The organism is Paenibacillus sp. FSL R10-2199, from assembly GCF_038000235.1.
GTDB lineage: Bacteria > Bacillota > Bacilli > Paenibacillales > Paenibacillaceae > Paenibacillus_AQ > Paenibacillus_AQ phytohabitans.
On record NZ_JBBOBO010000002.1, the window covers coordinates 57,672 to 115,342 of the forward strand.

Consider the following 57,671-nt stretch of genomic DNA (forward strand, 5'->3'; position numbering starts at 1 on the left):
GATATAGCCGCCGCCGGAGCTGGCCAATCCTTGCGGGACCACAAAGCCCGCCGTCTGATTGAGATACCGGGTCCATTCCAGCTCCGACAGGATCTCCTCCCGGCTGAAGCGCTCACCATGAATCCGCAGCAGAAAGCTGCCGGAATCTTCTGTCTCAATCCGGAAGGTGACGCTATCCGACATCCCGATAAGCTCAATCCTGTTCCATTCCAGATCATACTCTGCCAATGCCCTGAGTGCTATATTCCTGCCCGATCTCCAGAGGGCCCGCGATGAATCACCCGTACTGCCGCTGTATAAACTATCTTCCGTCATCTTCCTGCCTCCCGCATTGTATGTCTGTAATTATATGGGCGGCTCACCGGATGGACATAGATAATAAACAGCTGCAATTCATTTTTTGCACAAAAAAAGAAAGAGTCCTGTTCGACTCCTTCTCTCTCAATTCAATATGAGCGCTGCTCATATTTGCTTGCTTCCATATACAATCTTCTTGATGCTGTCACCCGACAGGCAAAATTGCTCGGCAAGCTCGGTTACGCTTAAGCCTCCGGCATAATGGTCACGAATGGACTGGTTCCGGGCCGTCAGATAGGTTCTGCCGCCTGAGTTCTCCCCCCACCGTTTCCGTTGTCCCTCGGGCTTGGGGATGTAGAGCATCCCGCCCTGCATATATTTCTGTACTTCCTGCAGCAGCTGCTGCGGTAATACCAGATCTGCATTTACATATTTCATATAGCTCCGCTCCTTTAAAGTAGTTAACTTGTAAAGGCAGCAAAGTCTATAGAACAGACCATTTTAAGCGGCGAATCGTTGCAGCGGAGACTTGCTATCAGCTCTACACAACAACCACTGCCATGTCGTCCATAGACTTTGCGTAGAGCTGAGCATTAATCTTCTCATGAAGCGTCCTCCTTCCATTATCTGACTTGGATTATATTTAATATAGCATACTGAAACTGCGATTTCCCGCTAAAAGTTCCATGCCTTGATAAACAAGGAGAGGCGCCCCATTCAGCCATTGAATAGCTGACAGGACACCTCTGGGGGATTAATTCGTTTTTGTTTTGAGATATTCATCTAAATACTTCTGGTGAAAGCCATCTGTAGGATGTAGTCCTAGAATTTCATACTCCCAAATTGTACGCTGTTGTGAAGGGGAATACAAAACAGCATCATAATTATAATTAATATTAAATTTGCCTGATTGACTTAAATACATAGTTAAATTTGTCCATTGTTGAGGATTGTTTTTGCTGGATTCCGCATTAAGATCAACAAAGCACTTTTCTAATTCACTACACAGGCGGTCATAAATGCGCTCATCTACCCCATAAATTTCAGGAATATTATGACCAAATATCAACTCGTTCCGGGGGGTAGAATTGTAATAAAAATAGACTATTCTTGAACCGGGCAATATCTCAGCATAGAGATGAATTTCGTCCCACTCATCAGGAATGATTCCTACGAGCTTATTGCCTATATGCTGATATAATTCTTCAATTTTTCCCACAGCTACCCTAGCCTCCACTCCAAATTCAACGCTACAACCCAGTTTACACCATAATTCACCATTTGCGGAGTCTTGGGAATGTGGAATGGGTGAGCCGGAATCCCAGGCAAAAAAAGGGACCCCGCCAGCGTCCGGCGGGGTCTAAGTTATATTAAAGGGGGGTTATGTGATTAATATATACCCCGAAGCTTAAAATCAGATGAAGCGCGGGTAAAAATCTGCTGAAACCGGCTTAGATTTTGAACTTCTCTACCAGGACCTGCATCTCCTTGGCGCTCTGCGTATTCTCATCAGCCATGGTGGCCTCATGGAAGGTCTTCTCCACAATATCCGCCGTCTTCTCGGCGATATCCTGCACACCGATCGCGCCTTCATTCACAGTAGCCGCCACTTCATTGACGGCGATGGCGATGCTGGACACCGTTTCGTTCAGGTGATCGGCTGCCTCCTCGAACTGGTTCATCAGCTCATTAATCGTTGAAGCATCGCTGTTATACTGCTGGCTGACTTCGTTCAGCCGCTCATAATCGCCCAGCACATTCTGATCAATGAACGTCAGCATGGCCTCGGAATGTTCAATCATCTGCTCTACGGAGTTGTAGACATTCTTGACGACGCCCTGGATGCCTGCCGCAGTCTCCGACGACTTCTCGGCCAGCTTGCGGATTTCACCCGCCACAACGGCGAATCCCCGCCCGGCATCGCCCGCCCGTGCAGCTTCAATCGCTGCATTAAGTGCCAGCAGATTGGTCTGGCTTGTAATGGAGAGAATCGTATCCGCCAGCACATTGATCTCGTTGATGGCTCCCGATTGCTCTATAGCTTTCTGCATCTCACCACGGACCGAGCCGTAGATCTGTTTGGCATTCTCGGTTGAAGTTACTGCATCATGCTGAAGCGCCAATGCACGCTCCGTAATTTGCCCGGATACACCGGAGCCTTCTTTTACCCGGGTGGAGATCATTCTGACATTATTCTCAATCTCATGAATCGCTGCCGTCATCTCCTGGGTAGATGCCGCCGTTTCTTCCATTCCTGCCGACAGCTGCTCCGTAGTGGCTGAATTATCATGCGCATTCTCTCTGACGTCGATGGACAGCTTCTCCAGCGTCTCCGCATTATCCAGCACTTTCGAGGAAATCGAGATCAGGCTTCCGGCCATCTCACGCAGAACGGCGCGGGTATGGAACATTGCCTTGGCAATGGTGCCTGTCTCATCTTTATTTTTGGTGAGGTATTCATACTGGTTGTCATACTTCAGATCCAGCTCTGCTGTGCGGTTAATCAGCTGGGTAAGCTTGATAATCGGTGAGGAGATACGGGTAGCTACAGTAACCCCAATCAACAGCGTAAGCAGCAGACTTCCCAGTCCGAGCAATAAAATGTAGTTCGTCATTTCGTCCACAGGCAGCATGATCTCCTCCAGATCTCCGGTCAGCACCAGGGTCCAGTGGGTCTCCGGAAGAACGGTGAATGCCGCTTTTTTCTCAGCGCCCTCATACGTGTATTGCACCGTTCCATCCGGTACGGTCTCGCCCACCTTCACACGCTCCACGACCGCTTTGATTGATTCATTCTCAACCACTGAACCAATCTTCGTTTCATCCGGATGGTAGAGGATATTGCCGGTTTCGTCCACCAGATAGGCGTAAGATGAAGGCGCATTAGTCACCTTGGCATCGGCCAAATATTTAATAATACTGTTAGCATTAACCGCCGAAGCGACGAAACCAATCATCTTGCCCCCGCTCTTCACAGGATGGACAAAGGCTAATACGTAGGCTCCGGTAGATTTAGATTTCAAGGTCTCACTTACAACAGCTTCACCTGTCTTGAATACATTCTTCGTGTAGTTTCTTTCGCTGAAATCGGTGCCGACCAGCTTGGTGTCACTGTCAGCTACCGCAATTCCCTTCATATCAGCCACAAACATGTGCTCCAGGTTGCCTGCATCTTTGACTAAGCCCTGAAGCTTCACATTCACTTCATTCTGCAGCGCATCCCCGTTAGTAAGTTCGCCTTTTCCGGCCTGAAGCAGCAGTTCCGCGATCTCGCTTTCACCTGCAACGAGCTGCATGCTGCGCTTTTCTTTATCGATCATTGCCGCAATCGTCTGCGCTTTGTTGGTGTTCACCTGTGCCATAGAAGATTCAGTCAGATTCATGATGGTGCCAGTGGACTTGCTGTACGTAAAAATCCCCATTAATGCTGTAGAAATTAGTGTAACGACAATCATCATAACCGATAGCTTCATACGAATCTTCATAGTTTTCTACACCCTTCCGCCTCTATCTAATCCACTAGTACCTAAACAGCTAAAAACTGTAACATTTATTACAATTACTATCGGATTTCCCACAGAAATAATTAATATTTCTAGACGAATTTTCGGAAATAATATCGCATTTTGTCGAATCATAGTGAAATATAGCTATTTTTATTTATATTCAGCCTGAAAAACCCGCAATTCCCCAGCCGCAGACAGCGGCACTCAAAATGGGGGGAAATATGCGGGATTGCCGGGATATCCTATAACAAAATGCGGCTCTCGGCCGGTGTGGCCTTTGGCCCTTCTGGAGTCAGGGCTTCCGCCTGGTGCAGACGTTTCACTTGGCTGCGGATGAACATGCCGGAGCAGGCAGCCAGAATCTGCTGGAACAGCATGCCGGAAATCACAGGCAGGGCGACGGCCGGCGGGAAGTATTTCACTGCCAGTACTGCACCTGCACTCAGATTGCGCATACCGGAATTGAACTGAACGGCGACGGTATTCTCATAATCCCAGCGGAAGCTGCGTGAGACTACAGCACCGATGATATAACCCAATACGACAGTCACGAAAGTAACGGCAATAATCAGGGCCAGCTTGCCATCCGGATGCTTCAGATACCGTGCAATGCTGGCGCCATTGATCGACACAACGATGAACAGGCCAACTTTGACAAACGGCGCCAGCGGCGGTCCGCAGACTGCCGTAACCTTGCCTTTGCTGAACTGATTGAGCAGCATCCCCGCTACGGACGGCAGCACCACCATGTAGAGCAGTCCCCGCATCATCTCCCCAATCTCAATCTGCACACTCGCCCCCATCAGCAGATACAGCGTGCCGGGTACAACCAGCGGCGAAAGCAGTGTATCGATCAGGATCAGCGCCAGCGTAAGAGCAACATTCCCGCCATGCATCGACACCCAGACCACACTGACCACACCGGTCGGAATGGCGAACAGCAGCACATACCCTGTAACTGTATACGGATCTCCCGGGAAAAAGGCCATCGCTGCCAGCCAGCCGATCAGCGGCATCACAATATGCAGAATAATCAGCAGGATGATGAGCTTCTGCGGTTTAGCCAACACTGCCAGCAAGTCACGGAAATTAGATTTCAGACTGCCGATCAGCGTCATAAAAGCAAAAATCCACGGCACCAGCCAGGTAAACGGCAGCAGCACCGCCTCGTTAAGCACACCAACCACAATGGCTGTAGGTGTGAGCAGCGGCATTATTTTCTCAAGCACAACATTGGAAGATATTAATCCGCGTCTTATTGCACTAAGCATGTTGTATCCCTCTATGTATGGCGGGCCACACATTCCTTCTCTGCAGATTTCTTGGTCTTGGTTAACACCTCTAATGAAATCATAACAGAACCAAGCCGCCCGGAAGAGTGGAAAATTGCCAATTTGCGGAATATCCTACGCCATGCTATTGGCGATCCCCACTACAATCCAGGACAGAATCAATATTATATTCCCCCACAGCAGCAGCTTCTTGGGAGCAGCGAACCCTTTCCACTCTCCGTCCTTAAGTCCCCACGCATTGCTGATGATCAGCGACAATCCGTTGAAGGCAAGCCAGCCCACGACGGAGCCTAGCGGACCGAGTAATGCGGTTGCCTTGGCATAGACACCGAGTGCCAGGAACCACACCGCAGCGGTTAACAGTGCCTTACCGTAGGCCGGGCCTGCACCTTTGGCAAAATAATCCTTATAGGTCCGGTTCTTGATTAACAGGATAAAGGCATACGCGAAGTTGGCGATGAAGCCGCCGGACAGCGTAATTACCCAGGAAATAAGATTGGCGCTAATCCTGGCTGTTCCATCGGCAACGGCAATATCCGCCGCCTGACTCGCATAGGAGAAGCCGATATTCATCGCAGCAGAGCCTAGCCCGGCAGCTGAAGCGATAATCAGGCCTTTGGTCAGGTTAGTACCGGAGCTTGTCCCTTGGCCGGAAGCGGTGATAATCTTTTCTTTGAGCAGGCCGGCCTTGGTAATCACGGCAACGCCAGCCAGCATAATTGCTGTGCCGGTCAGCAGTACCGTAAATGAGCCAGCCGCCGGGATATTGCCGAAGATGAACAGCGGAATCAGCGAACCCAGCGATGCCGATATCCCCATGTTAACACCATAGGTCAGCGAGACACCGATGGAATCAATCGCTTTGCCGAACATAATCGAGCTGATGCCCCACAGGAAACCGCAGAAGGAAGCCGTCCATAGCACATCAGCAGGCGTCTGCCGGATATAGCTGAAGAAGTTGGGCACTTCGATCCAAGTCCAGACAACCGGAATAATTAATATCCCTACCAGCGAGAAAATCGTCCAGAACGCTTCCCAGGAGAACGGCTGGTATTTCTTCATCCCCAGCCCGAAGCTGCCTTGGAAGCAGCAGGCCAGCAGCAATAGTAAAAACCCGTAAATCATGATGAAATCCTCCCAGTCCAAATGTGTTATCTCTATTTCTATAGTAATGAAGCAGAAGGTTTCTGCATTGTTATACAGTTCATGCTGATGATTATACATGAAAGTTTTCATTCATAGTTGAAATAAAGTCAGAAATACCTGTCATTCAAAGTCATTCCCAGCAAAAAGCAGGACCACAGCGGTTGGGCTGCAATCCTGCCTGATATAATGCACAATAATAAGTTCCGCTCATAAGCTCTTCTGCTGCAGCGTCCGGACTATACCCCTTGCGGGAAAAGCGCATCCAGCGCCGGGCAAGGCCGCTTCTCCAGATACTTTTCGAGCGGTGCAGGCATGTTGCTGTACAGATCCTTCAGCGAGGTACCGCTGTAAATATTGCCGATAATAACCGGGTGGCATAGCTCGGAGATCAGAATATCGCCATTGCCGTGCAGGTGAAGCTGCTTCATGCCCTCAATGCAGTGCGGGAAGTAGACACCCGGCTGTTCCTCGAACCCCATAGCCTCCATGAACCGGTCCATACATGTGAAATAGAGGGTGGTATCCGCCGGTTTACGGGCAATCAGCTCGTTCACGGCATTCTTCAGCTGTTCCCGGGCCGCGATCGCTTTCCAGCCGGTATGCCCCATAATAATGCTGTTCTGGATCTCATGCGTTCTTACACCCATGGAATAGACATGATCGCTGATCTCGCGCATATTGTCCTGTGTTTCGTTGAACAGCAGCGTTTCCAGCACAACATTTACATTTGTTTTGGCGAACATGGTGATGTTCTCTCTGATTTTGTTATAAACGCTTGTGTGGATATTGTAGTAAGCAGAGAATGCTTCGGCAGTAGTGAAATTGAAGGATATATGTATCGTAGTCAGTCCTGCATCCACCAGCTGCCCGATCCGCTCTTCATTCAGCAGGCTGCCGTTCGAGTTCAGCTGGGTCTGAATCCCGCGGGAGGTGCAGTAAGCCACAATGTCCACGCAGTCCTGGAACTTCAGCGTCACCTCACCGCCCGAGAGGCGCACACGCTTCAGATTAGGCAGCTCCTCCAGAATGCGGATAACCTCCTTGCCGTTAATGCTCTGTCCATCATTTCTATTGTAAGCGCAGCAGTAATCGCAGCGGAAATTGCAGTTCGAGGTGACCCCGACTTCCAGCCCCTCCAGCTCATAAGTCATCGGTTTATCCAGTTCCAGTGCTTTGTATTTCGTACTCATGCTCTATAGTCCCTCCTATATTTAGAATCGTCAATTTAAAGGTCAACCTTTAAAATTATACAGGTTTGCCCGTCAGGTTAATGTGACATTTGATATCGCCAGCCCGAATATACAAGATGCTGCATAACAAGGAGGACCTGAGGAGGACTCATATAATGAAAGATTTACAATCATATATTCATCAAAAAGACTGCCGCGCGGTCAATATCACCATACGGCAGTCTCTCTTCAGCCAGATTCAAATTTAGCTATCATTGCATGAATACTTGCTGCACATTCTACAATTCTACCGATTCTCCCATTCTGCTGAACACCGGCTGGCCAATGAGACCCAGACGCCAGATGGCAATTCCTTTGAGACCGTAACGTTTGGCCAGGCCAATCTTCGCGTTGACGGAGGAATCATTCTCGCTGAATACTGAAATGCCGAGAATCAGCTTGTCTTTGCTGACCTGCTGCAGGGCCAGCCGGATACCTTCATCCACTTTGTCCATCGGCTCCGGCCCCTTCTCGCCCTCGTAGGCATAGGCCATAATGACCAGATCGTCAGCGAGAGAAGCAAGCGTTTTGTAATCATAACCTTTGTAGGAGCTGTTGAGCGGATGCAGAATCACCGTCAGCTTCAGACTGGCAGCGCGTGCGGCCACGGAGAGATTTTTGACAAAAGCATTATACTGGCTCTGCACAAGCGCCTTATCTCCGGTCAAGCCCAGTCCTTCCAGATCCAGTCCAATGCCCTGGAATCCCTTCTGCGAGGCCAGATCCACGATGCTGGCGATGGTCTGCTGCTGCAGCTGCGGGTCCGCCAGATTCTTGCTCAGTTCCAGAGCTGAGTCACTGGAGTAAACCATCAGATACGGGGCTGTACCTCCCGCTGCTGCATTCTGGACAATGGATTCCGGCGTTACCTCTCCTGCAGCCTCCGGCCACCAGAAATCCTTACCGGTTGTAGTGAATTGACCGGTAGGGTCAATCCGGCTCCAGCCAAAGGCTACCGCATCAAAGCTTGGAATCAGCGACACTTCACTGTAGGCCTTCTGCGCATAGAATCCTAAAGTGTACAGATCCCGCTTGGGCGATGTAATGGATACGGTCTTGGAAGCCTGATTCCAGGAAGCAACCGCTCCAAACTGCTGGCTGAAGAACTTGAGCGGAATCATCGTCGTCCCGCGGATATTCTGCGGCGCTACATCAAGCTTCACTACGGTTCCGTTCACGGATGCATTTTTACTGCCCAGGGTCAGGATAACTTTTGCCGGAGATGCTTCAGCAGCGGACTTCTGCGTCGCGGTAATCTGGCGGGCCGCCTGGTTCCATTCCACCCCAATGCCCAGTGCCTCAGAAATCGCACGGAAAGGTACCATTGTCGTTCCGCTCATGACTACCGGTTCTACCGGAAAGGGCAGCGGATAGCCGTCCAGCAGAATACTGACACCGCCTGGTGCCGCCTGTGCAGCACTTGCAGGGAGTGCCGAGTAGCTACCCAGTGAGATCGCTGCGCATAATACTATTTTAGCCAGATGCTTCATTAATAAGTTCCCCATTCTCTTATAGATAGATTATGAATCTCTCAATCTTACATCCCCTACCATTTTACCAAACCAGGAAATTATAGCAAATTAAGAGATTGTAACTATTGGGAGATTCAATTGTCTGCTATTGAAGTAGGGTAGCTGATGCATAATTCCATTCCACTTACTTCACACTTACATAAACGCGCTCAAAAAGACGCCAACCGCCCGTTCAGCCTCCACATCCACCGCCACTTCGATGAAATGTCCGACCTTCGGCTGCGGCCGCAAATCTGCCACGACCATACCTGAGGTGAACTCTCCCTGATGCTCCACGCGGACCTTCATCCGGCGCGTAGTCACCAGATCCGGCTGCAGCGCAGCCATGAGGGCCAGCGGATCATGCAGCGGCGCACTGTTGATCAGATAATTGGCTTCCCGGTAAAATCTGAAATAGTATTCGAGTGACTCCTCCATGAAGTCTATGATGGACTTGTTCTCTTCGCGCCCATGGCGCTTCAGCAGCTCAAGATGCTCTGAGGTAATCCGTGTCTGCAGTGTAACGTCCAGCCCGATCATCAGCACAGGCAGCCCAGAGGTGAATACACGGTCAGCCGCTTCCGGGTCGCCCCACAGATTAGCTTCGGCCACCGGAGTCACATTGCCCGGCTTAAAGACCGTGCCGCCCATGACCACTACCTTCTTCAGCTTGGAGGTCAACTGCGGGTCCAAATCCAGCGCGAGCGACAGATTGGTCAGCCGTCCGAGCGTTACCAGCACAATCTCACCCGGGTTCTCATCCGCCATCCGCACAATGAACTCCGCCGCTGTCTCCTGCACCGGCACTTGCCGGGAAGGGGGAAGCTGAACGCCGCCAATCCCATTCTCCCCATGCACATGGGTCGAGAAGCCTGTCAGTTCGCGCACCAGTGCCTTGGACGCTCCAAGCGCTACCGGAATGTCGTATCCGGGATCTGCGAGTGCAAGCAGCCGCAAGGTATTATCCGCCGCCTGCTGCACATCAATATTACCAAACACCGTCGTTATCCCCTCAACTACCACTTCCGGTGTGCGGAGGGCATATAGAATAGCCAAAGCATCGTCTATTCCTGTATCACAATCAATAATCATCCGGGTTGTATTGCTGCTACTCATCTCTATCTCTCCCACTCTCTATATATACTTACTCTATCAGCCGTACTGCCCATCTTAACACGGGTCTGCGGTCTGCTCAATAAGCGGTTGTGGTTGAAGCGCATGCCGGGAAGGGGCAGCAAGGGGTGTTCACCGCGAGGTTGGCGGGACACCTTCAATCTTCGCAGACAGCGGTATAACAAGAAATCCGCTACCCCTAAGGGCGCGGATTTCTTGATCGCTGTAAATGTTTTAATATAGCGTCTGATTTATGGTACGCTACCTTTTCGCTGCTTGTAATTGCACAGTATACAACTATATGCCGCAGCTACAAGCATACGTATAAGCTTTATTGCTGAACATAAGGGGCAGCAGCCTGAGTGAACCGCTCCAGCGCTTCGGCAAGAACGGAACGCGGACAGGCCAGATTGATGCGCAGATGGCCTTGGCCTTCCGTTCCGAAGACAGAGCCTTCGTTAAAAGCCACCTTGGCCTCGCGGTACATCAGGTTCTTGAGTCCGTCCGCATCCAGGCCCAGGGCCCGGCAATCGATCCACAGCAGATAGGTAGCTTCGGGTTTCATTGGCTTCACCTGTGGCAAATGCTCTGCGAGGTAGCTGATGGCATACTCCGCATTGCCGCTGATATGCTGCACCAGCTCATCCAGCCATTCTCCGCCTTCATTATAAGCCGCCTCAACCGCCTCCAGCGTGAAGAATGCCGACATATGCAGACTGAGTGCCTTCAGCTTGTACTCGAATTTCCGCTTCAGCTCGGGACTAGAGGTTACGATATACGAGGTTTGCAGGCCCGGCAGATTGAAGGTTTTGGTCGCTGCCAGCGTAGTCAGTGTAATATCCGACAGCTCCGGCGACAGGGACGCAAACGGGATATGCTTGTAGCCCGGCATTGCCATATCGCAATGGATCTCATCCGAGATTACCGTTACACCATACCGCAGGCACAGCTCACCAAGACGCAGCAGCTCCTCCCGCTCCCACACTCTGCCGCCAGGATTATGCGGACTGCACAGCAGCAGCAGCTTGGCGCCGCCGGCCATCAGTTCTTCAAGCTGGATATAATCCATAACATAATGGCCTTCTTCCAGCTTCAGCGGGTTGATCGCCACCTTGCGGTCATTCATCCGGATTACATCATAGAAAGGATAGTAGACCGGCGACTGCAGAATCACCTGATCTCCCGGCTGGCTGAACAGCTCTACGGACAGGCTGAGCGAGGTCACAATTCCCGGAGAATCGGTGATCCATTCCTTCTGAATCTCCCAGTCATGACGGCTGCGGTACCACCCGGCAATCGCCTCCTTGTAGGAGTCACTCGTCACACTATAGCCGTACACCCCTTCCTGTACACGGCGCAGAATCGCTTCCTTCACGGCAGGGGGGCTCTCAAAGTCCATATCCGCGACCCAAAGCGGAAGAATCTCCTTGTCTCCGAACAGCTTCTCGGACTGGTCCCATTTGTATGAGCGGGTATTGCGGCGGTCAATGATACGGTTAAAATCATACTTCAACTAAATCACCCATCCTTTCTGCTTGTCCGTTTATTGTAACATGGAGAGAGACTTCCGGCATCCTGATTCAGTCTGGCGGCTTCGGGCTTACTCCAGCATACGCTTCAGCTTCCCTTACGCAGCCGTTCGAGTGACTGGCCCAGGCGGACCTCCTCCAGCGGCTTCAGCACATAATCCACAATGTCTTGGTCGAAGGCCCATAGGGCATGCTGTTTGCTCTCGGTGACAATCACAATCTGAATATCCGGCAGCTTCTTTTTTACACGTTCGGCTACAACTATTCCCTGCTGGCCGGGCAGTTGAAGATCCAGGAACAGCACATCCGGCTGCAGCAGGACAATTTTGTCCACGACGTTCTCGGGATAGGCCGACATGCCAATTACATTCACTTTACCTGTATGCTGCAGCATGGAAGACAGCTTATAGAGATCCTTCTGGTTCATATCCAGCAGAAATGCCTTGATCACTCGGGTTCCTCCTCCTTCCGGACGGGTGAATTACGCAGTCTATCGGTACAGGTGTCTAAAAAAAGTGCTGTCCCCCGTTTGCTCCAAACGTCAGAGGACAGCCATTGTTATTATTATTTTGCAGCCTTCATTGTTGTCTGAGCTGCTTCTGAAGTGAACTTTACTTGAAGTTTGCCGGCAGCAGGCTGCGCAGATCCTCCATATTTACAACCAGATGAATGTTGTTCATGGTCCGCAGCGAACCGGAGATAATTCCCGCAAGCTGGCCATGTGTATCCAGCAGCGGACCTCCTGACATCCCGCTTGCCACCTGGGCCGAAGTCAGAATCCGGCTTCTTCCATTGATCTCCGCAGCAGGCGTGTTGACAATCCCTTCGGTGATAATCGCTGTATTCTTAAGCGGATAGCCCAGTGCGAATACAGCTTCTCCATGCTTCAGGACGTCCTTACGCAGCGGAAGATAAGCATACGCATTACCCTTCTGCTTCATAGCAGCAGGACTTGGCAATTCAAGAACAGCCACATCCTTAAGCTCATCGAATTTCGTGACTTTGATCGGACTGATAATACTACCATCCGCCATCACCCCTTCCATCCGCTCCGCACCTTTGACCACGTGATACGCCGTTGCTGCTGTTCCTGCCGGAGACAGGATAATTCCTGTCCCCGTGGAACTTGCGGTGCCGTCACTTTTGAGTACCCGCAGATAAAACATGGCTTCATTCGCAATTCCGTAGCTCTGTTCAGCGTTATACACACTTGGTGTGTCGGCGCTGGTAGTGTCTGAATAGAAGAGCACTGCCGAGATCAACGAGAAGATCAGGCTTACGGCAAGCAGTTTTGTTTTCATCCGCCAATCTCCTTCATCAAAGAATTACAAATTATTGCACAACCGACATGATGTCTTTGTAAGCCCAGTGTGTTGCCGGAAGATCCTTGAAGCGTACTGCTGTTACAGCCAGCTTCTTCGTACCGGCAATCCGGTTGATCAGCACTACAGCCTGAGCACGGGTAATCGGTGATCCCGGTTTAAATGTGCCGTCAGGGAAGCCTTGCACATAACCTGCTTTGGACAGGGCATTCACATAATTCTCTGACCAGTGGCCCTTCAGATCCGACTGCTTCGTAATTCCGGTATCTGTAACATCCAGCTTCAGCACTGTAGTCATGATCTTGGAGAACTCGGCTCTCGTCAAGCCCTTCGTTCCGCCGAAGCCGCCGTCCGGATAGCCTTCAATAATGCCTGCCGAAGCGAAGAATCCGGTCAAAGCCTCGTTGCCTGCACTTACATCATTGAACAGGTTTCCTACATTCACGTCTTCCATATCCAGCAGCGGAGCAAGGGATTGGATCAGCTCATATCTGGTAATGGCTGCATTAGGCATAAACAAACCATTCGGATAAGCAGCGATATACTTAATTTCTCCCGCATTGCTCTTCAGGCTGTATTTGGCATTCTCCGCTACATATTCAATGGTAGTCACAGTATCATTTTTATCTGTGATCATTTTGATCGTCATGGTCTTGGTAATCAACAGCTCACCGGTATATTTCGTGCTGTTTACTGTCGGCGTGCTTCCGTCCGTTGTATAGTAGATCGTCTGCCCTTCCGGAGCTGTCAGCTTCAGCTTGCTGTTCTTGGCAATCTTCACTGGAGCTTCACTGTCTCCATTCACCGTCGTAGTACCGGCAATAGCGGTAATCACCGGAACAGGAGTTGGTGTTGGGATCGGGGTCGGCACAACTGCACCGCCACCGCCACCGCCACCGCCGCCGCCACCGCCACCGCTGGAAACTAACAGCGTCCAGGTCCAGGCCGATACCTTGCTGTATTCTTTGCCCGGAACAATGGTGACGGCTTTAACAGTCGTCTTGTCCTTCAGCACAATCGCTTCGCTGTATAACTGAGAAGCTTCCGTAGGATCTGTGCCGTCGAGCGTGTAATAAATTTGGCCGTCCGGCTCCGCTGTTGTCAGCTCTACTTTCACTTCCGTCGAGAAGCTCAGCTCCGCAGGTGTTGCAGTTGGTGCAGCTGCCGAGCCAGGGTATTGCAGTGTAGCCGCATTAACTGTAATGCTTCTGCTCTGTCCTCCGGCTGTTGCCTTCAGCACTGCGCTGCCGCCCTGTTTCAAGCTTCCTGCAGCACCGTTCACATCAGCCCTGGACGGATCAGCACTCCATACCAGTGCTCCGCTGCCGCTCAAGCTGAATGCCGAACCTACACGGTTAATCAGATCCTGCGGGTTCAGTATAACAGCCGCTGAAGCAAGAGTTCCTTCTTCTGTTCCGTCAAAGGCCAGAAGTACCGGATAGAATGTGTTCTGTGCTGTCCAGATTCCGGCATCCAGACCTGCTGGAAGATTCGGGCTGGTAAGCTCTGTGCCAAGCAGCCCCATTGCACTGCTGCTGTTGCCAGCCACTGCTTGGCCATCCAGATTGTAGAAGGCAATATTATTCTTCAGCATTTGTCTGTTGAACAAGGATTGGCTGATGGTTGCATGATCAGACTTCTGTCCGGCAATCCCTCCGAAGAAGGCCTGCAGCGGAAGAATTTTGCCTTTCACTCCAGCTTTCACTTCTCCGGTATTCAGGGAAGAAGTAATCGCTCCGCTCTCCGCCAGACCGACGATACCGCCAGCCCATGCTGTAGACATTCCTTCTGCGTAAATGGCCCCGGCAGAATAGCTGTTCTTGATCTCTCCCGCGTTCAGACCGCTGATCCCTCCGGCTATAGCCTGGGCCGAAGCCACATGGATATCGCCATAGACAATCGACTCAGAAATTGTACCTTCCGCACTGTTCTCACCGGCAATGCCGCCGGTTGCCAGTGTGGCAGTAACATCAATATTGCCTTTGGACACTGCCTGGTGAATCACTCCGGCGTTACGTCCGGCAATTCCGCCTTTACGGCCCTGTCCCGAAAGAGTCACTCCGTCATTAGCAGCCTTCTCAATGAGGCCTAGATTCACACCTGCAGCCCCGCCTGCCGTGGCACTGCCAGCTACAGAACCACTGACGTTAACCTTGCGGATTACTGCACCTGTGTGATTGATCCCTGCAGCAATACCGGAATTTACTGCGCCGGAAATATCCGCTCCGGTAAAGTTAACATTCAGAATCTGGCCATGGTTTTCTTTAATGAATCCGGCCGTCTGCTGCTCAGAGAGTTTCAGTGAAAGTCCGCTAATTGTATGGCCTTGACCGTCAAATACTCCCTTAAAGCTGTCGAATGCGGTCCAAGTGCTTCCGGCAAGATTAATATCCGCCCCAAGCAGGATGGTTGCCAGCTCCGGTTTGTCGTCAGCTGTTCTGTTGAACAGCTTGTAATAATTCAGGCCTGTCTCGTTATAGAACATAACTGCACCCGAGAGCTGCAGCGGAGTCTGAACCGTGATTGTTCCGTCTGTCAGTTCGTTCAGGAAGGAGGTATCATAATCCATAATCCATGTGCCTGAGCTGAGCGGATTAACCGCTGCTGAACTCACGGCGCCAGCTACCGCACCTGCATTGTGGCCTACTGCCTTCAGTCCAGCCGTAAGCGTACCTGTCGTATACGACGAACCGGTAATTTTGCCGTCCCGGAAGTTATAGCCGACCAGTGCGCCTGTAGAGACGTTATTGCCTGCTACATTAACGGAAATCTCCGGAACATTGGCATAGACGCCCGTCAGAGTCCCGTCATTATAACCGGCAAAGCCGCCGTTGTAAGAACGGGTTGAAGACTTCACTCCGACTGTAGAAATCTTGTTCTGCAATGCGTAAGAATTGCTGATGCTGCCGCTTCTCTCCACCGCTGCTGCGAAACCGCCGCTGCGTGTGTCGAAGCCGGTATTGCTGATGTCACCGGAAGCATAAGAGTCCGTAATCGAATAATGATCTACAGAACCCGCGAAGCCGCCGACATAAGAGCCTAATCTGCCGCTGACATTCAGCTTGCCTGCTGCATAGGATTTCTGAATTTGTCCTGCAAGCGTACCATTATCACCCAGAAGTCCGGCAAAACCGCCCGCATAGATGGTATTGTCCTGATTGGTATCGGTGATTTGTACCGGAATATCCGTATGGGTATGCGTAATTTTGATAGTATCCCCCATACCGATTACCCCGCCGGCATGTGTCGCCGGTACAGATTGACCCAGCGTTAACGCTGTGCCAACCGTCAGAGCTTGTCCAGATCCGGCGATCACCTTGCTGTAATGAATCTCGCCGCCTGATCCCCAGCCGACAAGTCCGCCGGCATTATACACTCTGCTGGTATCCGCATGCAGACCGGTCTTCACGATGGTATCTACAATGATACCGCTGCTGTATCCGGCAACTCCGCCTGCATTTACTGTGTTGCCGCCGGTTACATTCAGCCCGGAAGCAACCTCTGAACTATAGATTGAGGCATTGTCGTTCTTGCCTGCCACACCGCCCACATAGAGATCAGCACTATTGTCTGCTCCAGTGACCGTTATCTTGCCGCTTTGAACTTTGGCAATGTAAATGCCGCTGTACAGTGGATAGGCTTTGCCGAAATCATAGCCCCGGTGGATATCATCCGCAGAGACTGTTCCGGCAATCCCGCCGACTGCTGCATCGCCGTTCTTCGCTGCAACCTGAAGATCAGGTGATGCCTCTGCATGGTACAGGATAGAATTCACACTCTCTCCCAGGATACCTCCCGCAGTAATCTCTTCACCTGCGGCCTGCAGAGAAGCATTGAACCGGACATCATGGATCGCCGTATGGACAGCCGATCCGGCAATCCCCCCGATAACAGCCTTCAGGCTGTCACCCGTAGTAGACAGCTTCACGCCTTCAACTGCTGCATGTTCAATGTCAAAGCTGTTTCCCGGATCAATGGACCGGGCCAACATTCCGCCCAGCTTGCCTTCTTTAACGCCTACAACACCACCGGCAGTACCGTTGGCGGTCAACTGCACACCGCTTCCGAAGCCTGTCACTGTGACATTGCTGATGCTGTTTCCGGCATCCGATTGGCCGATGATGCCACCGAGAATCGATCCGAGTCCGCGTGCTTCAAGCGTTCCATCAGCGAAGGTCAGCGTAATATCCTTCGCCTGGCCCGAGGTGAATTGGCCAATGAGTCCGCCGACAGTGGATTCCATCCCCGTAGCCGAAACCCGGTACCGCGAATTCACTTCATGCTCAAGACCTGTTACATCGCCCGTCTGGACTCCGATAAGTCCGCCGACAATCGCATGATCAGCAGCGCTGCCGGTGCTTCCGTCTATATCCTTAATGGTATAAGTCCCGGCTGTGAAATCTGCTGTATTCTCACCGATCAGTCCACCGGCAATGCCGTGGTCAGCAACCGTCTCAATCCGGCTTCCGCCGTCCAGCGTAAGGTGGAGTCCGGTAATACTGCCCGAGTTGCTGCCGATCATCCCCCCGACAATTCCGCCGCTGACCTTCACGCCGCCAAGCAGCTTAAGATCCACATTGTTCACTGTACCCAGGTTCATCCCGGCAAGGACTCCGGTGTACTGGTTGCCCGCAACAGAGAGCGGCTCCAGATTGATATTCTGGACGATCGCCTTCGTACCGATGACTCCGAACAATCCGGAATGAGTGTACACCGGCTGCAAGGTTAAGCCATCGATCAAGTGATTGTTTCCTTCGAAGGTTCCTTCAAAAGGATTGGCTTCCTTGTTGCCGATCGGCACCCACTGCTTGGACTGGATATGGATCGGATTCATGATCGTCACGGTTCTGTCCGTGAAGTCGAATTTGTCGGCTCCGGCAATCGTGCCGTTGACAATTGCTGCCAGACCGGCAAGCTCTGCTTCCGTAGTAATCTGGAAGTTGATAGCATCCTTATCCTTCATGTACCAGTTGATATTGGCATTGACATCATTGCCGATATCACCGCCGGTATTGGCTGCACGGTTTACTTCAGGATATTGGTATACTGCGTTAAACGAGCCATATTTCCATGCGCCTTCAAAGTCCCAGCCTGACAAGCCCGGGAAGACCGTTCTGTCCTTCAGCGTTTCCGAGAGGATCGTAGTCAGCCGCACATGCACATTCAGCCAGCGGTGATTGCCCTCTGCGAAATCAGGCAGGTCAGAGTTGATGTTGAGCGCTTCATCTTTAATGTAATAAGACTTGTAGAGCAGCTCTTTGCTTGCATTGTCATAACGTCCGGCGAAGCCGCCGGCATAAGCGCCCGAACCAGCAGTAACTTCCGCCGCCGAGTATACATTGTTCACTTTACCGTTAGTTATTCTGCCGATGAAACCGCCAACGTAAGAATTGGCTTTGGCAGCTGCTACACTTTTGGCTACATAAGAGTTCTTGATGGTACCGCCGGAGTGTTCCCCGACCAGACCGCCAACATTCGAATATACGCCGTTTGCCGTAACCTTGGAGGAGGTATAAGATTGCTCCACCGTACCGGCTGTGTTTCTGCCGATCAGCCCGCCCAGGTAGACCGAACCGCTTGCTGTTCCAGTTGCATTGCCTGTAACGTCGATATCTACATAGGAGCCGAGAACTGCCCCTGCATTCTCACCAGCCAAGCCGCCAGCCAGTGTGCCTACACCCTCAATGGTCAAGTTGGCATTGGAGTACGTATAGTAGAGAGTTCCTGATGCCGTGTTCACCCCGGCCAAACCGCCGATGATGGAAGAATTGCCTCTGGAGATTACTGTGATTTTATCAGTAATGCTGTTATTGGCAATCAGAGTGCGGTTCTCGCCGACCATCCCGCCCACGATTGAAGTAGGTGAAACAGCGGATACTGTTCCGAGTGTACGCGTATTCTGAATCGTACTAACCGCTGTGGCCGGATTCAATACGGGATCAATTGTCTGGGCATCATTCAAGCCCACAATCCCCCCGATATAAGATGAAACTGCTCCGGCGTTAGCCTTCAGATTCAGAGCACCTATATAACTGTTTGCAATAATTCCTGAAGAACTACCGTGGTTGTACCCTGCCACCCCGCCTGCAGTAGCGCGTGGTGCATTAATCGTCAGATTAACCGTTGTACCTACCAGACGGTCAAGCTTGGAGGCTTCATTGTAGCCGACAATCCCGCCAATATAGGCATCTGTAGCGGCTGGCGCTACCAGAATCAACATGTTTTCCAAATTCACAATTTTGCTGTCACTGTAGATAGCGCTGTTCTCCAGTGTACCCGCCAAGCCGCCGACAGACGGTTTAGCTGCCTGCGCTTGGATGAACGCCTGCGCGTCATCCGCTGCGTTCACCTCCGGATTAGTAATATCCGTAGTTTTCGCAGCCCCAACGATCGCTCCTGCTTTGGATTCCACAGCAGTCAGCGTAATCATCGGGTCATACCCGGGAACATTCAGCACAGCTGACTTCATTCCCGCCCGGTCAGCAGGAGCTGCCGGTCCTTCTGAATGTCCGGCAATCCCGCCGGCTTCAGCACGTACACCATTCGCCTCAATAGACAGCCGGGTAACTGTAGCGTTAACCAGTTGACCGGTATTGAGACCGGTATTACCGCCGAGTACGTTATCCGCACCCGTTGAAGTGATGACTACATTCTCCGCATGATTGAACGGAGCCGCTGCTGCCGAATGGTTCTCACCGAACATTCCGCCAGCTTTTACCGAAGCACCTGTAGCTTTAATTTCAGTACGGCTCGTGTGTCCGTTGAACTGGGCAGCCGAGTTATGCCCTGCGCCGCCGCCGAAGCTGACCTTGTCGGCCTTCAGTTCAACCAGCAAATCCTGTACTTCCGCAGGCACGGCGACAGTGCCGATTACCGCATCCGCAGTAAGCTTACCGGCTGCGCCGCCGATGGTATATCCGCTTTTGCCGGATTCATTCAGGAAGCTGATCCGGGCAGCCTTACCACCCGTCAGAACCAGTGGCTTAGTGTTCACGCCTACAACTCCGCCGAACGTGATGTTATCCTGGCCGTCTGCCGGAGCAGCTACCACAGCTTTCAGAATTAACGTGCTGTAGCTTGCCGAGGAAGCATCTCCGGCAGTTATGTTGTTCATGGTTCCTTGTGCATTACCGGCAATTCCCCCGGCAATCCCGCCTGCAGAAGTTACCTGAAGTGTTGCATATTTAACAGAAGAATCATTCAGGGTACCTTCCAGATAACCGGCGATTCCGCCGATTGTACCATCCGAAGTTATCGCCAGAAGATCGCTTGCGGTTTTGCCTGTTACTGATGATGTAATCGTTCCGCCGGCTTCATACCCTACGATACCGCCGGTGTATACATCCGCTGTCCCTTTTACATTCAATGCACCTGTGGAGGAGGCCTGGCCTATATTCCCGCCGGCATCATAACCGGCAATCCCGCCAGTATAGATTCCTGTTCCTCCGTTAACCGAGACAAGCGCTTTATTCTCAAACACCCCTGCTGCAGCGTTGCTGGTTACCAGTCCGCCTGCAGCATGTCCGACAAATCCGCCAGTGGATACATTTTGTGTACCTGTAGCTGTAATCGGCTGCGTGTTGATGTAAGCATGTGTCCAGGTGAATTTGCTGCCGGTGTATCCGGCAATTCCTCCTGTGTATACATTCTTGCCGCCGTTATTCACTACCGGTGCGGAATTTACAAACGTAATCCCAACCTCCGGACTGACCACCGTACCCGTTGCTCCTACAAGCGCTCCGGCTGCCGAGCCTTCTGCCGCAGGTGCATTAACCGTAACTACACCCTTATTGGTAGTCATGTTAGAGAATACTACGGTATTGTCCACTTTACCGGCAATTCCGCCTGCCACAACCCGGTTTCCGCCGGCGATGGTGACAGAAGCATTATTGATGATCGGAGTATCTTCATCATTCAGACTAAGCGGTCCTGTAGTATGACCAGCAATCCCGCCTGTGGTGAGAACGGCACTGTCAGTACCTTGTGCGAGAATTGCTGCATTATTGACCACTTTTTTGATGATGATGCCTCTGGATGTGCCGTAGCCTAGGATCCCGCCGATATCAGCTGAACCTTGCGCCGTAATGGTTCCGTTGTTGATAGAGTTAGAGATCATACCTTCGCCCATTCCGACAATTCCGCCCGTGAAGGAGCGGTACGGAGAAGCGTGAGTGCTGATACTGATATTGTTGGTAATATCGAAAACGATGCTGCTGCCGCTCATTTTACCTACTGCAGAGCCTGCATATACATCATAGGTTACACCGGTAACAGTGATGGAGCCAGACCCTTCAAAAGTCAGACCGCCGACTGTCCCGCCCTCCATATTTCCTACCAGACCCTGATAGGACAAATTTGTAACGACATTCATATTGGAGATTTTCTTGATTAGACCACCCTCAGTGATCAGAGTACCCTTGAATGGATGTTCGGCTGTACCAATGGGAATCCATTGATAGTTTTTGAGATCCATGTCTCGCGTAATTTCAAGAATTTTGCCTTGCAGACCATTCCCAGTGCCTTCATTAACCAGCTTGGCAACACCCGCAAGCTTATCCTCACTATCAATTTTGAAGGTATCATTGGTAGATATATACCATTCGGTCTTTGCCATGCTGTCCCAGGTCTGCGGATCAGCCTTAGCCATGATTCCGCCGGCAACTGCCGCAACGACAACCACTGCCAGCGCTATTAAATACCCTATAATTGATTTCCGCTTCAAAGCCATTTTGACACCACCCAAATAGTATTATGAATTCCCAGCAGAGTGTGCCCGCACTCCACAATAGGCGGTACGGGCACATTCTTGTTATTGCTTGGCTGTAATCAATTGATCAAGTCTGATAGCAATGGCTGCCGCCTGTTCACGCGTAAGCGGACTGGACGGATTCACCTTGTTGCCTTCCCCAAGGATAATGCCGTTCTTGATGCTCAATGCTACTGCTTGTCTTGCCCATGCGGGAACTTTATCTTTATCGGTGAAACCAGCCAGAATTGCTGTTACTTCTGCATCACTGATCTCAGTGCCTGGGCTGACAAGGGTGAGCAGTCTGCCCAGCATCGTCATGGCTTCCATTCGTGTCAGCGTACCCTGAGGCGCATACTTGCCGCCTTCGAATCCGGTGACAATACCCAGCTGTGCAGCAATGGAGACGCTGCGGTTATACCAGCTGCTGCTGCCGACATCACTGAAGCCTGCAGAAGGTGCCTGCTTGTTCATCAGACCTGCGACGCGCAGCAGAATCGTTGGATACTCTGCTCGGGTCACTTTGCCGGTCGGATCAAAGGTATCTGCAGATTTGCCTAATACGAACAGCTTGGCGGAGGCTGCTGCAATACCGTCCTTGCCCCAGCCTGCAGGCATATCTTTGAAGATCTTCTGATTGCGGATGAAGTAGAGGCTGCCTTCTCCGGTCAATTGCACATTCACTGCCGTACCGCTGCTGTCCAGTTTCCATGGCACAGTAGTCCAGTTACCGGCTGCATCCTTCAGCACAATTGCTGTAATTTCGTTTGCTGCAAGCGGCGAAGGAATGGCGATCTTGGCTGCAAGTGCCGGTGTCCAGCTGCCTGCTGGCAGGTTAGCCGTTACCGTAACACCCTGTCCTGCGGCCATAAGCGTGAAGCCCTGCTGATCGGCTATGGTCTTCATGGCCTGCTGATCGGCAGTGCTGTTCTGGCCAATGCCCACCACAAGCTCACCATTTAATGCGGTAAGATTCTCAGGTTCAAGAACCAAACGACCCATCGGCACCTCTATAATCACTTTCTTCTTCGCTGCAACGGCCTGCTTCACAACATTCTGATCTACATGGATACTGAATGCTTTTGCAGCCGGATCTGCGGAACTAACCGTGAGATCGCTGCCCGCTGCGGCTTCTTTATCCGTAATCCGGATTACCGCTGTAAGCCCATTCCATTCTGTGACAACCGGCTGTCCGTTAACAGTTACTTGTGCGGCTGTATCTGGTGCTTGCTCTTCTACTACGCCTGGTGTGGCAGCTCCGCCACCACCACCGCCGCCACCGCCACCGCCTGTTCCAGCACCGCTGCTGGACCATACAGTTGCTGTAACCTGACCCGCTGCCTTAACCAGCTTATCGGTAGATGTCCGCTTAGCGAGCACGATTACATCACCGTATGAAGCGCTGATTATACCGTCCAGCGGAAGGAGCGGCCAAGAGCTGACATTATCATCGAAGGCCGGCTGCACGGCGCCGGAACGATAAACCTTATACGCAATCTGCTGTCCGGTCATATCCCCGGAGGAAGTAATGGTGATCTTGGTACGGCTGCTGTCTGCATAAATATAAGAAGTGCTGGCTTGAATTGCACCAAGCTTCTCTGGTTTCGGTACGGCTACTGTGGCCGCAACCATGCCTTTGAGCGTTACACCCTCGGACACCTTATACTCTGCTTCAATTAAGCTGGAGCCTGTGGCAAGCGCCGTAACACTGCCTTCTGCCGACAAGGACACTGCATCGCCTACGGCGACTGTATAAGTCAATTTCTGCAGATCCTTATCTGCAATTGGCTCATCCTTGAATTTCGGCTTGCCGGTATTCTCGTCCTGTCCATCCGAGACCTTGAGATAAGCCTTAACTTTGCCTGTTTGCCCTGGCTCCAGGTCCTTTTCCATTCCCTTCAAAACCAGTGCTACAGGAACCTTGTAACCAGCGTTCGTGATATCCACAACCGCTGTGTTCAGATTCTTTGCCTCATCGGAGGCAACAATATTAAGTGCCACGGAAGGCTCATCGGATTTGATCTCCACAGTTCCATTAAAGTCCCCCGTCAGCGGGTCCACCTTAAGGGTAGTAGGAATCTCCACTTCCTTGTATTTGCCATCCGGCTGCAATTGGTTCACTGTATATTTCGCTGTCAGCACAGTTCCTGTTGTTGTAGTTCCTGCTACATGAACAGCGCCGTTTGCGGTACGTTCACCCGTTACCGGCTGATCAAGATACAGAACCGGAGCGATCGTATCTACAGTCATATACAGCATCGTGACCGAGATATCCTTGGTCGTCATGTTTCTGGCTCTCAGTTCAAGAGCGAACGGTCCGTCTGTCTGGAACTGGTCGAGATTCAGAACGCCTTGGCTTCCGCCGCCGGCCTTGTTCGTCAAAGCTACCGACCCGATGGACTTCTCAGCATTAAAGACCTCCACCGTCACATTGGACTGGTCTGAAGTGAGCGTCAGCTTCTGCTTCGTTTCACTGGTCAGCAGGTTAATGTAATTTCCGGTATCCTGCACGGTACCAGATCCGCTTGCCACAGTAAGCTTTGGCAGGCTTGGAACCGGCAGCAGCTTCTTGCTGCTGTTCTGGTGCTCAGCATAGTGATAGTTCTGATTCTTGTCCGCATCTTCAGTTGGAACCGTTGCGGCAGTGACACCGACAACATACTCCGTTCCAACTTCCAGACCGGTATACTTCACCTTGGTCACATCCGTAACCGTTCCTTCAAGGCTGGTTGTATTCACTTCATCCGAAGTGGATAGGGCCTTCCAGCCTCCGATCAGAATACCTTCATATTTACCGGTTGCTGCATTCCAGTAAGGCTGAAGTTCTTCTTCGGTGTACAAAATTTCGCCAAATGGAGAATAAGTCTCCAGCTTGCCGTTCACTTGGACCTGAGCATCAATGACGAAGCTATGCTCGTAAGCGTTATGTCCCGCTTTTTTGGCTCCCGGCTTGAAGGAGAGCGAGAACAGTCCGTTACCGGCAGGTACAACCGAGACGTCACTGACAACCTGCGGTGCAAGCGGATCAACGAGCTCGAATCGCTGCGGTGAAGTCTTCGTGCCGAAGGTTGCGCTGGATTTCAGCTCGGCCCGCAGATAATAATTGCCTTGTCTGAGCAGCCCGCGGATATCCTCGGGATTGCCCATCAGCGATACATTCGTTACATCAATTACTGTACTGCCGCTGGTTATGCCACCACTGACAGAACCGCCGGCGCCAACCGGCACATCTTTGGCAATCAGCATCCCCGGATCTCCCGGTGACAGCACCTCTTGCCCTTCCACGATAGTCTTTTCAGTGGTTACCGCATCTTCAGCCAGGTACAGATTCACTGTATCTCCTTCTGCTGCGTTGGCTACTTTCCAGGATGCCGTGAATTTATTGACATTCGAGTTATCCTTCGCGAGATTCACTTCGCTGAGCTGAGGCAGGGTTGGAACATTCATCAGCTTGGTTTCTACAGCCGAGACTGCAGTAAGCGTCCAGGTTCCGCCTTTCTTAGCTTCATTCTCAGGGATAATAATGTAAGCTCTGCGGATATCCACTTCAGCATTAAGCTTGGATGGATCCGGTGATACATCACTTGCAGGAATATATTGTGTAAAAGCATTAGCTTTAGGATTAGGCTTGTCCGGATTAGCAAAGGTTTCGAATACCACCGGATAATCCTTGCCCGCTGCATCCTGCAGCTTAAATTCCGGCATATCCTTACTGCTGTATTCCATTTCGATAATGGCATTACCGGTTGCAGCCCCCATAGGAATCTCATGGATTCTGCCGCCGTTCTTGACCGTAATGCCGCCTACGCCGACATTAACCGATCCGTTCTCAACAATTTTCACACCTTCTGCTACTTCACGGTAGATAATCTCCTGATTCTCTTCCTCAGCAGCAGGGGCGGCCGAAGTGGCAAGAGTCTCTACACCTTCACCAATAACCATCAGGCGCGGTCCATTATCGGGATCATCCACTACGAGATGAATCATACCTTCCGGCAGCTGATCGCTTGATGTACTTAACTCTATGCCTCCGCTCCAGTAGTAGGTAATACCCAGCGAGATGAAGAGAATGCCGATACTGCCCCATACCTTATCATTGTTGACCCCGAGGAACATACTGGACAGCGGCATTCCACCGACAACCGGTACACTATTCGGAATCTGTACTTTGGAGCCGATATAGCCTTCAAAGTCAGTGCGGTTCTTCTCCAGATTCTGTCCGACGAAGATTCCCGCCTTACCGATGATGATATCCCAGCCGCCGATATCCATAGCTGCCTCTACCCGCACGAACCATGGAGTCACCCATTGCGCTTCAAGCAGCGCTTTGGTGAGCATTGGAAGCCGGTCATCCTTCTCAGCTTCTGCGTCTGCGGAGAAGTCAAGCCGTCCTTCCACCTTGAGGCCGGTACGCTTCACCGTCAGGTCAACATCCCCGAAGAAGTACGCCGGGGCAATCCCGAACCGCATGCCTACGCCAGCTTCAATCGTCAGCGGGAACGGGTCCTGCGCCGTACCGCCGGCAATGGTATCCGCCAGCTCGCGCACTGCACCGCGTACAGCGGTCAGATAGGTTGCACCGGTGACAATAATACCCGGAGCCGGCAATTCAGCCCCAAAGGCGATTACATCCGGAAGAATCCGGCCGTCTTTTACCTTTTTGAGCGAGAATTCAATCTCCACACCCAGCATGTTCTTCAGCTGTGCCGCGAACTCCAGGCCATATTCATTACCAACTCCGCCGCCCTGCACGGCATGCTTGATGGTAACCTTACCGCTGGGAGCATCCGGACCTTTCTTCTTATCCGCGTCTTTCTTCTTATCCGGTCCGAACAAGCCCATCTCCTGATTCAGATCGAAGCCGAGTGAGGCATCTACGCCATAGAAGCCTGCGCTGTTGAATATGACATTCTTAATTTCTGAGTTAATGATCTTCAGGGACAATGAGCCGCCGAAGGAAATCCCATTCTCTCTCAGAATGAAATCATTGAAGGAGAAGCCAAAGCCGTCAATCGCGAAGCTTGGAGCCCCAAACAAAGACTGCTTGTTGAAGTACACATCCCCGATCATGACCTGGCGCAGCGGATTCAGTCTGTCGCCCACACCGCCGATAGCCCATTTCAGACTGCCGTTCTGGCTGTCGTCTTCCGGATTACCGTCATTTCCTTTATCTTCCTTACTGCCTTCTTCCTCTTCATCGTCATCCTCTGGCGTCTCCACCTTGGACGGATTGTAGTTCTCATCTCCAAGGGATTTGGAGAAGCCGTTGAAGAAATCAAGCGTCCATTCGCCCTTATGGAAGACGAAGCCGCTGCTCGCTACACTGAGCGTTCCGTCACCCTTGATGAACAAGGTATCCAGGAAGGGAAGATCGCCCGGAAGGCTGTTTCCGAAGATGTCCAGCTTGCCGCGTACAAAAGCCAGATCCTTGCCTGTATAGGCAACAGCATCATTAATAATTGCCGGTTCTGTCTTGGTATCCACGATGACCTGCTCTTCATCACCCGTGCCGACCTGCTTGATCATTCCGCGGACCGTAACCAGAACCTCACGGTCGAATTCCGGGTCCTCGGATTCTGCTTCTTCCTGGAAGGCTTCAAAATCCTCTTCTGTTGCAAACAATTTGTAGGCATACAGCGGAGTCTCTTTGAGCGCTTCATCATCCATGAATTCACTGATATCAAATTCAGGATCAACCGCCTTGCTGGCTGCTCCGAACAAGGCCTTGGTCTTCTTATACTCGGTGACAGCAGAGTACAGGAACGAGCCGTTCTTAAATGGCTCACCCGGGAACAGCGAGTTCAGCTGATCCAGCAAGTCATCCTTTACAGAGGCGCCGTTCGCGAGGCCGCTGATATCCACAGCTTCCCTGTACACAGCCATAACTCCGGCTTCACGGATCCGCGTCTCATCATTATCTGTAACCAGGAAGGATTGAGGGGTAGTAGTAATATCGTAAAGGGCTGCTACTTCCTCGTCGCCTCCCGCATCGCCTTTATAGTCGATCTCCACTGCGTATTCACCCAGCGGCAGCTCGGGTCCCAGTCCGGATTCCAGCACATTGCCGCCTTCATCAACCCGTTCCCCGCCGCGGTAAGTAATCCGCATGGCACCTGAGAAACCATCGTCTGTAGGCTGCATAACCACTGCATCCTGCACATTCACCTTGTACCGGCTTCCGGATACCAGATCCTTGAGGTACAGGTCAAAGTTCGGTGCTGTGGTTGCATTGCCCGTATTATAGGCTTCAATGTTCGACAGATTCACAGTCAGATATTTCACATCTGAGCTATACAGCTCTGCCGGTGACAGAGCGTATGAATACGTAGCCGTTGCTTCGCCTACCGGCGGCAGCAGAATGAAGTTTGTACGGTTCGACTCATATTGGGCTTTGATGCCTTCATCCTCAATGCCCTCAATCTTGCCCTGTGTTTCCGGGCTTCTCGCGGAAATCATGTAATCCCGCGTTACCGGCCAAGGTCTGCCTTTAGCCTGAACACGGAAAGTCGCAGTGATGGCATCACCCGGCTTGTACTTCGGCTCAATTCCCAATGCAGCTTCCTCAGGAGAGGCTGACTTTTTGAATTCCAGCATTTTGCTGCGGTCATTCTCCAGGACTGGCTTGCCATTTGCGTCCAGGACGTCTTTGCCGCTCTCATCCTGCCTGACGAAGCTGAGACCGCTCTCCAGCGTCATCTCCACTTCGATCTTGGAGTGCTCCATATTGTAGGCCTGCAGATTCTCAACCTCGGCTGTGATCGTGAAGACTCCGTTATCCACGTACTTCGACGGAACCGTCTCCCCTTGTTCCAGCGCAGCCGTAGCCAGCTGTTGAACCTGATCTACATAGCGGATCGAGAACACTTTATCCGGAGCAGTTATTTCTCCAAGTCCATAGACAGTTTCGAAGCTCTGGAAGCCTCCGGCTGCCACTTTATCCGGGTTCCAATAGAAGGCAACGGCGGAGTCCGCCGTGCCGTAATCATTGGTGTCTCTGGTGAAGTCCAGGTTGGGATGTACTTCATAATCCCATTTCGTATTCGCCAGGCCGTTCCAGTGACCGACAATCATTTCATCCACAATATTAATGTTCTGTTCGGCAAAGTTATTGAAGCCATAGGCAACGACATTGGTTGCCTGGGGATTAGTCAAATCCAGCTTGTCGCGCATTACCCAGTAAGAAGGAATCTTGAAGTAAGCTCTGTCCTCTTCAGGGATTCCGGCATTATCCTCCGGATTATGCACCAGCTTCCGCTCTACTTGCAGCGGTGACTTGTAAGCTGTTCCAATCTGGAACTGCGGCCCGTCGTTGCCGCCGACCATCGTATCCAGCAGGATCCGGCTTCCGATCTCTACCTGCGCATTGCTCCGGTTATTCACTTCATAGCGGATGTTGACATTTCCGGAATTGACAGCATCCTTGCTGTCGGTGTAGAGCATCAGAATCTGCTTAATCTCTACGCCTTTAATCTTCCAGATCATCTCCAGCTGCTTCGTGCCATTCGAATTCTCTACCACCTTGGGTGTAGTAGTCTCTGAATAATGACTGTTGTCAAACTTGTACTTATTCCCGTAAATATAATCAGTTCCGTCAATCCGGAACGTCGTGAACGACGTTTCCGGATCATCTCCCTGGAACAGCAAGTTTACGTTGTTGTCATTCTTGCGGATGGGCTGGCCATCCACGGTCCGAATCCCGTAGCGTCCGGTTTCATTATCCACAGTAACCTTAATAAAGTTATTCTCTACAACAGTTGTCTTTGTACTGCTGGCCGCCTCCACAAGCGCATGAAAGCTCTCGGAGGTGGACAGAAATACCATGATTATTGTGAGCATGAGCGCGGTAGCGCGTTTGAGCAGCTTCACCATGTATTCCCCCTGTTTATCTTTCATTTATTTCATGTTGCCAATAAAGAAGGTGGCAAACTCGCGGTCCCGCTCCTGTGTTCTCACGACAATCGTGTACCAGCCTGTTTTCGGGAAGGTGACTTTAAATTGACTGCTCACGAGTTCGTCATAAGTCAGCTTCTGCTTCACCAGCTTCAGCTGTCCTTCGCGGTACAAACCAGGGTAATACAGAATATCAAATGTTCCTGCCTGATTGACCTTGTCTACTCCGGCTACCTTCATATTGTTGTAGCCTGATACCTTAAAGGTAAGTGTATTGGTATTGAACAGTGCAGACTCGCCGGAGGATGCCGAGATTAAGGTATCGTTACCGAAGATCAGCAGTCCGCCATCCTTCACGACCACCACATCCTGATAAACAACCGTCTCATTCCCTACCTGGTCAACCGCCGTATAAGCTACACGCTGGCGTCCAAGCTTGCTCAGATCCAGCCCGCTGACCGATACCTTCACACCCGCTGCTTCCGATACATTATCGGAAACTGTGAAGCCGCCGAGATCTGCGCGGAAGTTAAAGTCCTTCTTGTTCTGGACAATACCTGCTGTTTCGTTATTCAGTGTCAGCTCAGGCGGTGTGTTATCAAGACCCGCTATTGTAACCGGAACCTTGTTCACATTGCCCAGAAGATCCGAGATGGCGACTACCGCTGACCCGCTGCTCTCAAAGGCACGTGAGTAGCTGAACGTTCCATCAGCTTTACTGATCTGATTCGAATACGCCGCTCCGCCCTCAATAGGTCTTACTCCGAAGAACATTTTATTAGGTGCTGTGACGCTGCCGCTAATCGTAACCTTCACTTTACCCTTGGCATATTTCTGTCCGCCGATCGTAACAATCTGATCTGCCGGAACCGCTTTGCCATCCGCATCTACAAAGGTGTAGGCAATTTTATCAGCTTCAGGCGGTGCGGAGAGAATATTCGTAACCTTCTCTTTAATGACTGTCGTATTGCCGTACTCATCTACAACTGTGAAGGAGGCTGTTCCATTCTCAGTCAGTGTAATGCTCTTGGCCTGACTGATAATGTTAATAGCTTTAGCCGAGGCATCTGCCTTCTCAACCGTTACTGTAGTGCCGGTGGAGAATAGTACATTGCCGTTATTATCCTTCACGGTATTGAAGGTGCTGCTGCCGTTCAGGCCATATTGGTAGGAACGGACCACTTTCACCTTCGGAGCTTCTTTGTTAATGTTCTTTACCGTGGCTTCGACGGTATTTGTATTCCCGGCCGCGTCCTTAATCTCAAAGACGAAGGTGCCATTTTCCTTGAAGGTGTAGGCATTTTTGCCGCCATTGTTAGTAATCGTTACAGGCTCAGAGGTGCTCTGAAGATAAGCAACCACATTACCGTTCGTACGCTCCATGTTCGAGTATTCAACCGTTCCCTCTGGAGGCGTACCGTCAATATTCTTCACAACCAGATACAGGGTATCTGTCCGGTCCGGATCACCGAGATCGGTCAGATCGAAGCTGTAATAGCCATTCTCATAGATCTTGAATGAGTTTCCGGTCCGCACAGGCACCGAAGGGTTAATCTTCGAAGGCATCACGCGGATACCCGGCGGAAGCGTGAACTCAATATCTGCCCCAACCGTGGCATTTACCGGACTGTTCACGCTGAGCGTTGCAAGCGCATAGACGGGCTGTTCGGTTGTAGAAGCGCCTTCGATATCAAGCTTGGCCGCTTCACTGATCAACCCGCCCGGTGTTCTGTACTTGACCCACACCTGCAGCTGTGTCGGATCACCAGTCGGAACCTTCACGGCTACGAAGTTGGTATAAGGCTTCCAGTTGATCCAGCTTGCACCGTTATCAGGTGATACCGAATATTCATATCCCGTTTTGTCCTCTGTCTCGAGGCTCAGCTTCACAATCGCGTTGTATCCATCCTTTGCATCACCGGACAGATAGATAAGAGAAGACTTCGCATCGGATACAGGTGCCTCCGGTTTGGAAGATGCTGATACCTTGAAGGTTCCTCCGCTTGCCGTCACAGAGCTGTTGCCTGCCCCGTCAACCGCGAGTACATATAACCGGTATTCAGCAATTTGTCCCGCGTCCAGCGATTTGTCGTCTATGGACACCGAACCGCCTGACGGAACGTCCTTCCATTCTGTAGAGGACTCTGTAGGTACTTCTGCACCTGTTTCTTGTTTGACCCATTTATATTTGCTGACAAGTCCTGTTTTGCTATAGAATTCCGACACGCTGATCCGCGTTTTCTGCTGCGGCAACGGGTAAGCAATAGCATCAGGGCTGAAATACACCACTGGTGCTTCATTGTCAAAATAATAAGCTTTCGAATAGTAATACGTTCTGTCGCTGTGCTTCACCATAAGATGAATGTATTGCGTTCCGTTCAGTTCAGATTTAGCCGGAATAACATAGCTATAGGTGGCTTCACTTACAGAAGCATTAAGTCCCATCGCTGACAGCCTGGAATCCGTGTTATCTTCTGTTGCCTCCGCTGCGGCATCTGCTGCCGGTTCAGTAGCGCCTGCTGAAGCAGCAGGTGTAGTTGCCGGCTCGGCACCGCTCTCTGGTGCCGGAGTTTGTTCAGCCGCCAGCGGGGTCAGTTCAGGCTGAACCGGTCCTTCGGACAGGAGCTTAAGGATAGCCACTGGTCCGATGTTTGCCGTAACTTCCGGTTCTGCCGGAGCATTCGGCTCTGCTGGAGCTTCAGGCTGGGGAGTCTCTTCCCCGCTGCCTAAAGAATTGTCCACGGACAGAGGTTGTATCAGCTCCGTACTTGCTTCAAGGCCTGTATATTCATTGTCGGACTCAGGATGAATAGAGCTGCTGCTGATGGCATAGCCCACATAATCCGGGGTCACTCCGCTGATCTGGAACATAACATCATGACTCCGAACGTAGTCAGGATTAGCTTCCGGTGTGAACTGCGTCGGAATCGTAGCCTCTGAACTCACGACAACCGCCTTTTCCTGTGGTGTCTTGACCGTTTCGTTGCCCGCATTATCGAGTGCCTTCAGATAGAGCCAGTAAGCGCCATCCTCATCAATATCCTCATAGGTAGACCGGGTTACGGTATTCCCGGAGTATGATGTATCGGCCCACTTAATGTCCTGTGGTGAATCCCCGTCCTTCACCCATTGATACTGCACGCTCTTGACGCCGCTATGCGGGTCCTTTACAAGTGCTTGCACAGTGGTGCTGTCCTCGGCGGCCATTGTAATGGCAGGTCCCTGATTGTCCAGCTTCAGGATACCTACTTCATGGGTCCAGTTGGAATCATCCTGTTTGAAATCGTCAACCTTCCAGACACTCAGGTCGCCGTATTGTCCAACAGCGGCCAGCGCCTGATTGTCAGCATAGAAGATTTTATCTGCCTTCGAACCCGGTGCTTCTGCAATCCAGGCATCATACTGCGCCTGATGGCTCGCCACATAAGCTTTTTTCTTCTCGTACTGCATCAATTCTCTGGCTGAATCCCAGGTCATATCCGCTGTCCAGGTATGCAGGTACCATTCCCCGCTGTTTCCTTCCTCGAACGCTTCAGGCGGAGGAGAGAGCAGGTTGGTCTTGTTATTCACTACCGACAGCTGTACATTCTGGAATTCTCCGGGATACAGCTCTTCCGACGGTTGTTTGGCAGAGAGCGCGTAACGCTTGAGTGCCGCGTTATTGTCTCCGGATACAGAAGCAAACGGATCCGCTTTATCCTGACTCCACCAGTAGTAGACAAGTCCAACGGAAGGTGATGCTTCCGCACTCATATTCGAAGGCCGGTAGATTCCGCGGCTCGGCCGTTCTGCACCACGGTCTGCTTCAGTCGGATCAAGGTGGGGTACTTTAATCGAAGGATCATTGGCATCGATCGTTACCTTACCTTTTTTCGAATAGGCTACATCACTCGCGCCCTGTGCCTCGAATCGGTATCCGATAATCGGTTTTGTATTGTCGATGAACAGGTTCGCCCAGTCTATCTTAGAGTTGGCGAGCGAGAAGTCACTGCCGTAAGGATCAATTTTCTCTTCATGTGTTCCATCGAAGTTAGCGGGCTGAATCATCAGGTTGCCTGCGTAATCCTGGATTACATCCGTATCCATATTGATAGGCAAGCTGCCGCCCTTGGCATCATTAGATACGGCAACGGCCTTGAGCAACGGTGTTTCCACAGTTAGTCCGCCAGGTACTGTCATGCGGAAGGTCCAATTTCTTGTATTCTTGCCTGCAACATAATAGGCTTTCATTCCGTTATTGAAAAGAATAAAGGTTTTCTTCTCATCCCAGCCGGTTTTGGCAATTGCCTCTTCCGTCATCTGCAGGGTGAAATCAATAACATCTCCCTTATTCAGCGTAACACCGGTCAGAATCTCCGGTTGAATGCCGTTAGCAGTCTTGGAATACTTCGGACGCACCGCATCCACGATAACGCGGAAGCCGCCCCGATCGAAATCAAACGGGTTCCCGCTTTTATTGTTCAGCCAGGCATTGCTGCTCTTGCTCGGCACAGTGTTGAGATTTATAGTAGCTTTATTCCCTGCCGCATCCCTGAGCACGGCTTCTTTCAATTTATTCTCCAGTGACAGATCCATTGGTGCTCCGCCGGTAGTCCCCCCGGTAATTAGCGGTTTCAGGGGTAGATTGCCGCTGTTATGAAAAGGAACTCCGGTATATCTATAGGAAAGTGTTTTCTGATACGTAGTTAGATTGTCCTCATTAAAGGTAATATTCTGCAGATACTGCTGCTGTCCGGCAGCCGGAAGTCCGGTGTCCGGATCATTAATGAACAGCTTTTGCCGCAGGAAATAATCGGAGTTTGCTTTCACTACCGTAGCCGGTCTGACGGGCTCGTTGAAATTGTAGCTGAGTGTGATGTTCTCATCTCTTTTGACATAAAGCTCTTGCTGATTAATATTCTCGTTCAGCCGTTCTGCTCCGTTGCCGGTGAAGGTATAGCTGTCAATGACGGGACGCTTGAGATCCTGGAACTTGAGATAGAAGCCCCGTACCCCTGCTGCTTCACCGTCGTCATCGCCTTCACCATATACCCATACTTTAATTTTGGAGGTAGGTGTAATACGGGCTGTAGCCGTTTTGTTATATTTCTGGCTACTGCCGGTTCTTTCTTTGATAATATCCCTTCCGTCGATGGTCACCGTAATTGCCGAATGACGTGTCCACAGGAACCCGGAGTGACGCCGCAGAACCGCAAAACCTGTAATCATCTCTGCTTGTCCGCTCTCCGCCATGGCCTTCAATAACGGATTTTTGGCTACGTCAACCTCGAACGTGACCGTTGCTTCATTATCATCGAGACCGGCATAGATATCACCGGTTGTCCAATCCATTCTGGCATCTTTGTCCGTCTCAGTCTGGGCGAAGCCTTCTTCCATATTGTTGTAAAAGTTACCGAAGGCGTTCTCTGCAGGGTAGCTCAGATTCCCCACATGCGCTCCGTTCTTAAACGTTACTTCAAAATCATCACCCGCAGCTTCTGCCAGGCCACTAAAGGAGCCGGGTATTAACGACAACAACATGCTGAGAATCAAACTTAGCGAGGTATATTTCTTCAATCTCCTGCTTATTAACAATGTGATGCTCCCCCTTATTCGTTCATCATTTCCTGTCCGGCGTGTAGCAAGATTCGCTGCAGTTTCTATTAGCTCCCTTAGCTCCCGCATTCTCCTTTCGCTTGCCTTCCCGCGGACCAAAAACAATTAAATTCTAATTACTGCAATTATCATATCTGCGATCCATTCTATCAGGCCGCTCTAAACAATCTCTTAACAATTCTCGACAAAAGTCGTTTCAAATGGTCCTGAATAGGGTAAATGTCCCGAAAATATGAAAAAAGTCGCGTTTTCTTTAAAAAAAATGTCTAAAAACACAAAAAAAGCAGCCCCAGATGAACTGGTGCCGCTTCCTAACATCCCTATATCTTATCGATCCCACAAACCATCCGCTAAAATAAAACCTTTACTTCCCTACCGGAGCCCGGCCAATTGCCGCGCCTACCTTATGCAGGATATCCGCCATGGAGGCAGCATCCTTCACATCATATTCGTCAATGTTCAGCCGCAGCACCGGGCAGGCACTGAACTCGTTAATCCACTGGGAATACCGGCCATGCATATGCTCCCAGTAGGAGACATCGGTCTGAATCTCCATCTCGCGCCCGCGTTCATTGATCCGGGTCAGAATTGAAGGCAGACTGCCTTCAATGTAGATCAGCACGTCAGGATGCGGGAAATACGGAGTCATCACCATAGCCTCGTACAGGCTGGTGTAAGTTTCATAGTCGGTTTTTGACATCGTGCCCTGATCGGCATGCATTTTGGCAAAAATCCCTGTGTCCTCGTAAATCGAACGGTCCTGCACGAACCCTCCGCCCAGCTCGAACATTTTCTTCTGCTCCTTGAAGCGTTCCGCGAGGAAATAGATCTGCAGGTGGAAGCTCCACCGCTCAAAGTCATGGTAGAACTTCTCCAGATACGGATTATGATCTACCTGCTCAAGTGACGTCTGAAACTGCAGGCGTTCCGCCAGAGCTGCGGTCAGGGTCGATTTGCCGACGCCCACCGTGCCGGCTACCGTGATAATTGCATTGTCCGGGATGTTGTATGAGTTCATTTCATAAGCTCCTTTAATTGTTCCGCGATTGCGGCGAAGTCTTCCGGGTTCTCTACAAAGTCCACCTTGTTGCCATCGATGGTAATAATGACCGTAGAGGGTTCGCGGCGGGCCAGTGAAGCCATCGCATCGTCATAATCCTCGATCAGCTGCTGCAGATAAGCAGGCGCAATGATCTCTTCGAACGTACGGGCGCGTTTGGCAATTCTGGCCAGCAGCGTATCCAGATCGGCACGAATGTAGAAGATGATATCCGGCTTCGGAAAATCATCAGTCAGGATATGATAGATCTCCCGGTATTTGTCCCGTTTCGATCCCTTCAATGTCCGTTCCCCGAAGATCAGATTCTTATAAATATGATAATCCGAAATGACCGGCTTACCTTTATCTATGTACTGGGTCGTAGTGTCTTCAAGCTGCTTAAACCGGTTGCAGAGAAAAAACATCTCCAGCTGGAAGCTCCAGTCGTCCATATTCTGATAGAACTTGTCCAGAAACGGATTTTCATCCACGATTTCTTTAATGACCGGAAGCTGCATTTCGCTGGCGAGCATCGTGGCGAGGGTTGTTTTACCGGCTCCAATTGGGCCCTCCACGGCTATAAAAGGTGCATGTTTCATTAACGCTGATTTCCTCCTCAAATACGGACAATGCCGGGTACAGCTTATTAAATTTCGGTGCACAAATCAAATTCCACAAAAAACAGACTAAATCATTGTAACACAGGAGGGCCGGCTATGAACGGTTAATTTTCAAAGAAACTTTCCGCCCTCATACAGCGTCTATATGGAAGGAAATATATTCTTTTATTTACCTATATCAGTAAAAATAACATTGAAGGTAGAGGGTGCTTTTATGAAAAAAAGAAATCTGCTTGTGAGCTTGATCATGGGTCTGACCGCGGTTCTGAGCATTGGTAATCCTGAGACGGGCTCAGCTGCAAGTGCTTCCGGGGTCGCCTCTTATGGAGCCAATTATCTGATTAAGGATGATGGTTCCCTCTGGGTCTGGGGCGACACCAAATCTGTCCCTACACAGGTTCAGGGGTTAAGTGATGTACAAGCTTCTTTTCCCCTGTGGAACAGCGCGCTGGTTACGGCCAGGGACGGCTCTGTCTGGAATTGGGAGACCAACGCCCGGACGTTGGAAATAGAAGTGACTCCGATCGCTGAATTAACGAATATGACGGACTTCTTAAGCCTGGATAGCCGCCGTGTAGCAATCACCGGAGAAGGCAAGGTGTTTATTGCTGTGACGACACCTGACGGTGCGGAGACGACTTCTTTTTCACCAGTCCCCGGTATAGATCAAGTTGCTGCTGTCTCCGGATACAGCGAGAGTAACGGGCAAAGCTATTGGCGGCGTTTCCTGTTCTTGAAGACGGACGGTACAGTATGGACCACCTTTGACGAATTTGCCACCCTCACGCCTGTAGCTAGTCTGACGGACATCACCCAGCTTGAACAGAATTACGCTCTCCGCAAAGACGGCAGCGTCTGGACGTGGCCTATCCAGAATCCCTATGAACCTGAGACTCTTGGCGATGCTTCTAAGCTTAACGCTACCCGCATGCCAGCCTTATCCAGCGTAAGTATTCTGCGCAACAACGGACGTACCCGGCTCGCCATTGACGGGCAATCCCGTTTATGGTTCTGGGGCTCAACGGTCACAGGATACTCCGATGGAACTACTTATGCGGATCAACCCGTTCCCGTCCTTTTCTCAGGAATCAGCAAGGTGACCGATGCTTACATCGTCGAACACTCTATTGTTGCGCTGACCTCAGACGGTAAGGTATACGCGGCTTCTACTGAGACGACCCGGATGTCCCCGGACGCTCCGTTCACTCAGCTCACTTCCGATGTTCAGTCCATGAAGGGCGGCGGAAGACATATTATTATGCAAAAGAAAGACGGAACGCTCTGGGGCTGGGGTGTGAACAAGAATGCTCAGCTCGGATATGGTACCTATGAATTTAATTACCCTGCTCCCGTCCCGATGCAAAAACCGATTTCTGTCACCCTGAATGGTGAATCCGTCGCCTTCACGAACGGGGTAATTACCCGGAACGGGCAGAATTTCATTCCGCTGCGCTCGTTGTTCAGCAAGATGGGGGCCACCGTCGGCTATTCTATGGATAAAGTAGCAACCATCACCGGCACTGCGGAGGGCAAATCGCCGCTATCCATTGTGATTAATACTAAGAGCGGAGCCACGACAGTAAACGGTAAAAGCGTTACGCTGCTTACCCCGCCTTTTGTAGTCAATGGTACAGTCTATCTGCCGCTGCGCTTCATCAGCGAACAGCTCGGGGCCACGGTTGAATGGCTGCCGCAGGAGAGCAGAATTACAATAAGTATGAAATAGGGGGAGCAGCAGTCTATGCAAGTTAACGAATGGTATGTTTATCACATTGTAACCCGGAACAAAATGGACCTTGGGCAGATCATCAGCTTTGACCAAAACCAAAAAAACACCTTATATCACTTCTTTTTTGAGAAGGAACAGATGAACTCCAAGGGTGAAGACTTTATGCAAATTTTGCACGGTCACTATACAAATGACGGATTAAGCATGGATAAAGAGAATGCAGATGTCGTTATTAGATATGCGGACCAGACCATCCGGGCGATAAGAGAAGCACTCGTTGAAATGGTTAGATTGCAGGAATATCCTGAATATCCTTCCCGGTTGTCGTGCTTATATGCTGCGAAGAGCTATGAAGACGCTCTGAAATGGAAAGAAATCTTCGTATCTCATCATCGAAAAGTATTGCAGATCGTTAAACTTCGCGTGAACGGGAGGATCTTTGAAGGTGACGGTACTCTTTTGCCAAAGGAGGATGGCCTCCCTTTCTCCCGCAAAATCGAACAAGCCCGGGAATATTGGAAAGGCAATAACCATAACCAGCTTCCTGAGCTGCTGATTAACGGTATAATCGAAGTCGTCGAAATCATTGATGAATTCTAACGTAGTATAATGGTAGTTAAATAAAACAGCGACAGCCAGGACTTTAATTCCCCGTCCTTTGCTGTCGCTGTTTCAGTTTCCAGGTAAGCCTATTACTGATTTATCTGCTGACACCACTCAGCCGGGCCGGCCCGTTGTACAGGTCAGCTTAATTTCAGATTGTGCTTACCCGACAGGCCCGCCAAACCGCGAAGCCCTAGCCGCACATGCATTTGCCAGCCGGCTCCGCAGCGAAGTCAGCCAATCCGGCTCATTCTCTCCCAGCTCCGCTGCGGATCTCAAGATCCGTGCGTAGCCGTACAAATCGGCGAACCGTCTGCACGCTGCCATGGTGGGTCCGTCCTGCGGCAGCGGGCGGCGGCTGATATAGCCGTTCATGAATATTTGCTTCTTGCGCTCATATTCCTCCGGCGCTGCCTCTCCCTCCAGGCTATCCAGTGCCTGTTCAATATCCATAGCGTACCAGTGGTACATCGCATCATCGAAATCAATGGCGTTGATGTTATCCGAGGCCTCGTCATAGAACACATTGTCGGGCTCAAAGTCATAATGGATCAGCCCGTAATTCTCAGGCGTGACAGGTTGTCCGTCAAAATATTCTTCCAGCAACCTTGCCTCGGCCACAGCCGCTTCTTCCCCGGGAAAATCAGCCAGTACGGACAGAATCCATTCCAGCACAGCTTTGTGCGTCCATCTGCCAGGCTGTACAGGCGTATATTCATTGGACAATTGATGAAGCCGGCCCAGCGCTTCACCATATTTATATACGATGTGATCACTAAGCTCTGTGCTGCCCAGTTGTACCCCAGCTACCCGCTTAAACACGGAAGCGTAGTATGGCCCCCACGGGGTCTGTGCTTCAATAAGCTCCGATCCTGTACGCGAGGATACTGCTTCAAGCGCACCATACCCGTGCTCACGCAGGTAAGCGATGAACTCAAGCTCTGCCAGTATATTCTCCTTCTGCTTCTCAGTTACTGGCGCGAACCGCAGCAATTGGCTATGCCCTGCATTCTCAAACGGATACACCGCATTAGAAGATATCCGGTAATACTGGAACAGATGCAGCGACTCCGGATCATGTTCCCAATTCCCCAGCAGCATCGCCGCCAGTTCCTCATTCTTGTGTAGATATTGTAATTTCAGCATGCATAGCAGCTCCCTATAGGTTAGTCAACAGAGGAAGACGCAGCATTAACTTGAATCACCATTCTTGGGCTCGCAGTCTTCAGCTTTCTGTCTCTATCCTCTGTCCTTTATCTTTACTCATTGTTCTTCGCTGTTCCTTCTTCTGTCTTGCGCTTCTCTCACCGCATCTGCAGCAGCTGCCCGTTCGTATAACCCGGCTGATCTTAATCATGCCGCTCACTCCCTTCACGTTCAAATCATTCTCTGTTCAATGCTACGCCAGATGCAGATTAAGGGCAATGTAACAAACTTTTTTAAGTATGTTTTACAAGTAAATCTCGCCGAAAAGAAGCCAGAACACTTCACATCAGCAGTGTCCCTTCTCCCGCAGCAAAAACTCACTTTAGGGAGTTTTTAGGTTTTTTGTTTCCTTTGACTGTTTTGATTCTTTTGATTCTTTCACTTTCTTCGCTTCCTTCGCTTCCTTCGCTTCCTTTTGGAGCTCAACGGAGCTAAATTGTTGTACTTTTCGCAAGATTTTCGCCCATTTGGCGGCTGCATACAGAAATTGTTGTACTTTTTACAAGATTTGCGTCCATTTGGCTGTCGCATTCACGAATTGTTGTACTTTTTACAAGATTTTAAGCTGATCAGCCGATCTGAGCTTCAAAATGTTGTATTTTGTGCAAGATTCCCCTTATTTAGCCGATTCGCGCCGCGAATTGTTGTATTTTATGCAACATTTCCGGTAGGTCGGCGGATTAGGGGGCAGCAGGTAGTGGTGGGCTGTAAGTAGCGGATAGTACGCTGGGTTGTATTGATGTATTGTACGGTGAACAATATGGCGTGTTGACGCTGAGGTTTAACGTAGGTTGTATGTTGAGTAGTATAGTGTGTTGTATGGTGAGCAGTATCGCGTGTTGTACGCTGAGCTTTATCGTGGGTCGTATGGTGTGTTGTATGGTGGGCTGTATGCTGACCTTTATGTGGGTTGTATGGTGGTTGTATGGTGGTTGTATGGTGGTTGTATGGTGGTTCTATGTTGAGTAGTATCGTGGGTTGTATGGTGAACAGTATGGCGTGTTGTACGTTGAGCTTTATCGTGGGTCGTATGGTGGTTGTATGTTGAGTAATATGATGTGTTGTATGGTAAGCAGTATGGCGTGTTGTACGCTGACCTTTATCATAGGTTGTATCGTGGGCTGTATGTTGGCTGTAAGTAGTATAGTGAGCATTTGATGGGCAATACGCAGTGTGCAAACAGTAAACAGCAACCAGCAGATAGCAGGCTACCACAGCTGGCACCTGAGCCTCTCCCCCCTCAAACCGCAAAAAAGCGCCCCATCAGCCGCAGCTGATGGAACGCTTCTATACTAACTTAAGACAATCGTCCGCTGAAATCGCTATACTCGAACTCGCGGATGACCTTGATGCCTTCTTCCTCATTGTAGGAAGCAATGGCCGGCAGGTTCACGCCGTTGAACATATGGTTCTTCACCATGGAATAATGCGCCATGTCAAGGAAGATAAGCTTGTCACCGTATTTCAGCGGCTCCGGGAAGGAATAATCCCCGATTACATCCCCTGCCAGGCAGGTCATGCCACCGAGTCTGTAGGTGTGGGCGAATTCGCCCGGCATTCCGGCACCGATGATGCCTGGACGGTAAGGCATCGCCAGCACATCCGGCATATGGCATTCGGCCGAGGTATCGAGAATCGCGATATCCATACCGTTATGCATCGTGTCGAGTACTGTCGCCACCAGGTAACCGGTGTTAAGGGCAATTGCTTCGCCCGGCTCCAGGTAAATCTCCACGCCATAAGTTTCCTTCATATGCCGAATGCACTTGATCAGCGTCTCCAGGTCATAGTCGGGACGGGTAATATGATGCCCGCCGCCGAAGTTCAGCCATTTCATGCCGTGCAGATACTGGCCGAACTTCTCTTCCACAACCTTAAGCGTACGCTCCAGCGTGTCTGAATTCTGTTCGCACATCGTATGGAAATGCAGCCCGTCGATGCCGTCCAGCTCCTCCGGCCGGAAGTTCGGCAGGGTTACGCCCATACGGGAGTAATTGTAGCAAGGATCATACAGCGGAACTTCAATCTCGGAGTACTCCGGATTGACGCGGATGCCGCAGCTGATCTTCTTCGGTGCGTTCTGCACCCGTTCCTTGAACCGGCTCCATTGGTCAAACGAGTTGAACACAATGTGGTCGGTGTAACCGAGCAGCTCATCGAACTCGCGGTCTACATAAGCCGGCGCATACACATGGACCTCTTTGCCCATCTCCTCGAAGCCCAGGCGGGCTTCGAACAGGGAGCTGGAGGTTACGCCATGCAGGTATTTACCCACCAGCGGGTACATGGAATGCATGGAGAAGCCTTTTTGCGCGAGAAGAATCTTCGCTCCGCTCTGCTCCTGCACATAGTTCAGAGTTTCCAGGTTCTTCGTCAGCAGACGCTCGTCCACGAGATAGGCAGGGGACGGCAGCGCGCTGATATCAATATCTATATCTTTATCCTTCATGACTTAAGCCCTAATCCAGCAGCGTCGGCGAGAAATCTTCTTGCCAAGGCAGCCCGTGTTTGTTGAGTGCATCCATGAACGGATCCGGATCGAATTCTTCGATGTTGTGTACGCCCGGTTTGTTCCAGATGCCTTTGATAATCATCATAGCCCCGATCATTGCAGGAACGCCGGTAGTGTAGGAAATGGCCTGGGAGCCAACCTCTCTGTAGCACTCTTCGTGATCGCAGACATTGTAGACATAATAAGTTTTTGGCTGGCCGTCTTTGGTACCTTGAATGATACAGCCGATGTTCGTTTTACCTTTGGTTCTTGGTCCCAGGGAAGCCGGGTCAGGCAGAATGGCCTTCAGGAACTGCAAAGGAATGATCTCTTTACCTTCATAATTAATCGGCTCGATCGAGGTCATGCCAACATTCTCAAGCACCTTCAGGTGAGTCAGGTAGTTCTGCGAGAAGGTCATCCAGAAGCGGATTTTTTTCACGCCAGGGATATTAACAGCCAGGGATTCCAGCTCTTCATGGTACAAAAGATAGATATCCTTCGGACCAATCTCCGGGAGATCGTAGACTTTTTTCTCGGACAGCGGTGCAGTTTCAATCCACTCGCCATTCTCGAAGTAGCGTCCGTTCGCTGTAATTTCGCGGATATTGATTTCAGGATTGAAGTTGGTCGCAAACGGATAACCATGGTCACCGGCATTTGCATCCACAATATCAATCGTATGAATTTCGTCAAAATAATGCTTCTGCGCATACGCCGTAAATACACCGGTTACGCCTGGGTCAAAACCGCTGCCGAGCAGCGCCGTAATTCCGGCCTTCTCGAATCTTTCCTTGTACGCCCACTGCCAGGAATATTCGAATTTCGCGGTATCCTGCGGTTCATAGTTAGCTGTATCTACATAATGCACTCCGGTAGCCAGGCAGGCATCCATGATCGTCAGATCCTGGTATGGGAGAGCGACATTAATCACGACATCCGGCTGGAAGCTCTTGATCAGTTCAATGACTTCTTCCGTGTTGTCAGCATCAAGCTTGGCCGTAGAAATCTTCGTCAGGCCCCCGTCCAGTTTCTCCTTCAGAGCATCGCATTTTGACACCGTACGGCTGGCAATGCAGATCTCTTCGAATACATCCGGGTTCTGGCAGCATTTATGAACAACAACGCTCGCTACACCGCCAGCGCCAATAATTAACGCTTTTCCCAAATTAATAACCCCCTAATTTTGCTTAAGTTATTAGTTATTAGCCTTGCTGCTCTGGATCCGTTTCGTTGTCAGTCGTTTCGTTTCATCAAGCTGAACAGGCTACATCCTATGAAAAATCAACAAGGCTGATTATACAGAAACCTTTTCAATAAATCAATAAAAAACGACAAAAATTGATATGTTCCGTGTAAAATCTGTTGGTTTCTCCATTAATACTCTGTAATTCACAGCAATACACTGGAATGCTTCGTTTTCCTGCGCTTATTAGCTTCATTCAATCACGGGCTCATCAGGAGCACCGGACGATTAACCATGTACAAGGCCAACCGGATAATTGTATCACAGCAGAAGAAATCTTCATACGATTTATTTTAAAATTAAGTGGAAACGGTTGGTCTGCCCTCTCTATTCCGATGAAATCCGCTCACCTCCAAGTGGTTGTGTAAAACTGCAAATACCGCACATTATAGTAACTTACCCCTTTTTCGCGCCGCACTAACTGCTTGACCGGCACAGCTGCGTCAGGAAGTGCCGGCAGCAGCTCCATGAGGTTATTATGTGTAACGCAGGTAATCCAATACTCTGAACGCAGAAATAGACCCCGCAGACCAGGAGTCCGAGGGGCATTATGCTTTTATATAAATTTGCCGTGCATGCGTAATTTCGCCCAACACATTTGTCGCCATAAGAAAAAGTACAACTGCAAAAGCCAGAGCACCGCAAGGCTGATGCCAATAGCAGATAAGAGAGTGCAGGACTGGAGCTTGGTGATCATTTGGAGCTAACGCGCCAGACTATAACTGCATTTACTGCAACTAAATTCACCATCCGCTGTAAGATATCAAGTTTAATTGCACTCTATACAGTTATATTAGCTGACCTGTCTCAAAAAATCATCTTTCGCTGTTTTTAGTTGTACAGAATACAGTTAACCGCCCAAATCCGGTTTTTATCCGTCTTTTAAGTGTACGAAATACAATTATCCGCTCCAAGCAAATAAGTACAGGAATAAAAAAAAATAAGGAACGGCATCTCTGCCGTCCCATTCATCACAGTTATTATAAACAAGCAGGTCCGTCTGCCGCTTCACCCAGCGTTCCCCCGAACCGGACCGGCTTCCCCTCCGCCAAACAGCCACTTCAGCGCCGGCGGGAACTGCCGGCTGAAGAACATCAGGTCATGGGTTCCCTGCGGATCACACTCCAGCAGTAAATCACCGCCGCCGAAGCCTTGTTCCAGCAGCAGCTGATGCGCCGCCCTGGAGCGTCCGGCCATTTCCTTCTGCGCGTTGGTCTTATAGCAGCCTTCCAGCTCTCCGTAGTACATATATATCCGCTGCCCTGCTCTGTCTACGGGATGATCGCGCATGTAGTCCAGGATACCTTCATACCAGAAGGATGCCGATAACAGGCCTATCCGCCCGAACACTTCAGGATAGCGGTAAGAGGCATACAGCGAGATCAGTCCGCCGAGAGAGTATCCGATAATCCCCGTATGCCTGGCTTCTTGCAACGTTAGATAATGGCTGTCGATATAAGGTTTGATCTCCTCGGCCAGTGCCCGCAGATAATCGTCTCCACCGCCGCCGAACGAAGGTGCTCCAGGAGTCACTTCCGGCAGCGGCCACGGGGTATAATCATGATTCCGGTCCTTGGATGCAACGCCGACAAGGATCAGCTCATTCAGCTGCTGCGATCTGAACAAATGGTCCAGGTAATTCGCCGTATGCTTCATTACACTGCATTCGTCCTGCAGGTACGCTACCGGAAACCGCCTGTGCTCTGTACCGTAGCTGAATGGCAAACGTATAGTCAATTTCCAGCCGTGAACCTCTATGTGAATATACTTTATTCCCATCCTGTGACTTCCCCTTTAGGCCTCCGTCAGCAAGCGGTGCGTTTATCTGGCACGGTTTCTGAACAGCAGGAATATGAAATATGGCACACCGATGATGGAGATTACAATGCCTACCGGCAGCTGAAAGGGAGCGAATACGGTTTTGCCGATAAAATCACCAATAATCACCATCAGCATTCCGATCAGGCCGCACAACGGCACGATGTACCTGTAGGTATTACCGATCAGCCGCCGTGCAATATGCGGAGCAATCAGTCCGACGAAGCCGATGCTGCCCGACACGGACACACAGGCGCTGACCAGTCCGACACAGCACAGCAGCAGAATCTGCCGTTCCCTGCCCACCGCCACGCCCACGCCTTTGACACTGACCTCATGCAGCTGCAGCAGATCGAGCACCGCCGCGCGGCGCCAGATTACCGGAGTCAGAATGAGCAGCCATGGAAGTGTGGAGAGCACCTGTCTCCAGTTCGCATTATACACGCTCCCGGCCAGCCAGACGGTAGCCATCTCGAAATTCTCCGGGTCCATTCGCAGGGAAACATATAGCGTTACCGCACCGAAACCGGAGGCCAAAGCGATCCCGACAAGAATTAATTGCTGCGGGTGGAACTCCCCCTGATTTCTTGCGAACAGGTAGAGAAGAACGATGGAGCACAGGCCCCCTATGAATCCGAACATCGGCATACTCATGACCGAAATCCAGCCGGGCGCTTTCATGGTGCCGCCAACAAAGAACATGAACATGACGACAAAAGCCCCGGCAGCGGCATGAATGCCCAGAATTCCCGGGTCTGCCAGGGAGTTGCGGGTAATGCCCTGCAGTACAGCCCCGGCGATTCCCAACCCGAAGCCGACCAGTGCCCCGAGCAGAATGCGCGGAAGCCGGAATTCGAAGATGACGAGATCATGATCCGCCACAGGATGAATCCGCAGCAGGGTGCGCACGACATCCTTCGCCGATATATCAAAGGTGCCATTGGTCAGACTGACATACATCCCGCAGACAATCAGAACAGAGAGCAGCAGGAACAGCCCCCAGAAGGCCAGTGCCTTCGATTTGGGCTTCATTAACAGCGAGTTCTTCGCGTCCTTAGAATTGTTCGAATCCTTGGAATGTTTACGAATGATGGCCTCCCCCTCTCGTTTTGATCAGATAGAGGAAGAAGGGGACGCCGAACAATGCGGTAACTACACCGACCGGTGTCTCAAACGGAAAGTTAATATACCTGCTGATCAGATCGCACAAGGCCAGGAAGAGGGCTCCGGCAAACGCAGTGAACGGAATGATCTTGCGGTAATCCTGCCCGACCAGAAAGCGTACAATATGCGGAATAATGAGGCCGATAAAAGCGATTTTGCCGGCTATCGCTACGGAAATCCCGGTCAGCAGCACCACACTCAGCATCGTCAGCATCTTGATGGTTCCCACCCGAAGTCCAAGGCCTGCGGCCGTTTCGTCTCCGAGCGAGAGCATCGTCACCGGTTTTGCCATCAGCAGTGCAAGCACCAGACCGGCGGCGGCAAACGGGAGCGCCAGTCTGATCACAGCCGGGTCCATCATATGCAGCCGGGCATTGTACCAGAAGCTGATATTCTGCGACACCTGAAAATAAACAGCCAGCGCCTGCGAGACTCCGCCGAGGAAGGTGCCGATGATCGTGCCGAGCACTGCCAGTGTCAGCGGCGATACGCCGCCGGGCAGCAGCTTGGCCGTACCAAAGACGAGCAATGCCCCCAGCGCAGAGCCGGCCAGCGAATACACAATCATGGTCATGGAGGAAGCGCCCGGCAGGAATACCATGCACAGCGTAACGGCAAACACTGAGCCGTCGCTGATCCCCATAATGGACGGAGAAGCGAGATAATTCCGCGTCATCCCCTGCATCAGGGCTCCCGACACCGCCAGGAATGCCCCGATCAGCAGCGCTCCTGCTGTGCGCGGGATACGCGATGTCCGCACAATCACATGGTCAATATTCTCAGGATCGGCGTGGAAAATGGCATTCAGCACCGTACCGAAGCTCATTGGCTTCGTTCCGTAAGCTACAGATAACACGCTAATAATAATGATAAGGACAACCCCCAGCACCAGCAGGGAGGCCGTCTTAATTCCGCCTGTCCATTTCATGTCATCCCACTCTTTATGTACATTTGTATTGATAATGATTATCAATTACGAGTATAACGAAGCGGGGTCCCCTGCACCATGGACAAAATGCGGAACAACTATGGACGATTGGCCGGAAGCAGCTGAAGGATCTGCCGCAGCATCCGCAGCTGCGCATATGCGGAATCCTCACGCCAGGGATCAGAGCTCAGGACATGTACGTGATGCCGCTGAACTGCAGGAATCTTCATCCACTGGGGGTCGTTCTGCAGCTTCCTCCACTCCCCAAGCGTGTCATATTCCTGACGGATCAGCATCAGTAAATGGTCCGCTGGCAGCTCCGCGAGCATCGCCGGAGTGACCGGAACATTATATACCTCTGCCTCACACTCATAAGCCGGGTGCAGTTCCAGCTCACGGTACAATATGCTCGCCATTCCCTCGTTGCAGTGCAGGAACAGCTGGCTGCCCAGCATACGGATAACTGTAACCGTCTGCTGGCCCAGCCCTTCGTGCAAGCGGTCTTTAGCGGCGTTCACCTCCCAGTCGAAGGCAGCAAGCCATTGCTCGCGCTGCCACTCTTCACCCAGCAGCCGTGATAATTCGTGAAATTGCCCGCGCCAATCTGCGCTGTCGCTGGTCAGATAATTCACAGGAGCAACCTGCTCCAGCGCTGTCCGTTCATCATCTGCCAGACCTGCCGGGGCCAGGATAAGTTCTGCGTTAGACTGCTTAAGCACTTCAATATTGGCCTGCCAATCCTGATTGTTGCGGTAGGCGCTGATATGGACAGGAATATCGGCGCGGTAGTTCCGGTAGTAATATTCGGTCCATTTCGGATGCAGTGCCGCCGCATATGGAGTGATATTCAGCGGCAGCAGCTGTCCAAGCAGTCCGGGCGTGTAGGCGGCCAGCTTGCGCCGCCGGCTTTTCATATAGACTGCGGGCGGCATGCCGATCATCTTCTTGAATTTGCGGCTGAAATAGAATTCATCGGCATAACCGACCCTGTGGGCGATGTCCCGCAGCTTAACGCCGCTCTCTGCCATCAGGCGCTTGGCCTGCCCGATGCGCAGCTCGGCTGCGTATTCCAGCGCGCTTTTGCCATATTTCTTCTTATACAGGTCAACGAAATATTTGGCGCTGAAATCGGCGGACTGAGCCACCTGCTCTACGGTTAACGCCTCTGTATAATGGGCCTCTATGTACTGCTTCGCCTGCTCCAGCGCCGAATTCGTATCTCTGGGCCGGTGCAGGCTGCGCGCGCGGAGATCATACAGCAGCTCCTGAAAATCAAGCTGTGCCCGGAAGCCGATGCTCTGTTCACCCTGTTCGGAGAGCAGAAACAGCCTGCTGCATTTGGCCGACATCTCTTTCGACGGATGAAACGGCAGCCTGCCGTCCCCCTGGAATAACCGGGTATCCTTAACCGGCAGACAACTTCCGCTATCGCCTGATTTGCCATAACAGTACACATCGAAATAGAAAATATACATCTCCAGCCCCCCGGCCGGCTGCACCGTTCCGCAGGTCTGATCCGGCAGGCAGAGCACCGCTGAACCTGCCGCCAGCTCATACTGGTTGTGATCACTAATGAACTGGACGGAACCTCTGGTCACGACTGCAAGGGCATAAGAGAAAAGCAGCTGCTGTGCGAGATGGACCTCCCCCGTTCCCTTCAGCGCCTGTAAAGACAGAAGCCGGAAAGACAACCGGTCCCAATCGACCGGATCATCTTGGTTATCTATAGAAGTTCTCTGTTGGATAAGTTCCATTACAGTGCACACCACCAAATCTGAACGAATGTTATGAAAACTACCCTTAGTATATTGATAATCATTCTCATTGGCAATGTCACAGGAATTATTTTACCGGTAAGCATTATCCGCTCTTCCCTTGGTCTTGAGTCCGCATAGCCGAAGGCGGCTGCCCGTTCTGTTGTTTGAAGCTTTTGCTGAAGTGAAATTCGTCGCTGTAACCGCAGGCCGCTGCAATCTCCTTCAAGGTTAATCTGGTGTACAGCAGCAGCTTCCCTGCATGCTCATAACGGATTTCACTTAAGTAGCTTTTGGGGCTCCTGTGCAGATATTGCTGAAAAAGACTGCGTAAATACGAGGAGGAAATCCCGTAACGCACCGCCAGCTCGTGAATAAGCAAAGGTTCACTGTAACGGCGTTCAATATCATCCTTGATCCGCAAAAACAGCTCATAGCCCTGCCCCCGGCCCAGCTGGGCATTCGCCTGAACCTGCAGCAATTCGTACATGAGCTCATAGAGCAGGGACTGGGTCATCAGCTGGCTCCCGGTGCTTCCGGGGACCCAATCCGCAGCAATTTTATGGAACATATGACCAAGCTGCTTGCCCTGTTCCCCCTCCGGCTTCAGCATAAACTGCAGCGGCAGCACATCCAGCGGCTCTATCCTGCCCTGATTATCCGCCGAAGGCGACAAGGTATAGAGCGAGAGCAGGATCATTGTGATCCGCAGAGGCTCCTCCCTTCCGCAGCTCATGTCCATAGCCAGCCCCGGTTGCAGATAGAACAGCATTCCCGGCGATACCGGATAGTCTTGGTCCGTACGGAAGATCCCCTGACCTTCCTGAATCCAGTAGAAGCTATGTACATTGATATTCTGGCGGATATCCCTCCAGTGCGGGAACGTGATCTTATCGTGAATCCAGTGAATATCTATGGCCAGATTCTGCACAATTTTCTCCACCCTCTGACTCCCCCGTTTCTGCAGCATCTCTGAAATCAGCATAAGATGTTGATGCGTTTTTGACAAGCTAGTCGTGCTCTTTATGCCATGTCGCTTCCCTTTCTCTACTGCTACACTTAAGGAAATAATGACTTATGTTATAGAGGAGAGACTAAGATGCCCGAACAACGATCCGCCTCACGGAAGGCGCTCGATTACATGCCCTGGATTGGCCCCTCCGCACAGGAGCAGCAAGAGCAGATCCTATACCAGCAGCAGCTAACTACTGAATACTCCTGTACCTTCGGAGAAGCCTGTTATGTCTCACCGCAGGCGGTGGTATTGCCGGATCAGCTTCAGATGGGCGACCGGAGCTATATTGCCGGCGGAGCGATTGTCCGCAGTGCCCGGCTCGTCATGGGCAGCGACTGCTCACTCAACAGCTACAGTGTGCTTTCAGGTGATATTACCATGGGAAACGGCGTAAGAGTTGCTTCACATGCGAGTATGTACGGGTTCAATCACGGATTCGCCTCCACTGATATCCCGGTCTTCCGCCAGCCCTGCACTGTCCAAGGGATTATCATCGGGGACGACGTATGGATTGGAGCCAATGCCGTTATTCTGGACGGTGTGCAGATCGGTTCGCACAGCATTGTCGCCGCCGGTGCCGTAGTTACCAGAGATGTGCCGGCCTACAGTATTGTCGGCGGCAATCCGGCCAGGCTAATCCGCAGCCGGCTGGCCGGGGATACAGCAGCAATTGCCGCGGCAGTTGAACAAAAGGAGGATATAGGGATGACAATGGATGCACAACCCGGAGGAACAGCAGTGAAAGGAGGTACGGATACAGATGCGGCTGATAGAGCTGTAACAGCCGATAGGGACACTGCCGTAAACACGAAACCAGTTACTGAAAGTGTTCCGGCATACAGCCTGCTCTCACAGCAGCTGGCTGACTTCGGCAGGCTGGCAGGAGACCAGCTGATCCCGCTGCTGGAGTACTACTCAGAGTCAACGGGGGAAGAGAAATTCTTCCGCGACCGGCCCGGATATAAGCGGACGGTTAGAGCTTACTGCGATGCGGTGGAGATTGCCGCGATGTTCGGCAGCCTGCCGCCCGGCTGGACGCGGGCAGAGCTTACCGCTGTATTGCAGGGATTCCAGGATGCCGGGACAGGACTGCTGCCCGATCCGTGGTCTCCGCCCGGACCGGAGGATCTGCCTGAGCTGTTAACCGACCACCTCTCCCGGTATCATCTTCTCGCTGTAGGGTACGCGCTGGAAGTGCTCGGTTCTGCCCTGCCCCATCCGGTTACCGTTGCTGAGAATATGGAAACCGCTGCGTTGTATCCGTATCTGAATGATCTGCCATGGGAGGACAATGCCTGGGGCGGCGGAGACTGGATCGACTGCTATGCCACAGGTCTGTACCACAACCTGAAGACATTCGGCTCCCGCAAACGGCCGGATGATCTGTTCGGCTGGCTGGCGACCCATTGCCGCCGGGACTCCGGCCTCTGGGGCCTCCCTACCGCAGAGGAAGGCTGGCTGCAGCCGGTGAACGGTTTCTACCGGCTCACCCGCGCGACCTATGCGCAGTTCGGCCTTCCTCTGCCGTACCCGGAGCGCAGCATCGATACCGTGCTGGCCCACAGCAGGGACCGCCGGTTCTTCCGTGCAGAGGTGCTTAACGCCTGCAACGTGCTGGATGTGGTGCATCCGCTCTGGCTCTGCCTGAAGCAGACCGATTACCGCCGTGGAGAGATCCGCAGCTGGGCGGAGAATATGCTCAGCGAAGTGCTGAAATTCTGGGTTCCGCAGCGCGGCTTCGCCTTCCAGTTATCACAGCAGCAGGACACGGGTCTGCAGGGAACCGAAATGTGGCTGAGCATCCTCTATCTGCTGGCTGACCTGTGCGGTGTAAGCTCATCGCTTGGATATACTCCCAAAGGTGTGCACCGCCTGGACCCTGCCTTCTCACTGCCCCCGAGATAGCGGCTTCCATCTCCGCTTCCGCTGTGAATGAACTTCCTCACCAGCTTCAGCCTTCAACACAAACAAACCGCCGCATACCGGAACATCATTCCGGTAAACGGCGGTTTGTTTGCGCTCTTGGGGACCCATCAGCTGATCCGGACCAGCGGCAGGAAGATATCATCAATAATACCGGTGATTGTCTCATCAGAAACAGGTTCATGGGTGGTAAGCAGCTCGTAGCGGAATAAATCGAGGGGAAGTAGAATTACCCGTTCAGGAATGCGGTCCAGACGCACCTCACCCCGTTTCTCGGCATTAGCCAGAATTGTCCCCATGATCGCGTTCAGCTTGCCTCCGGTTTTGGGAGGCATGATCTTCGGCAGCAGCGCAATCAGATCATCGCCGTGATAATCCACCAGCAGGCCGTGGATCGTCTCAGCGCCTAAGCCCTGCAAAGGCCGGGCGAAGCTCTGAAACAGCTGCAGCATATCCGTACGCAGATCGCCTGAATCGGGAGCGGCCAGAGCAGTCTTAGGCATATGCTTCTTAATCGCGGCTGCAACAATCTTGGCTTTATTCGGCCAGCGGCGGTAGAGTGCGGTTTTATTGGTTTGCGCCCGGACCGCAATCCCCTCCATCGTCAGGCGGGCATAACCCGCTTCGCCAAGCTCTTCCCAGGCAGCCTGCAAAATGGCTTGTTCGAGAACCTCCCCGCGGCGGCGTCCGCCTTTGGGCTGATTTTCTTGTTTGATATCGTCCATGTCATTTCCTACTTTCGGGATATTTCAGTATAGACGCGGCTTGCCTCTGGCGGACAAAATGGGCAGAAAATTCTCTTGTTGCATTCTGGCTGCTTTTACTCTATCTTATTCACATAAGGTACGCAACGTACCGTACCTTATTATGTTGAGAGGAGCAATTTTATGTCAGACCAAAGAAGCAAGCCCAAGAAAGCACAGAAAGAGAAGCTTGATCCCGCCATTCTTAAAGTAGCCCTTATTCTCGTCTTCGGTGCACTCGCGCCGTTATTCGACTCCACGATGATCAACGTTGCCATCAGGACACTTACTTCAGACCTGCAAAGCTCCGTTGCCGTTATCCAGTGGGTCATTACCGGTTACGTCCTGACCATGGGTATGGCAATTCCGGTGTCCGGCTGGGCTGTCAACCGTTTCGGCGGCAAAAAAGTATACATGTTCTCACTCGCCGTATTCCTGGCCGGTTCGGTCCTCTGCTCCCTGGCCTGGAATCCCGGCAGCCTGATCGGCTTCCGCCTCCTGCAGGGCGTAGGTGCAGGAATATTAATTCCGACCCTGCAAACCGTGCTTGTCCAGACTGCCGGGGGCCGCAACATCGGACGGATCATGTCCATCATCAGCATTCCCACCCTGCTGGGGCCCATTCTCGGTCCCGTGCTGGGCGGGGTCATTATCAACAGCCTGGGCTGGCGCTTTATTTTCTACGTGAACATTCCCATTACCCTCATCGCAATACTGCTGGCCTGGCGCGGCATTCCGGCGGATGAGCCGTCCACACGCAAACAGACGCTTGACCTTACCGGTCTGCTGCTGCTGTCCCCTGCTTTTGCTATCCTCATCTACGGGATCGCCCAAATCAGCACCTATGGGGGGCTGCACAGCAGCAAAGTGGTGATTCCCCTGGTGATTGGCCTTGTCCTCATGGCCGCGTTCATTGTCTACGCTTTGCGGACGCGCATAGAACCGCTGCTGGATCTGCGTCTGTTTAAGTCACGCATTTTCTCAGCATCGAATGTCACCGTATTCCTGTCCGGCATGGTCATGAACGGGGCTTTACTCCTGCTGCCATTATACTATCAGCAGGTACGCGGTGAAAGTGTATTGTCTACCGGAATGATGATGATTCCCCAAGGAATAGGTATGCTGCTCACCAGAAGCTGGATCGGCAGTCTGTCCGACCGCATCGGTTCGCGGATCATCGTCATTCTGAGCCTGCTGGTCACTATATTCGCGACACTTCCCTTTGCCTTCGCCGGTCCGGATACGAATCTGATCCTGCTCGCGGCCGCACTGGTAGTCCGGGGGGCTGCTCTGAACGGACTCCTGATTCCTGTAATGGTATCCGCATATGTAGGGCTGCGCAAGGATCAGATCCCCCATGCCAGTATCTCCATGAGGATCTGCCAGACGATCGGCGGCGCCTTCGGGGCAGCGATTCTGGCCACTGTATCCCAGCACCAGCTGGCCGGGCAGTCAGCCTCAAGTCTCCAGAGCATTGCCGGGGCATACGATGCGGCCTTCTGGTGGTCGATTGGCTTTGCCGTGATCGCATTGATTCCTGCACTCACCCTGCCCTCGCACCGCAGCAGCCCTGCGGCTGGCTGAGGATAAACCTCAAGCAGATATTAAGGCACAATATCAGCTTCAGCAGCAATATCAGCTTCAGCTCCACTATGCCAAACCAAAAACCCCCGGTTCTCCCTGATAAAGCGGAGAACCGGGGGTTTAGATTGCTTTTACCAGGATGTACTGTCTACTGCCCGAAACCGACACGCGGACGTTCCCGTTCTTTGGTCTGCACGTCTACGGCGCGGATCGAGGTGATTGGAATGTAGAGGGTCTGGTACTCCGTGCTGTACTTCACGAACCTCTCATCCAGCTCCTCCAGAACTCCTCCTCTGACACTGGTACCATCCAAAAAATGAATCGTTACTTCCTGCCCTTTCAATGCTGATAACATCTTAATCCGCTCCTTCGTCTACAGATGGGTAATAATTGTGTCGATGATCCCGTATTCCAGTGCTTCCTCAGCCGACATGAAATAATCACGGTCCATGTCCTTCTCCACCTTCTCCGCCAGCTGGCCGGTACGTTCCGCCGTAATCTGGACTATCTTGTGCCGGATTTGCAGAATACGTCTTGCGCTGATGGCGATATCACTGGCCTGGCCCTGTGCGCCGCCATGCGGCTGATGGATCATGATCTCGCTGTTCGGCAGCGCGGATCTCTTGCCTGTAGCTCCTGCCAGCAGCAGCAGCGAAGCGAAGGAAGCCGCAAAACCGGTGCAAATCGTATTCACCTGCGGTTTGATTACCTGCATCGTATCATAAATACCAAAGCCGGCGGTAGTCGAGCCCCCGGGGCTGTTGATGAACATCTGGATATCCTTATCCGGCTCATCCGCCGCCAGGAACAGCAGCTGGGCAATAATGCTGTTGGCCAGCCCGTCATCGATTGCCGCACCCACGAACACAATCCGGTCCTTCAGCAGCCGGGAATAAATATCGTAGGACCGTTCGCCTCTGGAAGTCTGTTCAATGACATAAGGTATAATACTCATTAGGTTGTGCCTCCTCTGATCTGTCTTAGTGTATATATCCTGTAGACGGACCAGGGAAGCTTAAAGATACGGGCATGCGGAATTCGGCGGGTATACAAGGATAGCGTATCTTTTACAAAGTGCCATTCGTTTATATAATAGAAGCAATGGCTATATAAGCTAAATACAAGAAAATAACAAAAAGCACAAAGGAGAGGGCCAAGATGACGATTCTTGAACATCACCGTATGCCGGACAGGGCGGATATGGATAAGCAAAGCCTGCAGGAGCTGGGGACTGCGCTACACCGGTATTGCCTGTCGCTGACCCGTTCCCCATTCGACGCTGAAGATCTGGCCCAGGAGACCTGGACCAAGGCACTCGGATACAGCAAGTTCACCTTGAGCCCCAATCCTGAAGCCCTGCTGCTGCGGATTGCCAAAAATACGTGGATTGATGCCGCACGGCGCAAAGGCTCCCTGCTCCGTGCGCTTGAACGTTCAGAAACCCCGGCAGATTCAGCCCTTACACCGGCTGCGCAAGGAGATCGCACCGAAATCGAACTGGCCTTTCAGGCCTTGACCAAGCATCTTTCCCCTTTGCAGCGGACCGCCTTCGTACTCCGTGATGTTCTGGGCTATTCAGCAGCCGAGACAGCCGGAACCTTAAGCACTACCGAAGGGGCAGTCAAGGCGGCTCTGCACCGGGCACGCCTGGCCTTATCCAGGGTCCGGGAAGAACTGGCTGAGAATGAGGGGCCCGCTCTTCCGCCGGATGCTGATTACCGGGCTTATCTACGGGCGCTGGCCCATGCCTATGAGCAGGGTCAAATTCCGTTGATGCTGGAGCTGCTCCGCCAGGAGACTGCCGTAGAAGTAACTGTTGCTGTAAGCACCACCACAGTGCATGCCCTGTATTCCGGAAGCGGAAGCTTCTCCTATCTGAATGGAAGCAGCACCTATGCCGGGCTGCGGATGGCAGCTTAACTTTATTCATTGGAATCTTAGCCCGCACACAAAACTTTAGGAGTGTAGCCAAATGAAGAAGGTACTTGTACTCGGAGGAACGCGGTTTTTTGGTAAAAGACTGGTGGAGCTGCTGCTCCGGGACGGGGACAGCCAGGTAACCATTCTAACCCGTGGTGTAACAGAGGATGATTTCGGTGACCGGGTAACCCGGCTGGCCGTGGACCGGACTGATGAAGCTGCGCTGGAGCGTGCTGTAGGGGATACAGGCTGGGATATCGTCTACGATAATATTTGTTTCTCGCCGGATGAGGCTGCGGCTGCGGTACGGATATTTGCCGGCCGGGCGAAGCGGTATATTCTGACTTCAAGCCTGTCTGTCTATAATCCGCAGCCGGATATCTTGACTGAAGCGGATTTCGATCCTGTACATTATCCGCTGAAGCTGGGCGGGAAGGCCGATTTCAGTTACCAGGAAGGCAAAAGACTGGCCGAGACCGTTCTGCTGCAGACGGCGGACTTCCCGGTGGCCGCGGTGCGGTTTCCAATTGTGCTGGGCACGGATGACTATACGCGCAGGCTGCATTTTCATATAGAGCATGTACAGGCAGGGCAGCCGATCGGCATCCCGAATCCGCAAGCGGAGATCTCGTTCATCCGTTCCGATGAAGCCGCTGATTTCCTGCACTGGCTGGGCAGCTCCACGTTGACGGGTCCGGTGAATGCCTGCTCG

34 protein-coding genes (2 of these 34 cut by a window edge) are annotated in these 57,671 nt (G+C 51.6%); 6 read left to right on the top strand and 28 right to left on the bottom strand.

Annotated elements, in window-relative coordinates; translation table 11 throughout:
• From NYE33_RS28505 to NYE33_RS28585, 17 genes are all read right to left on the bottom strand, one after another.
• Positions 1-315, bottom strand: partial view of a phosphotransferase enzyme family protein gene (locus tag NYE33_RS28505; protein ID WP_042135604.1) — the start only. Its footprint begins 708 nt before the window's first position; the window shows 315 of its 1,023 coding nt (coding positions 1-315); its start codon is at positions 313-315; the stop codon falls past the left edge of the window.
• Positions 316-462: 147 nt separating this feature from the next.
• A complete protein-coding gene (locus NYE33_RS28510; RefSeq protein WP_042135602.1) occupies positions 463-735 on the bottom strand; it encodes a CD3324 family protein in 273 nt (90 codons plus the stop codon).
• A 316-nt stretch (positions 736-1,051) separates the two neighbouring features.
• Positions 1,052-1,516, bottom strand: a complete 465-nt coding sequence (locus NYE33_RS28515) for an immunity protein YezG family protein (RefSeq protein ID WP_336103294.1) — start codon at positions 1,514-1,516, stop codon at positions 1,052-1,054.
• Between the two features lie 232 nt (positions 1,517-1,748).
• Positions 1,749-3,782, bottom strand: a complete 2,034-nt coding sequence (locus NYE33_RS28520; protein ID WP_336103295.1) for a methyl-accepting chemotaxis protein — start codon at positions 3,780-3,782, stop codon at positions 1,749-1,751.
• 263 nt (positions 3,783-4,045) lie between these two features.
• Entirely contained in the window at positions 4,046-5,032 is a 987-nt protein-coding gene (locus NYE33_RS28525) for a bile acid:sodium symporter (RefSeq protein WP_083705535.1), read from the bottom strand.
• Between the two features lie 177 nt (positions 5,033-5,209).
• On the bottom strand, positions 5,210-6,331 hold the full coding sequence (locus NYE33_RS28530; RefSeq protein ID WP_340946937.1) for an L-rhamnose/proton symporter RhaT: 1,122 nt from the start codon (positions 6,329-6,331) through the stop codon (positions 5,210-5,212).
• A gap of 146 nt (positions 6,332-6,477) precedes the next feature.
• Positions 6,478-7,431, bottom strand: coding sequence for a radical SAM protein (locus NYE33_RS28535; protein ID WP_039303158.1), 954 nt, complete (start codon positions 7,429-7,431; stop codon positions 6,478-6,480).
• Positions 7,432-7,709: 278 nt separating this feature from the next.
• A complete protein-coding gene (locus NYE33_RS28540) occupies positions 7,710-8,960 on the bottom strand; it encodes a stalk domain-containing protein (protein WP_042135594.1) in 1,251 nt (416 codons plus the stop codon).
• Positions 8,961-9,137: 177 nt separating this feature from the next.
• A complete protein-coding gene (locus NYE33_RS28545; RefSeq protein WP_076244129.1) occupies positions 9,138-10,097 on the bottom strand; it encodes a nucleoside hydrolase in 960 nt (319 codons plus the stop codon).
• Positions 10,098-10,425: 328 nt separating this feature from the next.
• Positions 10,426-11,607, bottom strand: a complete 1,182-nt coding sequence (locus NYE33_RS28550; protein ID WP_341068840.1) for a MalY/PatB family protein — start codon at positions 11,605-11,607, stop codon at positions 10,426-10,428.
• Between the two features lie 104 nt (positions 11,608-11,711).
• Positions 11,712-12,074 (bottom strand): LytR/AlgR family response regulator transcription factor, encoded by a 363-nt coding sequence (locus NYE33_RS28555; protein ID WP_336103296.1) that lies wholly within the window; start codon positions 12,072-12,074, stop codon positions 11,712-11,714.
• Positions 12,075-12,234: 160 nt separating this feature from the next.
• Positions 12,235-12,924 (bottom strand): S1 family peptidase, encoded by a 690-nt coding sequence (locus tag NYE33_RS28560; RefSeq protein ID WP_336103297.1) that lies wholly within the window; start codon positions 12,922-12,924, stop codon positions 12,235-12,237.
• 31 nt (positions 12,925-12,955) lie between these two features.
• Complete coding sequence (locus tag NYE33_RS28565) at positions 12,956-21,673, bottom strand: chitobiase/beta-hexosaminidase C-terminal domain-containing protein (RefSeq protein ID WP_340946944.1); 8,718 nt, start codon at positions 21,671-21,673, stop codon at positions 12,956-12,958.
• Between the two features lie 81 nt (positions 21,674-21,754).
• The gene (locus tag NYE33_RS28570; RefSeq protein WP_341068843.1) at positions 21,755-29,584 is read right to left on the bottom strand and encodes an S-layer homology domain-containing protein; all 7,830 of its coding nucleotides are present in this window, start codon (positions 29,582-29,584) and stop codon (positions 21,755-21,757) included.
• Positions 29,585-35,101: a hypothetical protein gene (locus NYE33_RS28575; RefSeq protein ID WP_341068846.1), complete on the bottom strand. Its 5,517-nt coding sequence runs from the start codon at positions 35,099-35,101 to the stop codon at positions 29,585-29,587.
• 439 nt (positions 35,102-35,540) lie between these two features.
• Complete coding sequence (locus NYE33_RS28580; protein WP_042135585.1) at positions 35,541-36,194, bottom strand: deoxynucleoside kinase; 654 nt, start codon at positions 36,192-36,194, stop codon at positions 35,541-35,543.
• A complete protein-coding gene (locus NYE33_RS28585; RefSeq protein WP_039303946.1) occupies positions 36,191-36,814 on the bottom strand; it encodes a deoxynucleoside kinase in 624 nt (207 codons plus the stop codon). The genes NYE33_RS28580 and NYE33_RS28585 overlap by 4 nt, the downstream gene beginning before the upstream one ends.
• Positions 36,815-37,049: 235 nt before the next feature.
• Between NYE33_RS28585 and NYE33_RS28590 the strand changes: the two genes are divergently transcribed.
• On the top strand, positions 37,050-38,561 hold the full coding sequence (locus tag NYE33_RS28590) for a stalk domain-containing protein (RefSeq protein ID WP_336100766.1): 1,512 nt from the start codon (positions 37,050-37,052) through the stop codon (positions 38,559-38,561).
• 15 nt (positions 38,562-38,576) lie between these two features.
• Positions 38,577-39,164: a DUF2441 domain-containing protein gene (locus tag NYE33_RS28595; RefSeq protein WP_336100764.1), complete on the top strand. Its 588-nt coding sequence runs from the start codon at positions 38,577-38,579 to the stop codon at positions 39,162-39,164.
• 165 nt (positions 39,165-39,329) lie between these two features.
• Here NYE33_RS28595 and NYE33_RS28600 read toward each other — a convergent pair whose 3' ends face one another.
• The 8 genes from NYE33_RS28600 to NYE33_RS28635 all read right to left on the bottom strand — a co-directional run bounded on the left by NYE33_RS28600 (position 39,330) and on the right by NYE33_RS28635 (position 50,717).
• Complete coding sequence (locus NYE33_RS28600) at positions 39,330-40,313, bottom strand: phosphotransferase enzyme family protein (protein ID WP_341068849.1); 984 nt, start codon at positions 40,311-40,313, stop codon at positions 39,330-39,332.
• A 1,357-nt stretch (positions 40,314-41,670) separates the two neighbouring features.
• Positions 41,671-42,807 carry a carboxynorspermidine decarboxylase gene (gene nspC / locus NYE33_RS28605; RefSeq protein ID WP_042140990.1) on the bottom strand — a complete coding sequence of 379 codons (1,137 nt, stop codon included), beginning with the start codon at positions 42,805-42,807 and terminating at the stop codon, positions 41,671-41,673.
• Between the two features lie 25 nt (positions 42,808-42,832).
• The gene (locus tag NYE33_RS28610; protein WP_036702452.1) at positions 42,833-44,032 is read right to left on the bottom strand and encodes a saccharopine dehydrogenase family protein; all 1,200 of its coding nucleotides are present in this window, start codon (positions 44,030-44,032) and stop codon (positions 42,833-42,835) included.
• A 1,086-nt stretch (positions 44,033-45,118) separates the two neighbouring features.
• Entirely contained in the window at positions 45,119-45,889 is a 771-nt protein-coding gene (locus NYE33_RS28615; protein ID WP_341068850.1) for an alpha/beta hydrolase, read from the bottom strand.
• 42 nt (positions 45,890-45,931) lie between these two features.
• Complete coding sequence (locus NYE33_RS28620; RefSeq protein WP_042135572.1) at positions 45,932-46,960, bottom strand: FecCD family ABC transporter permease; 1,029 nt, start codon at positions 46,958-46,960, stop codon at positions 45,932-45,934.
• Between the two features lie 49 nt (positions 46,961-47,009).
• The gene (locus NYE33_RS28625) at positions 47,010-48,020 is read right to left on the bottom strand and encodes a FecCD family ABC transporter permease (protein ID WP_336103655.1); all 1,011 of its coding nucleotides are present in this window, start codon (positions 48,018-48,020) and stop codon (positions 47,010-47,012) included.
• A 98-nt stretch (positions 48,021-48,118) separates the two neighbouring features.
• On the bottom strand, positions 48,119-49,774 hold the full coding sequence (locus tag NYE33_RS28630) for an AraC family transcriptional regulator (protein ID WP_063779791.1): 1,656 nt from the start codon (positions 49,772-49,774) through the stop codon (positions 48,119-48,121).
• 106 nt (positions 49,775-49,880) lie between these two features.
• A complete protein-coding gene (locus NYE33_RS28635; RefSeq protein ID WP_340946965.1) occupies positions 49,881-50,717 on the bottom strand; it encodes an AraC family transcriptional regulator in 837 nt (278 codons plus the stop codon).
• Between the two features lie 156 nt (positions 50,718-50,873).
• Between NYE33_RS28635 and NYE33_RS28640 the strand changes: the two genes are divergently transcribed.
• Positions 50,874-52,694 carry an acyltransferase gene (locus tag NYE33_RS28640; protein ID WP_341068853.1) on the top strand — a complete coding sequence of 607 codons (1,821 nt, stop codon included), beginning with the start codon at positions 50,874-50,876 and terminating at the stop codon, positions 52,692-52,694.
• Between the two features lie 128 nt (positions 52,695-52,822).
• Here the strand turns inward: NYE33_RS28640 and NYE33_RS28645 are convergent, their stop codons facing one another.
• Positions 52,823-53,437, bottom strand: a complete 615-nt coding sequence (locus NYE33_RS28645) for a TetR/AcrR family transcriptional regulator (RefSeq protein WP_042135566.1) — start codon at positions 53,435-53,437, stop codon at positions 52,823-52,825.
• Positions 53,438-53,599: 162 nt separating this feature from the next.
• Here NYE33_RS28645 and NYE33_RS28650 point away from each other — a divergent pair, with 162 nt between their 5' ends.
• The gene (locus NYE33_RS28650) at positions 53,600-55,039 is read left to right on the top strand and encodes an MDR family MFS transporter (RefSeq protein ID WP_341068855.1); all 1,440 of its coding nucleotides are present in this window, start codon (positions 53,600-53,602) and stop codon (positions 55,037-55,039) included.
• A 148-nt stretch (positions 55,040-55,187) separates the two neighbouring features.
• Here the strand turns inward: NYE33_RS28650 and NYE33_RS28655 are convergent, their stop codons facing one another.
• Together NYE33_RS28655 and NYE33_RS28660 are read right to left on the bottom strand one after the other, a co-directional pair.
• A complete protein-coding gene (locus NYE33_RS28655; RefSeq protein WP_042135564.1) occupies positions 55,188-55,394 on the bottom strand; it encodes a hypothetical protein in 207 nt (68 codons plus the stop codon).
• An 18-nt stretch (positions 55,395-55,412) separates the two neighbouring features.
• Positions 55,413-56,030, bottom strand: coding sequence for an ATP-dependent Clp protease proteolytic subunit (locus NYE33_RS28660; protein WP_336103665.1), 618 nt, complete (start codon positions 56,028-56,030; stop codon positions 55,413-55,415).
• Positions 56,031-56,197: 167 nt separating this feature from the next.
• Between NYE33_RS28660 and NYE33_RS28665 the strand changes: the two genes are divergently transcribed.
• A complete protein-coding gene (locus NYE33_RS28665; RefSeq protein ID WP_340946974.1) occupies positions 56,198-56,959 on the top strand; it encodes an RNA polymerase sigma factor in 762 nt (253 codons plus the stop codon).
• 52 nt (positions 56,960-57,011) lie between these two features.
• Positions 57,012-57,671, top strand: the 5' portion of a protein-coding gene (locus NYE33_RS28670; protein ID WP_042135563.1) for an NAD-dependent epimerase/dehydratase family protein. The gene runs 234 nt beyond the window's last position; only the first 660 of its 894 coding nucleotides appear in the window; the start codon lies at positions 57,012-57,014; the stop codon falls past the right edge of the window.

What these genes read in the sequence shown, in the direction of transcription:
- NYE33_RS28510 (WP_042135602.1), bottom strand. Translation starts at nt 735, where the DNA reads ATGAAATATGTAAATGCAGATCTGGTATTACCGCAGCAGCTGCTGCAG.
- NYE33_RS28520 (WP_336103295.1), bottom strand. Translation starts at nt 3,782, where the DNA reads ATGAAGATTCGTATGAAGCTATCGGTTATGATGATTGTCGTTACACTA.
- NYE33_RS28530 (WP_340946937.1), bottom strand. Translation starts at nt 6,331, where the DNA reads ATGAAAACTTTCATGTATAATCATCAGCATGAACTGTATAACAATGCA.
- NYE33_RS28535 (WP_039303158.1), bottom strand. Translation starts at nt 7,431, where the DNA reads ATGAGTACGAAATACAAAGCACTGGAACTGGATAAACCGATGACTTAT.
- NYE33_RS28540 (WP_042135594.1), bottom strand. Translation starts at nt 8,960, where the DNA reads ATGAAGCATCTGGCTAAAATAGTATTATGCGCAGCGATCTCACTGGGT.
- NYE33_RS28545 (WP_076244129.1), bottom strand. Translation starts at nt 10,097, where the DNA reads ATGAGTAGCAGCAATACAACCCGGATGATTATTGATTGTGATACAGGA.
- NYE33_RS28560 (WP_336103297.1), bottom strand. Translation starts at nt 12,924, where the DNA reads ATGAAAACAAAACTGCTTGCCGTAAGCCTGATCTTCTCGTTGATCTCG.
- NYE33_RS28565 (WP_340946944.1), bottom strand. Translation starts at nt 21,673, where the DNA reads ATGGCTTTGAAGCGGAAATCAATTATAGGGTATTTAATAGCGCTGGCA.
- NYE33_RS28570 (WP_341068843.1), bottom strand. Translation starts at nt 29,584, where the DNA reads ATGAAAGATAAACAGGGGGAATACATGGTGAAGCTGCTCAAACGCGCT.
- NYE33_RS28575 (WP_341068846.1), bottom strand. Translation starts at nt 35,101, where the DNA reads ATGTTGTTGTCGTTAATACCCGGCTCCTTTAGTGGCCTGGCAGAAGCT.
- NYE33_RS28580 (WP_042135585.1), bottom strand. Translation starts at nt 36,194, where the DNA reads ATGAACTCATACAACATCCCGGACAATGCAATTATCACGGTAGCCGGC.
- NYE33_RS28585 (WP_039303946.1), bottom strand. Translation starts at nt 36,814, where the DNA reads ATGAAACATGCACCTTTTATAGCCGTGGAGGGCCCAATTGGAGCCGGT.
- NYE33_RS28590 (WP_336100766.1), top strand. Translation starts at nt 37,050, where the DNA reads ATGAAAAAAAGAAATCTGCTTGTGAGCTTGATCATGGGTCTGACCGCG.
- NYE33_RS28595 (WP_336100764.1), top strand. Translation starts at nt 38,577, where the DNA reads ATGCAAGTTAACGAATGGTATGTTTATCACATTGTAACCCGGAACAAA.
- NYE33_RS28600 (WP_341068849.1), bottom strand. Translation starts at nt 40,313, where the DNA reads ATGCTGAAATTACAATATCTACACAAGAATGAGGAACTGGCGGCGATG.
- NYE33_RS28615 (WP_341068850.1), bottom strand. Translation starts at nt 45,889, where the DNA reads ATGGGAATAAAGTATATTCACATAGAGGTTCACGGCTGGAAATTGACT.
- NYE33_RS28620 (WP_042135572.1), bottom strand. Translation starts at nt 46,960, where the DNA reads ATGAAGCCCAAATCGAAGGCACTGGCCTTCTGGGGGCTGTTCCTGCTG.
- NYE33_RS28625 (WP_336103655.1), bottom strand. Translation starts at nt 48,020, where the DNA reads ATGAAATGGACAGGCGGAATTAAGACGGCCTCCCTGCTGGTGCTGGGG.
- NYE33_RS28630 (WP_063779791.1), bottom strand. Translation starts at nt 49,774, where the DNA reads ATGGAACTTATCCAACAGAGAACTTCTATAGATAACCAAGATGATCCG.
- NYE33_RS28640 (WP_341068853.1), top strand. Translation starts at nt 50,874, where the DNA reads ATGCCCGAACAACGATCCGCCTCACGGAAGGCGCTCGATTACATGCCC.
- NYE33_RS28645 (WP_042135566.1), bottom strand. Translation starts at nt 53,437, where the DNA reads ATGGACGATATCAAACAAGAAAATCAGCCCAAAGGCGGACGCCGCCGC.
- NYE33_RS28650 (WP_341068855.1), top strand. Translation starts at nt 53,600, where the DNA reads ATGTCAGACCAAAGAAGCAAGCCCAAGAAAGCACAGAAAGAGAAGCTT.
- NYE33_RS28655 (WP_042135564.1), bottom strand. Translation starts at nt 55,394, where the DNA reads ATGTTATCAGCATTGAAAGGGCAGGAAGTAACGATTCATTTTTTGGAT.
- NYE33_RS28665 (WP_340946974.1), top strand. Translation starts at nt 56,198, where the DNA reads ATGACGATTCTTGAACATCACCGTATGCCGGACAGGGCGGATATGGAT.